This is a genomic window from Micromonospora sp. DT62 (genome assembly GCF_049847285.1).
In the GTDB taxonomy this organism is placed as follows: domain Bacteria; phylum Actinomycetota; class Actinomycetes; order Mycobacteriales; family Micromonosporaceae; genus Micromonospora; species Micromonospora reichwaldensis.
The window spans coordinates 1-56,273 of record NZ_JBNCOB010000008.1 but is presented as its reverse complement, the minus strand read 5'-3'; the positions used below and the strand labels follow the sequence as shown (position 1 = coordinate 56,273).

Below are 56,273 nucleotides of genomic sequence, written 5' to 3'. Positions count from 1 at the left end.
GGCGCTCGGGCTGCGGCCCTCGGCACACCCGGCGGGGGTCGGCGAGCACGTCCCCTCCGACGCGACGGGCCGCACCGACGTGCCCGGGGTGTGGGTCGCCGGCAACGTCACCGATCCGGCGGCCCAGGTCGGTGCCGCCGCGGCAGCCGGCGTGGTCGTCGCGGCCCAGATCAACGCCGATCTCGTCGCCGAGGAGACCCGACGGGCCGTCGCCGTCCGCCGCGCCCCGTTCTCCGCGCGCTCGGAGGCGGCACTCTGCGAGCAGGTGGTGGGCGACCGTCGCCACGGCCTGTGACGTCCCGACAGGCACCGGTGGGCCGTCCCGCCGGGAGCGCGGAGACTCTGGCGGTGCACGGCGACCCAGCCGAAAGGCGGCCCGACGCGGGCGCGGCGGCTCAGGTGGGCGGCGGGCCGACGCGGGCGCGGGCCTTCCTGGCGCACGCGTCGAGCACGAGACGGGAGTCCAGCCCGAGGCTCTCGATGGCGACCAGCGCGGTGAACGCCGCGTCCGCCAGTTCCGCCGCCACGTCCTCGCGGCTGTGCGTGACACCCTTGCGCGGGTTCTGGCCGAGCAGACCGATCCAGGCGCTCGCCGCCTCCCCCGCCTCCTCGGTCAGCTTGAGGATCCGGCAGGTCATTTCGGTCTGTCCGGTGCCGTTGGCGGCGTCCAACCAGCCGCGCGAGGCCCGGACCGCGTCCCAGATCGACTCGTCCACGCGACCAGTGAACCGGACGGAGGTCACGGTCCGTATCGCGGGACGGTTGGCGGGTAACCGGGTCCGGGTGATAGCAACAGGGACTAGCAGCAGCAAGCGAAGGGACGTGTCGTATGCCGGAGACCGTGGAGACGGTGTTCACCAGCGTGGTCGCCCGCAATCCGGGCGAGCCGGAATTCCACCAAGCGGTACGCGAGGTGCTGGAGAGCATCGGCCCGGCACTGGCCAGACACCCCGAGTACGCCGAGGCGCGGATCATCGAGCGGATCTGCGAGCCGGAGCGGCAGGTCATCTTCCGGGTGCCGTGGGAGGACGACCGCGGTCGGATCCAGGTCAACCGGGGCTTCCGGGTGGAGTTCAACAGCGCGCTCGGCCCGTACAAGGGCGGGCTGCGCTTCCACCCGTCGGTCTACCTGGGGATCGTGAAGTTCCTGGGCTTCGAGCAGATCTTCAAGAACGCGTTGACCGGGCTGTCGATCGGTGGCGGCAAGGGCGGCGCGGACTTCGACCCGAAGGGTCGCTCGGACCGGGAGGTGATGCGGTTCTGCCAGAGCTTCATGACCGAGCTGTACCGGCACATCGGCGCGGATACCGACGTGCCGGCCGGGGACATCGGCGTGGGCGGCCGGGAGATCGGTTACCTGTTCGGCCAGTACAAGCGGATCACCAACCGGTACGAGTCGGGGGTGCTCACCGGCAAGGGCCTGGCGTACGGGGGCGCGCAGGTGCGCCGGGAGGCGACCGGCTACGGGGCGGTCTTCTTCACCGACGAGATGCTCCGGCAGACCGGGGACAGCCTGGAGGGCAAGCGGGTCGTGGTCTCCGGCTCCGGCAACGTGGCGATCTACGCGATCGAGAAGGTGCACCAGCTCGGCGGGCGGGTGGTCGCCTGCTCCGACTCGTCCGGCTACGTCCTCGACGACAAGGGCATCGACCTGGAGCTGCTGCGGGAGCTGAAGGAGCAGCGCCGGGCCCGGCTCGACGACTACGCCCGGCACGTGCCGCACGCGGTGGCGGTCTCCGGCCGTACCGTCTGGGAGGTGCCCTGCGAGCTGGCGCTGCCGTGCGCGACGCAGAACGAGATCGGCGGCGCGGAGGCCGCGGCGCTCGTGGCCGGCGGCTGCGTCGCGGTGGTGGAGGGCGCGAACATGCCCACCACGCCGGAGGCGGTACGCATCCTCGGCCGGGCCGGGGTGCGCTTCGCGCCGGGCAAGGCGGCCAACGCCGGCGGGGTGGCGGTCAGCGCGCTGGAGATGCAGCAGAACGCCAGCCGGGACTCGTGGACGTTCGCCGAGTCGGAGCAGCGGCTGCGCGACATCATGCGGAACATCCACGACCGCTGCTGGAGCACGGCCGAGGAGTACGGGCTGCCCGGCGACTACGTGGCCGGGGCCAACATCGACGGGTTCCGCCGGGTGGCGGAGGCGATGCTGGCCCACGGCCTGATCTGACGGGGCGACCGGTCAGTCTCGGCAGCGCCGGCGCTGCCCACCCGGGGACGACGCGCGTCGTCCCCGCCCCGGCAGCGCCGGCGGCTCAGAAGCTGCTGACCAGCTTCACGAACGCCTCGTTGATCATGGCGGGGTCGGTGGCGTCGAACGCCTTGCCCGACGACGCCTTGGCGATCCGGTCCAGCGTGGCGAAGTCCGAATCCCCGTCGAAGGCGATGCAGAAGACCTTCACCGGGCGCCGCGGGTCCAGGGCGACGTCGGCGAGCAGCCGGGCCAGGTCGTTGTCCCGGGCGTACTCGTTCTTGCCGTCGGTCAGCACCACGACGGCGTTGATCCGGTCCGGGTCGTACCGGTCGAGCAGCTGCCGGTGGGCGGCCCGGACCGTCGCGTAGAGCGCGGTGTCGCCCGCGACGTGCAGGCCGGCGATCCGGCTGTTGATCCGCTTCTGGTCGAAGTCGCCGAGCCGGACCTCCTCCCGGTACGGGCCGTCGGGCCGCTTCGAGGTCTCCGAGGAGAACGACCAGAGCCCGACCCGGTCCTCGGAGTTGAGCAGCGCGAGCCCCTTGACCGCCGCCGCCGACGCGACCTGGAAGCGGGTGCTGTCGCCGACCCGTTCCTGCATCGACCCGGAGGTGTCCAGGGCGATCAGGATGTTGGCCTTCTTGCGCAGCGTGCTCCAGTCGTCCAGCATCGCCTCGACCACTCCCGGGTTCGGCGGCGCGAAGTAGGTCAGCCCGCCCGTGGGCTCGGCGCCGACGCTGGCGAGCAGCTCCGCCGAGGCCCGCCGCTCGTGGTCGCGGAAGCCGAGGCGGTCGAAGCTCGCCTGCTGGTCGTCCGCGGTCAGGAACTTCAGGAAGTCGGCCGCCGCCACGCGCTGCCGTTCGTCGGCGGAGGGGAGCACCACGAACGGGTGGTCCAGGTTGAAGGTGCCCTCCTTCGGGTGGACGGCGACCAGCGGCACCTTCGGCCGCGGGCCCCGCTCCTGGCCCTCCTGCCTCGGGCTCAGCCCGCCCTCGTTGTAGAGGTGGACCAGTTCCTCCTGCATGACGATGGCGCTCATGTCGCCGGCGCCGGCGCCCGTGCCGGCCAGGTCGGCCTCGGCGAGGTCGCGCAGCAGTTCCACCGAGTCGTCGCTGTAGTGCGACACGTTGGCCTCGATCTGCCGGACGAACCGGGTCACCTTCGGATCCGCCAGGTCCGACGTGGTGAGGTCGCTGGAGCGCTGCGCGGCGGCGTAGTAGGTGGCGATGGTCGCCGCCAGCCCCGAGGTCGAGAGGTTCGGGTTGTCCTTGCCGAAGGTGAACCGGCCCCACTCCGGTTTGCCGAAGCCCGCCCAGCCCTGCCGCCCGGAGAGGCCGAGGATCTCCCCCCAGCCCAACGGCCCGCGCTGGCGTACCAGCTCGCCCTTGGGCTGCGGCATCGCGATAACAAGCGGGCTGTTGGCGATCGACGGGTAGCGGCCCGGGGTCTGCGGTGCCCGCCCGGCGGCCTCGTCGAGCAGCCGCAGCTGGCCCGTCCACAGGCTCGACGTCGGCAACCAGACCTGCGGCTGCGGCAGGCCGGTGCCGCTCCACCCGGCGGCCAGCACCTCGGTGGCCTTGCCCGAGTTCAGGGCGCTGACGTGCACCTGGGCGCAGCCGCCGCCGTCGAGCGACCGGTCGCTGTCGTTGTACCGCTTCGCCAACTCGACCAGCAGCGCCGCCTTCTCGGTCGAGGAGTTCACGTCCAGGCGGACGGCACAGTCGGCCCGGGGCCGGTCGGTGCCCGCGTCCCGCTGCCGGACGAGCACGAACGCCCCGACGATGACCAGCAGCCCGGCGGTGACGGCCGCGGTGTACGGCAACCACTGTCGTGCGCGCAGCGGGGCTGGGGCCATGGCGACGTCCTCCTCGGCGGTCAACTGGTGGCAGTCAACCTATCGGTGCGGTGCCACCGGCAACGCCCGACCCGGCGTCCGGGACGAACCGCCCCCGCCCATCCGCGCCCCCGCGGGTCAGGGGCGGCCGGAGCGGCCGCCGAGCGCCGTCGCGACCAGCAGCCGAACCGCGTAGACCACGACGAAGGTGGCCGCCCCGGTCGCCGCGGCCGCCTCCACCGCGCTCGACGCGACGTAGCCGGCCGCGGCGCCCACCGAGCCGAGGAAGATCGCGGTCGAGATGCCCCAGGCGTCGGTCGACTCACGACGGAGCCGCCGCCCCCAACCGCCGCCCGCCTGGCCGGCGGGCGCGGAAGCCGTGGACGGGCGCTGCGACGTCTGTTCAAGGCGCGTCGGCGCCGTCGGTTCCGGCCGGTCCGGCGGCGGATCCGACGCGGTACGGGGCAACGGCAGCGGCTGGCCCGGCGTCGGCGCGCCGGCGGTCTCGTTGCCGAGTTGGAGCACGGTCTCCCGGCGCAGCGGGCCCGCGTCCCGGACGTCCTGCCCGAGCAGCCGCATCAGCACCTCTTCGGCCTCCGGCCGCTCCGCCGGATCCTTGGCCAGGCACTGCCGGATCAGCTCGTCGAGGCCCGGTGGCAGCGCAGGCAGGTCGGGCGGCTCGTTGAGCACCCGGTGCATCACCGCGAAGAGCGAGTCGGTGCCGAACGGCGGCCGGCCCCCGGCGGCGAAGGCGATGGTGGCGGCCCAGGCGAAGACGTCGCAGGGTGGCCCGATCGAGTCGTTGCGGAACCGCTCCGGGGCCATGTACGCGGTGGTCCCCAGCACCCGGCTGGTGACCGTCTCGGTGACGCCCAGGGCGCGGGCGATGCCGAAGTCGATCACGCGGGGGCCGTCACGGCCGAGCACCACGTTGTCGGGCTTCAGGTCGCAGTGCACGACGTCGCAGCGGTGGATCGCGGCGAGCGCGGTGGCCGTACCGACGGCGAGGCGGTGCAGCGCGTTGCCGGCGACCGGGCCCTGCTCGCGGACGTGCCGGTAGAGGGTCGGGCCCTCGATGAACTCGCTGACCACGTAGGGGCGTTCGCCGTCAACCTCGGCGAAGAGCACCTGCGCGGTGCAGAACGGCACGACGCGGCGCGCCGCGGCGATCTCCTTCATGAACTGCGACCGCGCCCGCAGGTCGCTGAGGTCGATGTTGATCATCTTGACGGCCACCTGGTGGCCCTGGTCGTCCTCGCCGAGGTAGACCACGCCCTGGCCGCCCGCGCCCAGCCGACCGAGCAGCCGGTAGGGGCCGGCGGTCACCGGGTCGTGCGTCCACAGTGGCGCCAACCCCGGCACCGGCGAGCCGGCCAGTCCTGTCATCCCGACTCCATCGCTGTCGTGTCCCCGGCCACCCGGCAGCGGAGGACACGGTCATGGTGCCATGCCGCCGCCTGCTGGCCGAGGGGTGCCCGGACGGACGGACGGCCGGCCTCCCCCCGGGCGGGCCGCGGCGGATCGGGTGGGCCTCGGCGGATCGGGTGGGCCGACGCGGCGGGACGACCGAGGCGGTACGGGACGAGCTGGCGCCCGTCGGAGGATCTCCGACGGGCGCCAGCCGTTCCGCGGTGTCCGGGCACTGCCCGAAGGGGAGCTTCACCGTCAGCGCGCGGCTCCCATGCCGAAGCGGTGGCGCTTGCGCCAGACCAGCGACAGCAGCAGGAGCACCGCGCCGGCGCCGACGAGGCCGCCGCCGAACTTCATCGGGGTGCTCAGGCTGTCGCCCGTGACGGGCAGCGGCGGCGTGTGCTTCTTGAGCACGGTCAGCGTCGCGGTCGCCACCCGGTGGTACGTCTGGCCTTCGGCCCGGAAGGTGTACGTGCCGTGGTGACGCGGCGTGTAGGTGGTGCGGAAGTAGCCGTCGTCGTCAGCCGTGACCTCCAGGGTCCTGGGGTTCGGCTGCGGTGCCTGCTGGAACGAGACCGGCGCCATGGCGACGATCTCGCCGTCGCTGCGGCGGGCCTGGTCGGCGCCCGGCACGGCGGCGGCGAGCGGCGACGTGCTGACGGTGATGATCACCGTCTCGCCCGGCCCCCAGCCCTTGCCGATCAGGGTGGCGGTCTGGCCGACCACGACGGTCGGCGGCTTCACGGTGAGCGTCGGGGTGCCGCCCGGCGGGTAGACCGGTGGTTGTGGCTTTCCGGTGCCCGGCGTCGGCTGCGGCTGCGCCGCCCCCGCTGCGGTCGGCACGGCCAGCACGGCCAGACCGACCGTGAGCGCCATGATGATGCGGGATAGCCGCATGATTGGTTCCCTCCTACTGATCACAGCTTGGTGCGGAAACAACTTGGGTGGTCCATGGAGTGGCGGTGGGGGTCAGCCACAGCTCGGCGGTACCGACGCCGGTGGTCGCCGTCAGGACGGTGACCTCCAACGTGCGGGAGCCCCCCGGGCCGACCTCGACGTTGGCCGTGCTCACCTGGCGGCGCCGTTCGGTGCCGCTGCCCACCGCCGTCTCGACGCCGTCCAGACGGGCGGCGAGCACCGCCCCGCCGGCGGGGCTGTGCACCGACACCAACGTGCGGACGGTGTACGGGTCACCGGCCAGACCGAGGCCGAGGACCGACTCGCTGAGGCCCGACTTCGGCGCCGACGAGTGCAGGGTGACCCGGAGTCGGAGCTCCCGGCGGCCGTCGGGCCGGCAGTCGCCGACCGCCAGGGTCGCCGACGGCCGGAGGTAGTAGCCGAGCTTCGCGCCGCTGCCGTCGTTGAGGAACACGCCGACCGTGGGCACGGTGTCCTTCTCCGGAAGCGCCCCGGCCAACCGGCTGTCGCCGATCTTCCGTTGCTCTTCGTGTCGGGCACTCCAGAACAATATCCGGCGTTCAGTGACAGCACGGTCAAATGAGGACAATAACGCCTTCGGGTCCACATTCTTCGTGACCAGCGCGTCGAACACGGCGGCGGCGGAGGCGGCGAAGAAGGCGTCCTGTTCCTCGTTGTCCATCCGCTGGTAGCTGTCGCTGAGCACCGTCTGCACGACCTTCTCGGCGGCCAGCGGGACACCCCCCGGCACCATCACCGGCCCGGTGGCCTTGAGCAGGTACGACAGCACCACCGGGTCGACGGCGAGCACCCCGTCCACGGTGGTGCCCGTACGCTGGCGGAACATCTCCCGGTAGAGGGCGGCGGCGGTCGGGAAGTGCGGGGTGAGGTTGACGTCGGCCGGATAGATCCCGGGCAGGTCGGCCCAGAGGCTGCGCACCTCGGCGGGCACCTTCAACGGCGGCTGGAACCGGCCCAGCGTGCTGCTGGTGCCCTGCCGCCCCATCCGGACCCGACCGTCGGCCGCGTGGATGACCGCGTACGCGCCGATCATCCCGCCGGTGGCGCGCAGCTCGGCGGGGTTCTGGGAGACCACCAGGTAGGTGCGGGGGCCGTCGGCGCCCAGCAGCGCCGGCAGCAGCCGGCTGGCCTCGTCCGCGGCGGCGGTCAGGCCGGCCAGCCGGTCGATCTCGCCCCGCAGGTCGCCGAGCGCCTGTCGGACCTGACCGACCAGGCCCTCGGTGGGCACCGTCGCGAGGCTGTCCCGGGCACCCTGCACCGTGGCGTTGACCCTGGCCAGCTCGGCCGACAGGGCCCGCAGCCGACCCACGTCCAGCCGCCCGCCCGCCGGCACCAGGCTGGTCAGGTCGGCGCGCAGCAACGGCGGGAACGCCTGCCGGGCCAGGTCGTCGATGGCCACCGAGATCTGCCGGACGGCCGCCAGGTTGTCCCCCGCGTACGGGGCGTGCCGACCGACCCACCAGCCGGGGTCGCCGGTCGCCGCCCGGGCGCTGCCGGACTGCGCCTGGAGCGCCGCGAGGGTGCGCTGCGCCCGGGCGGTGTCACCGCCGACCACCTGGGCGCTGAGCTCCCGGGCCAGGCCGGCGGCGTTGAGCAGGTGGGCGCGGGCCTGCCAGCCCCGGAAGCCCACCCAGCCACCGGTCAGCAGCAGCAGCGAACCCACCACGAGGGCGGCGAGCAGGGCCCGGCGCAGCTGCCGCCGCCGGCGGGAACGACCACGCCGTCGACGCGGTCTCGCGCTCTCCGTCACACCACACGTCCTTCCTGGGGAACGGCGGGCGGACCCCGTTCCGCTGCCGCTCCACACTGCTAACGATCGTTTTCGCCCGAAGATGACGCGGTTGACCGGTATGCGAGCCCCGCTCGCCGTTCACCGGGCGCCGGGGCGCTCGGCGGCCGCCTCGTACAGCAGCCGTTCGATCCGGTCCACACCCGCCGACATCGACATCTCCCGCAGGTACGCCTCCCGGCCGCGCCGGCCCATGTCCGCCCGGGCGGGCGGCGGGATGGTGGCGGCCAGCCAGAACCGGTCGGCCAGGCTCGCCCAGTCCCCCGGCGGGCAGGAGAGCCCCGCCCGGGCCCGTTCCACCAGGTCCGCGGTGTCACCGCCGGCGGAGGCCACCACGGGCACGGCGCAGGAGAACGCCGCCTGGAGCTTCGCCGGCAGGGTGCTGCGCAGCTCGGGCAGGTCCCGCAGCATGACGAGCTGGTAGTCGGCGGCGGCGTACAGGTCCGGCATGTCCCGCGGGGACCGCCGCTCGACGAAGCGCACGTTCTCGGCCCGCAGGTCGGCGGCGAGCCCCCGCACCCGCCGCTCGTCCGCGCCCGAGCCCACCAGGACGAGGTCCACGGTGTGGTCCAGCGCCGCCGCCGCCCGTACCGCGGTCTCCAGGCCCTGCCGGGCGCCGATGGTGCCGGCGTGCATCACCACGCACCGCTCGTCGCGCCGGACCAGCCGGTGGGCCGCGCGGCTGGGCCGGGCGGGGTGGAAGATCCGCTCGTCGGTCCAGTTGAGCACCACCCGCACCCGGGCCGGGTCCACGCCCGCCGTCACGACCCGCTCGCGCAGCGACGGCGCGGCGACCGCGATCCCGTCCGCGGCCCGGTAGACCCGCGCCATCGCGGCGGCGATCCGCCCGGCCCACCGCCCGTTCTCGGCCCCGACCGGATCGTCCTCCGCCCAGACGTCCTGCACGTGCACGACGGTCGGCACCCGGCCCAGCAGGCGGAGCAGGCCCGCCGCGGCGAAGGCGTTCGCCGGCGGCAGGTGGACGTAGAGGGCGTCGACGTCGGCCAGGAACCACCGCCCGGTCACCGTCGCGCTGCCGGCGAACGACAGGTGGCCGGCCATCCGGCCGCGGAGCGACCCGTCCCCGGCGGAGTAGCGCGGGACCCGCCGGACCGTCAGCCGCTCGCTGTGGGTCTCGTACCGCCAGCGCTGCCGCCAGCCCGGGTAGACGTGGCCGCCGGGATAGTCGGGGAAGCCGGTCAGCACCTTCACCTCGTGCCCCCGCACGGCGAGTTCCTCGGCGAGACTGCCCGGGATGAACGCCGGCTCGGGCGGGAAGTGGTAGGACAGGATCCCGATCCTCACCGACCCACCTCCGTCCGGCCTGGACTCCTCGGCGCGGCACCGTGCCGTGGAGTCGTCCGGCCCGCGTACGATGCCGACATCCCCTCCACGTCCGGCCGGCTCCGACGGCCGGCGGCCGACGCGGCGCCACCGTCCGCGACGGCACCGACGAGAGGGGTCCGCATGGTCGACCGGATGTTGTTCGTCTGCCACGCCAACCTGTGCCGGTCACCGATGGCCGAGTACATCGCCCGTCGCCTGCTGGCCGGGCGCGCAGTGACGGTCGCCAGCGCCGGCACGGACGCCGTCGACGACCTGCCGATGCACCCGCACGCGGCGGGCCTGGCGGCCGAGACCGGCGGGGATCCCACCGACTTCCGCAGCCGGCGGCTGCGTCCGGAGCACCTGGCCGGGGCGACACTGGTGCTCACGGCCACGCGCCGCCAGCGCTCGGTCTGCACCGCCCTCGCGCCGGCCGCGCTGCACCGGACGTTCACCCTCCGCCAGTTCGGCCGGCTGGCCTCGGCCGCCGACCCCACGACGGATCCGGCCGACGGTCCCCTGCGGGCGGCGGTCGAGGCGGCCGCCCGCGCCCGGGGGCGGCTGCAACCCGCCACCGGGGACGCGGACGACCTGCGGGACCCGATCGGTGGCACCGTCGCCGACTTCCGACGCTGCGCGGAGGAGATCGAACGGTCGATGCGACCCCTCGCGGCGCTCATCGCGACAGCCGGGTGAGTTCCTGCGTACGGTCGCTGACGACGCCGTCGACCCGCTCCGCGTGCCGGGCGGACGGGGTCGCGTCGGCCGGCACCTCCGGAGTCGCGGCGGCGGCGACCACCCGGTAGGCCTCGTACTGGTACGCCTCCGCCTTGGCCACCTTCGCCATGTTCAGCACGCAGCCGAGCAGCCGGACGGAGACCGAGTTCAGGGCCCGGGCGGCCTGCGCCACCTGGCTGCGGGAGGTGCGGCCCTGCTGGGAGACCAGGAGCGCGCCGTCGGCCTGCACGGCCACCACCACGCCGTCGGTCACGGCCAGCAGCGGGGCGGTGTCGATGATGACGATGTCGGCGGACTCCCGCAGGGCGAGCAGCAGGTCGGCCATCGCCTTCGACCCGAGCAGCTCGCTGGGGTTGGGCGGCGCCGAGCCGCTCGGGAGCACCAGCAGGGACTTGTCGCCCCAGCGCTGCACCACGTCACCGACCTGGACGTCGCCGACCAGCACGTCGGTGAGTCCGATGCCCGCGTCGAGCCCCAGGTAGTCGGCGACCTTCGGGCGGCGCAGGTCGGCGTCGACCAGCAGCACCCGCCAGCCAGCCTCGGCCAGGGCGATCGCCAGGTTGCAGGAGAGCGTGGTCTTGCCCTCGCCCTGCAGGGCACTGGTGACCGCGATGACGCGGGCAGGCTCGTGCACGTCGACGAAGCGCAGGTTGGTGCGCAGCTTGCGCACCGCCTCGGCCCGGGCGGAGTTGGCCGCCTCGCCGACGATCAACGGCTCCGACTTCGCGCTGCTCTCGAAGGGGATCTCGCCGAGCAGTGGGCTGCCGGTGGTGCGCCGGAGGCCGGCGGCGTCGCGCAGGCGGACGTCGGCGACGCCCCGCAGGATCGCCAGGCCCACGCCGGCGATCAGGCCGAGCAGCGTACCGACGGCGAAGTTGCGGACCGGCTGCGGCGAGACGGGCGTCGGGGTGACCCGGGGCCCGCTGACGACCTCGATCCTGATCGGGCCGGCCTTGCCGTCCTGGGTCGTCTCCACCTTCTGCACCAGCTGGACGAACTGGGCGGAGAGCACCTCGGTGACCTTCAGGGCCCGGCTCTGGTCCGTGTCGGTCACCGACGCGCGCAGCAGCACGGTGCCGGTCTCGGTGGAGGTGCTGACCCGGCGCTGGACCTGCTCGGCGGTGAGCCCGACCGGAGCCTCGGCGACCACGCTCTGCGCGAGGCGGTCGCTGGTCAGCAGTTCCGCGTAGGACTTGACCCGCTGCTGGAGGAAGAGGCCGCCCTGGTAGGCGTCGGTGACGCCCTGGGTGGGCGTGGTGACGAAGAAGGTCACCGAAGCGACGTAGCGGGGCTGCGCCCGGACGGTGACGAGGGCGGTGACGCCGAGCGCGACCATGACGGTGAGGAGCACGATCCACCAGTGCCGGCGCACGAGGCGGAGTTGGCGGTACAGGTCCATCAGGCGCGCCTCCGTACCAGGCCGGTAACGCCAAAGAACTTCACGAAAACCCCCAAGGTCGACTTAATCTCGTGAAACCATTAAAGCGACTCATACGCCTTATGTCCCGAGTTACGTATTTTCACCCCTTGACATATGCGCCCAACCCACCACCGGACAAACGGGCGGACGGCGTCCCGGGTGGCGGGGAGAAGGCGACCGGACGTGACGACGCCGGCAATCGCCCCTCCCGGCTCGCCGGTCGCGGCGGCGCTGGATAGGGTCGACAACGGTGTGCCGGGAAGCCTGGTCGGCGTCGACCCCCTGCTGCCCGAGACAAGGTGACTCCCGCGCATGACCGACCGCGCCCCGCACGCCGACCGCCCCCGCCCGCCCCGCCGCTTCTTCTCGCGTACGTCCTGGCCGGAGGCCCGGTTCCTGGCCGACGTGCTGCGGACCGAGACCGTCGGCGGCGGCCTCCTGCTGCTCGGCGCGGTGGTCGCGCTGGTCTGGGCCAACTCGCCCTGGGGCCCCTCCTACGCCGCCCTCGGCGCGTGGGTGCCCTGGCCGGGCGGGGCGGCCCTGCACCTGGACCTGGACCTGGCCGGCTGGGCGGCCGACGGCCTCCTGGCGATCTTCTTCTTCGTCGTCGGGCTGGAACTCAAGCGGGAGTTCGTCGCGGGCGGACTGCGCGACCCGCGCCGGGCGGCACTGCCCGTGGTCGCGGCGGTCGGCGGCATGGCCGCGCCCGCCCTGATCTACCTCGGGATCAACCTCGCCGCCGGCGGGGACGGGCTGCGGGGGTGGGCCATCCCCACCGCGACGGACATCGCCTTCGCCCTCGCCGTGCTGGCGGTCATCGGCTCGCACCTGCCGCAGGGCCTGCGTGCCTTCCTGCTCACTCTCGCGGTGGTCGACGACCTGCTCGCCATCACCATCATCGCGATGTTCTACACCGCCGACTTCAGCCCGCTGCCGCTGCTCGCCTCGCTGGCCCCGATCGCCGTCTTCGGCCTGCTCGTGCAGCGGCGCAGGACGTGGTGGTGGGCGCTGATCCCGCTCGCCGTCACGGCCTGGGCCCTCATGCACGCCTCCGGGGTGCACGCCACCGTGGCGGGCGTCCTGCTGGGCTTCACCGTGCCCGTCCTGCGGGGCAGGGCCGGCGACCCGCAGGGGCTCGCCGCGCACCTGGAGCACCGCTGGCGCCCCATCTCCGCCGGGCTCGCCGTGCCCGTCTTCGCGTTCTTCGCCGCCGGGGTCTCGCTGCGGGGCGCCGACCTGGGCGCGGTCGTCACCGACCCGATCGTGATCGGCGTCGTCGCCGGCCTCGTGCTCGGCAAGGCCCTCGGGATCTTCGGCTCGACGTTCCTGCTCGCCCGGTTCACCCGCGCCCAGCTCGACGAGGACATCACCTGGACGGACCTGCTCGGCGTGGCGCTGCTCGCCGGGATCGGGTTCACCGTCTCCCTGCTGATCGGCGAACTCGCGTTCGGCCCCGGCAGCGCCGCCGCCGACAACGTCAAGGCGGCCGTGCTGAGCGGCTCGGTGATCTCCGCGTTGCTCGCCACGGCCGTGCTGGTGCGACGCAACGCCGCCTACCGGCGGATCGCGGCGGCGGAGCGGGTGGACGCCGACCGCGACGGCGTGCCGGACGTCTACCAGCGCGGGCAGGGCTGAGCCGGCCGCCGTGCCGGGCCGGTCGCCGGCCTGCCGTTACTGCTGGCGGTGCCGGCCCGGCGTTGTTCAGCCGGCCCCGTCCGGCGCCGGCGTCGTTCAGCCGGCCGCGTCCGGCGCCGGCGCGGGCGGATGTCGGAGCCGCCCCGGCGGTCCGGCCGGCCCGCTGGCGGTGAGCGCGGCCCAGAGCAGCCGGCGCAGCAGGACGATCGCCGCCGCGGCGGCCAGGGCCGTCCAGCCCTGGCCGCCGGCCAGCCGCAGCAGCCCGGCGGCGGTCAGCAGGTCCAGCAGCACCCGCATGGCGCACCGCCAGGAGCCCGTGCCGAGCAGCACCGCCAGCCCGGCCAGGGCGGCGAGTGCGGTGGTGGCGGTGACCAGGGCACGGATCACCGGGCACGCTCCGACTCCCGGACCTGCTGCTGCTCCTGGCGGATCTCCCGGCCCAGGAAGTAGTTCAGCGCGGTCCGGATCGCGGCGATGGCCGCCAGCTGGCCGATCTGGGTGAAGGTCGGCGAGACCGCCGTACGCAGGATGTCCGCCGCGAGTTGGAACTCCAGCCCGAGCGTGAGGAACCGCCCCAGGGAGAGCCGGATCGGGGTGAACACGGCGGCGCTGCGGTGCCGCAGTCCCTCGACCACGAACCGCAGCGCCGCCCACGCCGCCCCGACGAAGATGACCACCGCCCCGGCGACCTCCACCGCCGTGACCAGGCCCTGGTAGCCGTGGCGCAGGATCTCCTCGACGCCCATCGGCTGGCGTTACCCGGCCAGCACGGCGGTAGTCGGCGTCAGGTGAGTTGCGTGACGGCCTCCAGGATCAGCCAGAGCCCGCAGATCGCGAAGAGCACCGCGGCGCCGTACTTGATGGTCTTCTCGGGCAGCCGCTTGCCGAGCATCCGCCCGACGAGGATGGCGAGCGCGTCCGCCGCCACCATGCCGATCGTCGAGCCGAGCCAGGTGCCGAACCAGCCGTACTGGGTGGCGAGGGTGATGGTGGCGAGCATGGTCTTGTCGCCCAGCTCGGCCAGGAAGAACGCGACCGACACCGCGACGATGGCGGACTTGCCGCTCTTCTCGGCCTTGCGCTTCTCCTCCTCAGTGAGCGAGTCACCGCGCAGGGTCCACGCGCCGAAACCGAGGAACGCCACGCCCGCGACGAGCGAGATCCACTCCGTCGGCAGCGCGGCGCCGAGCCCGTAGCCGATCGCCACCGAGGCCAGGTGCACCACGGCGGTGGCGACGGTGATCCCGATCAGGACCGGCACGGTCTTGAAGCGGGTGGCGAAGGTCAGGGCCATCAGCTGGGACTTGTCCCCCAGCTCGGCGACGAAGATGACGCCGAAGCTGACGACCAGCGCGACGAGGAAACCTTCCATGACATCCTTCCGGATCATGCCGGGAGGAGGTACGGGGGCGCCCTCGACCCGGCTGCAACAGCCTGAGTCGAAGGTCTCGCCCGCCTCGGATGACGAGGCCGCGTGGCCGGATGCGGAACGCACCAGTGTGTCGACCACGACATTGGGGGCTACTCCCCTTCGCGTCGCCCAGCCTAGCCGATCACCGATCGGGCCGGCTCCGGCGGGTGAAGATGCTCACCCGCCGGCGACCCCGCCGGTCACCTGGCGCGGCCCCACCGGTCACTCGGCGCGAGCCAGGGTCACGCCGAAGAGGCCGGCCGGATCGGTCCAGAAGTCGTGGGCGGCGAAGCGGGCCGAGCCCAGCTCGGCGGCGATCCCCTCGGGCCGGAACTTCGCCGACACCTCCGTGCGCAGCTCCTCGCCCTCGGCGAAGGTGACCGTCAGGTCCAGCACCCGTACGCGCATCGGCCGCCGCGCCCGCAGCCGCATCTCGATCCACTCCCGCTCGGCGTCCCAGAGCGCGACGTGGGCGAACCCCGCCGGATCGAAGTCGGCGCCCAGCTCCCGGTTGACCACCCGCAGCACGTTGCGGTTGAACTCGGCGGTGACCCCGGCCGCGTCGTCGTACGCCGGCACCACCACCGCCGGGTCCTTGACCAGGTCGGTGCCGATCAGCAGCCAGTCCCCCGGCTCCAGCGCGGCCCGCATCGCGGCGAGGAAGCTCGCCCGCTCGACCGGCAGGAGGTTGCCGATCGTGCCGCCCAGGAAGAGCACCAGCCGGCGCCCACCGGTCGGCAGGCGGTCCAGGTGGCGGGTGAAGTCCCCCACGATGCCGCGCACCCGCAGCCCGGGGTAGTCGGCGGCGATCTCGGCGGTGGACTGCCGCAGCGCGCTGACCGACACGTCCAGCGGCACGAACGTGCCGAGCCCGCCCCGGCGGGTGAACGCGTCCAGCAGCAGCCGGGTCTTCTCCGACGAACCCGAACCGAGCTCGATCAGCGTCTTCGCCCCGGTCAGCTCGGCGATCGTGGCCGCCCGTTCGGCCAGCACCGCGCGCTCGGCCCGGGTCGGGTAGTACTCCGGCAGACGGGTGATCTCCTCGAACAGCTCGCTGCCGCGGGCGTCGTAGAACCACTTGGGGGGCAGCCACTTCTCCTCGGCCGTCAGGCCGGTGCGGACGTCCTCCCGCAGGCTGCGGCCCAGGTCCTGCTCCTCCAGGTGGATCTCCAGCGGCTCCGCGCTCATGTCATCCCCTTCGTCGTCGGGTGGAACGTCCCTGTCGGCCGGCGGTCAGACCTCGGCGAGGGCGCGGACGCGTACCCCCGTCGCGGTGGCCTCCACCAGTTTCCCCTCCGGCACCGCCTGCCAGCCGGGGTCGTCGTCGTGCGGCTCGGACGCCAGCAGCACCGAGGCCGGCGTCGCGCGGATCGACAGCGCGTGCCCGGCCACGCTGGCCACCACGGTGCGCCCGTCGGTGAGCAGCAGGTTGAGCCGGGACCCGGGCGCGGCCCCGGCCACCGCCGTCACGGTCTCGGCGATCGCGCGCGCCGGCTTCACCCCGGCCCGCAGCCGGTGCCGCACCAGCGCCCACACCAGCGCCGAGTCGGTGGCCGCGTCGAGGGTGAGCAGGTCGCGTACGGGCAGGGTGGCGGCGAGCGGGACCATCGAGTCGGGCCAGCCCCGCACCACCCCGTTGTGGCTGAACAGCCACCGCCCCTCGGCGAACGGTGCGGCGGCCCCGTCGAGGACCGCCATGCCCACCGTGGCGGAGCGGACGGCGGCCAGCACCGCGCCGGCCGAGGTGACCTGCGCGAGCTGGGCGATGGTCGGGTCGCTCCAGATCGGCTGCGACCGCCGGTAGCGCACCGGCTCACCGTCGCCCGGGTACCAGCCGACGCCGAAGCCGTCGGCGTTGATCGTCCCGCCGCCGCGCATGTCGCGGGGCGCCCAGGACTGCCGCACGAGCGAGTACGGCGGGTCGAACAGCAGTTCCCGCAGGGTGACCGGCGGCCCCAGGTAGGCCAGGTGACGGCACATCAGGCGGCACCGCCCGGCCCGGCGGGACGACGCGGGCGTCGGCCGCCGATGTCGCCTGGCCCCAAACCCAAACCCAAACTCCGGCCCAAGCTCCGGCCCCGGCCCCGGCCCCGGCCCCGGCCCCGGAGCAGGGTGCCCGGTCGGCGCGCGGCCCGGCCGTCCGGCGGCCCCGTCCTCACGGCTGCGACTCCTCCGGCCGGGCGTCCCGCGCGCAGCGGAACCCGCTGAAGATCTGCCGCCGGATCGGGAAGTCCCAGTTGCGGAAGGTGCCCCGGCAGGCGGCCCGGTCGGTGCCGAACGACCCGCCGCGCAGCACCCGGTGGTCGTCGCCGAAGAAGACCTCCGAGTATTCGCGGTAGGGGAACGCGGTGAAGCCGGGGTGCCCCCGGAACGGCGTGGAGGTCCACTCCCACACGTCGCCGATGAGCTGGTGCACGCCCAGCGGCGAGGCGCCGGCCGGGTAGGCGCCCACCGGGGCGGGCCACAGGTGCCGCTGGCCCAGGTTGGCGTGCTCGGCCGTGGGGTCGTCGTCGCCCCAGGGGTAGCGGCGGGAGCGGCCGGAGGCCGGGTCCCAGCGGGCCGCTTTCTCCCACTCCGCCTCGGTCGGCAGCCGCCTGCCGGCCCAGGCCGCGTACGCCCGCGCCTCGTGGTAGCAGACGTGCACCACGGGCTCGTCGTCGCGGACCGGCGCCCACCGCCCGAACCGCCGGTGGGCCCAGCCGTCACCGTCGCGTCGCCAGTGCATCGGCGCGACCAGCTCCGCCTCCCGGCGGTGCCGCCAGCCGGCCGGGCTCCACCAGCGCGGGTCGTCGTAGCCGCCGTCGGCGATGAACTCGCGGTAGCGCCCGTTGGTCACCGGCGCGGCGTCGATGGCGTACGCCGGCAGGTGGACCCGGTGGGCGGGTCGCTCGTTGTCCAGCGCCCACGGGTCGGTGTCGGTGCCCATGGTGAACTCGCCGGCCGGCACCAGCACCTCGGCGTCGACCCTGACCGTCGGTTCCGGCGGCGGCGGGGCGTGCAGCACCGCCGGGCCGGCGCGCAGCTGGTGGGTGGCGAGCATCGTCTCGTCGTGCTGCTGCTCGTGCTGCACGATCATGCCGAAGGCGAAGCCGTCGGCGACCAGCGGCCGCTCGGTGAACGCGACCCAGTCCAGCAGGTCGAGCACCTTGTCCCGGACGGTGAGCAGGTAGGCGCGGGCCTCCTGCGGGGGCAGCAGCGGCAGCGTCGGGCGGTCCCGGCGGGGCTGCTTGAACGCGTCGTACAGGTCGTCGATGTCCCGCCGGACGGGTTCGCGCCCGCCCACGTCCCGGACCAGCCAGAGTTCCTCCTGGTTGCCCACGTGGGCGAGGTCCCAGACCAGCGGGGACATCAGCGGCGAGTGCTGCCGCGTCAGGTCGGCCTCGTCGACCGCCTCGGTCAGCAGGGCGGTGCGGGCGCGGGTGCGTTCGAGTTCCGCCGCGATCCGGCTGCGCAACTGCTCCGGGCCCGCCGGGCGCGTGGTCGTTCCGGTCACCGGTGACTCCTCCCCGCGGCGTCCCGTCGCCGCCGTACGCCTCGGTCGATGTCGTCGTGCAGGGCCGCCGGCAGGTCGAGCCGGGGCAGGGCCGCGAGGGCCAGGTCGAACAGGTCCGCCGCCGCGGCGGCCAGCGCCGAATCGCGCAGGCCGTGGCGGGCGGCGGCGTGCCACCGGTGCGCCACCGGCCCGGCGACGGCGCGGGTCGCGCGGACCGTGCCCGGGTCGGCGAGCAGGACGGCCAGCACCGCGAGCGGGAGCACCCAACCCCGGCCGGGCTGCGTGTCGAGGTAGCGCAGCTCCAGGTAGCCCCGGGGCCGCACCGGCGGGAAGAGGGTGCTCACGTGGTAGTCGAGGTCGTCGGTGGTGGGCGGTCGGGGCAGCGCCCCGTCGACCCAGTCGGCGAACGTGACCCCCGGCGGCGGCGTCCAGTCCGGGCCGTCGCCGCGTACGCAGAGCAGTGGCGCGGCGAGGACGTACCTGGTCCAGGCCGTGACCGGGTCGGCGTCGGTCTCCGGCGTCCACACCGGACGGGTGCGGGCCGGGTCGATGCCGTACCAGGCGGCCATCCGGGCGGACGCCCAGCCGGTGCTGCGCCCGGCGTGCCGGTCGGCCGTGGCGAACGCGGCCAGCAGGGGCGGCCCGAGCGCGTGCACCGCCGCCCAGCGCTCCGGCAGGTGTTCCGGCTCCCCGGCGTCCAGGCAGACCTGGAGACCGGCGGTGCTGTACATCATCGTCCGGCCGGCCGGGCCGCGCCGGTCGAAGACGTGGCGCATGGCGCGGTAGCGGGGGCCCTCGACCACCGGGCGGGGCGGCCGGTGCGGGTCTATGCCGCTGCGCCCGAGGACCAGCCCGGCGGCGTCGAGCAGGCCGTTCAGCACGGCGATGTCGCCGTCGGTGGCGTGGATGAGGGTGGCGAGCGAGGAGCGTGGCGCGGTGGAGATCTCCAACTGCCCACCGGGCTCCACGGTCACGGTGCCACCGTGCGGGAGCGGCTCGGCGGGGCTCGCGCGGTCTAGGGTGCGGGGGCTGTGTCGCCCCAGGGCCGCCCGGAGCCGCTCGCCGTCGACCGGGCGGGCGGGGTCGGCGGCGTCGTGCACGGTCCATTCGAGTTCGACGCCGGTGCGGGTCGGTGGGCCGGTCTTGAAGCAGATGCGCGCGAGGTGGCCCTCGGCGGCGGCGGACTCCCGCAGGACGGTGGTCCGGTCGAGCTCCGGCGATGTCACCACGGCATGGCCCCCTTCCCGGCCGACTTCCGTTCGGTGTCACCGTAACGCCACCCACCGTCATCGGCGCGGGCGTCGGTGGTCCCACCCACTCCTGTCTAGCAGACGAATTGCGTGCGGCCGGCCGGAACATGCAGCGGAAACGGGCGGTCCCCGCCCGTCGCGAGGGACCGGGAGAATCAGCGGCCGGGATCGACCGCGAGGGGCGTCAGTCGGCCGGAGTAGGAGACGGGGTCGGGCTCGGCCCCTTCTTCGGGGGCTTGTCCGACGACTCCTCCGCCGCCACGTCGGGCAGCAGTTCCCCGCAGAAGCCTTCGACCTGCTCCCGGCCGCCCGCCGCGGTCACCAGGCGCGCGAACGAGGGGGTGTCCAGGGCCTTCTCCCGCTGCGCCGGCTTCTTGGCCAGGTACGCCCGGCAGAGCCCGCGCAGTTGTTCGGCGCGCTGCGGGGGCGATCCCGGCGCGTCGCCGGCGGTGCTGCCGGGAGCGGGTGCGCCCGAGGTCGGGGCGGCGGAGGGGCGGGGCGGGGTCCCGGTGGGGCGGCCACCGGTGTCTCCGGTCGAACCGTCCCGATGCGGGCCCGTGGTGGCCGGCGCCGGGGTGGTGGGACGGGGCGGCGGGGCCGGGTCGTCGGCCCGGTCCAGCGTGACGGCGGCGAAGGCGGCGCCCGCGGTCGCGGTGACCGCGATCCCCGCGCCCCAGGCCATGGCGCCGGCGGTGAACCGGCGCCGGCGTGGCGACGGGGCGGCTCCGGCGGCGGGGCCGGCCGCACGGGCCGCCCGGAAGGCCGCCAGGGCGTCCTCCTCCCCGGCCAACTCGCCGGGGCGGGCGGGGGCGGCGGCGGCGGAGAGCAGCCGGGCGAGCGGCTCGGCGTCCGGCGCACGGGAGGCATCCGCGCGGGCGGCGTCGAGGAGCCGGTCGGACGCGCCGGGGTCGGCGGGCCGCTCGGTCCGGCGAGAGAACATCCTGGATCCCCTCACGTCAACCGTCCGCCGGTTCGGCGTGCGACGCCTGCCGCCGGCCGGTGCGCGGTCGGGGCGCCGCGGCGGCCTCGGGGGCGGCCGGCGACCGGCTCGGGTCGTAGCGTTCCATCAGGACGGCGAGCCGGCGCAGCCCCCGGTGGGCGGCGGTGCGCACGGCACCGGCCCGGCGGCCGAGTACCCGCCCGGCGGTCTCGGCGTCCAGCCCGACGACCGCGCGGAGCAGGACGGCCTCGGCCTCGCGGGGCGGCAGGGTGGCGATCAGCGCGAGCGCCGCCTCGGTGCCGATCGTCTCGCCGACCCGTTCGGCCGTGTCGGCGTCGCCGGCCAGCTCGGCGAGCGCCTGCACCGGCACGGGCAGCGAGGGACGACGGCGCTGCCGGCGCAGGTGGTCCATGGCCCGGTTGCGGGCGATGGTGACGGTCCAGGCCCGGAACTCGCCACCGGTGAAGCTGGGCAGGTCGCGGGAGACCTGCAGCCAGGTCTCCGAGGCGACGTCCTCGGCGTCCGCGCCGACCAGGGCGGTCAGGTATCGGAGCAGGCCGGGCTGGAGGCTGCGGTAGAGGAAGCGGAAGGCGTCCTCGTCGCCGGCCTGCGCCGCCACGACGGCCTCGTTCAGCTCACCGGCCATCTGGTCGCCGCTTCCGTCCCGTGGACACGCGCGGGCGGCACACCCCCACGTGGGCGTGTGCGAGGCAAACACGGTCCGGCAAACGGACCTGATCCCGCACCCTCAGCCCCCCGCTGACCTGATCACGCCCGGGACCGCGTCGCCCGGATGGTTACGTCTGGACTCCTGCCGTGGCGGCACGGCCGGTGGCGCAGGTGCCGCGGCGACGCCATGGGGCGGGCCCGAGTCGGGCTAACGCTAGGAGCGCCGGGTCGATCGGGCAAGCCCGCCCCGGTGGGCAGAAGAGTGAGAATTATCTAGCCGTTCGGCCGGCCCGTCGCCGTAACGGCGCGGCGGCCCGGGACGCTGCACGCCGTCGCCGGGCTCGGGCGGCCGCGCATTCGACCAGCCCACGACGGACATAGGGGGAATGTCGTCACACACGGTCCACGGGCGCTCACAGCCCATCCGAGGCGGGTCCGGTCCCGCCGCCCCTGCCGCGCCGGGCGGCGCGGGTCGGCCCGGCGGCACGCGGCGCGCCGATCCCCGCCGGCCTGGGTACGGTAATGCTGTGTTGTCATCGGAGGTCGTACTCAGCGGTCGCTACCGCCTGGACGAGCGTGTCGCCACGGGCGGCATGGGCGACGTCTGGCAGGGCAAGGACCTCGTCCTCGGCCGACAGGTCGCGGTCAAGGTCCTGCTGCCGGCGCTGGTCTCCGACCCCGACTTCATCGCCCGCTTCCGTGCCGAGGCCCGGATCATGGCCGCCCTGCGCCACCCGGGCATCGTCCAGGTCTTCGACAGCGGCGAGGACGACCTGCCCGACGGCGGGCGGGCCGACTACCTGGTCATGGAGTTCGTGACCGGTCAGCCACTGTCCAAGCGCATCGAGGCCGTCGGGCGTCTCGACGTGGCCGAGACGATGGCGATCGTCGCGCAGGTCGGGCAGGCGCTGCACGCCGCGCACCTCGGCGGGATCGTGCACCGCGACGTCAAGCCGAGCAACCTGCTGGTGCAGGAGGACGGCAGTGTCGTGCTGGTCGACTTCGGCGTCGCCCGGTCGACCAACATCACCAGCATCACCAGCACGAACGCCGTGCCGGGCACCGCGCTCTACATGGCGCCGGAGCAGGCCGCCGGCCGGCCGGTGTCCGGCGCGACCGACATCTACGCCCTCGGTGCCGTGACCTACTGCTGCCTGAGCGGCAGCCCGCCGTTCACCGGCGACAACCCGCTGCAGGTCGCCGTGCGCCACCTCGACGACGAGCCGCCGGAGTTGCCGCACGACGTTCCGGAGGCGGTCCGCGCGCTGGTCTCCCGCGCCCTGGCCAAGGATCCGGCCGACCGGTTCAGCAGCGCGGCGGCGATGGCCGAGGCCGCCCGCGCCGCCGTGTCCGACCCCTCCGCGCCGACCGCCATGGTGCCCGCCGCCGCGGCGGCGGGCGGCGTCGACCCGGGCACCCGCACCGACGTGCCGGTCGCCGCGACCGCCGCCCGCCGGAGGCGACGCGGCACCCTGGTCGGCGCGGCCACGGCGGTGCTGGTGGCGCTGGCCGGCCTCGGCGCGGCGCTCGGCGCGTCGCACGAGGCCGACGCGCCGGCGGTCAAGGTCCCGCAGGCGACCACCCCGGCCGCGGAGCCGAGCGGCGGCGCCGAGGCGCCGGTGAAGCAGGAGGACGCCCCCGTCGACCCCGGCCGGCCGTTCCGGCCCACCGGCTCCACCGCCAGTCCCTCGCCGTCGGCCACCGCGCCACCGGTCTCGCCCCAGCCGAGCGGGTCGGCGGCTCCGGAGTCGCCGGATCCCACCAAGACCGACAATCCGCCGGCGACGCCCAGCACCAGCACCGCCCCGACGCAGACCACGCCGCCGACGGAGCCGACCCCGACCCAGACCACCCCGGTCGAGCCGGCCAATCCGCCGGCGGTCTGAGCGCCGCCCTTCCGCCACGCCCGTCCCACCGGCACCGATAACCCCCAAACCGGACGTACGGGCACAGAAATCCCTCTAGGCTCCCCAGCAGCACTTTCCGCCCTCTGCCTCAGGAGCCCGGGTGAGCGTTGAGAAGTTGGTCGTCATCGGTCAGGGGTACGTCGGCCTGCCGCTGGCCATGCGAGCCGTCGAGGCCGGCCTGGACGTGGTCGGCCTGGACGTCGACTCCGACCGGGTCAAGCGGCTCGCGTCGGGCGAGTCGTTCGTCGAGGACATCCCCGCCGACCGGCTGGGCCGCGCGCTGGGCAGCGGCCGGTACCGGCCGAGCACGGCGTACACCGACGCGGAGGGCTTCGACATCTGCGTGATCACGGTGCCCACGCCGCTGCGCGACGGCACGCCCGACCTCAGCTTCGTGGAGCAGGCCGGCATCGGCATCGGCCCGTACGTGCGGCCGGGCTGCACGGTGATCCTGGAGTCCACCACCTATCCCGGCACCACGGAGGAGCTGCTGCGCCCGCTGCTGGAGGCGGCCAGCGGGCTGCTCAGCCCGGGCGACTTCCACCTGGGCTACAGCCCCGAGCGGATCGACCCGGGCAACCCGACGTGGCGCCTGGAGAACACCCCGAAGGTGGTCTCCGGGATGGACGCGGTCGCCCTCGCCCGGGTGGACGGGTTCTACCGCCGGCTCGTGGAACGGACCGTGCCGGTGGACTCCACCCGGGTGGCGGAGCTGACCAAGCTGATCGAGAACACGTTCCGCCAGGTGAACATCGCCCTGATCAACGAGCTGACGATGCTCTCCCACCACCTCGACATCGACGTCTGGCAAGCGATCGAGGCGGCGGAGAGCAAGCCGTTCGGCTTCATGCCGTTCCGGCCCGGCCCGGGGGTCGGCGGGCACTGCCTGCCGATCGACCCGTGCTACCTGTCCTGGCAGGTCAAGCGGCGCCTCGGGCGGCAGTTCCGGTTCATCGAGCTGGCCAACGACGTCAACCACGAGATGCCCGAGCACGTGGCACGACGGGTCATGAACGGGCTGAACCGGGCCGGTCGCGCCGTCAGCGGGGCCCGGCTGCTGCTGCTCGGGCTGGCGTACAAGAAGAACACCGGTGACATGCGGGACTCTCCCGCCGTCGACGTCGCCCGGCGCCTGCAGGCCCTCGGCGCGGACGTCCGGGCGGTGGAGCCGTACGCGGAGTTGCACCAGATCCCGGGCGGCGTGCTCGTGGTGGAGCTGACCGAGCGCGAGATTCGCGCGGCGGATGCGGTGGTGGTGGTCACCGACCACGACGACTTCGACTACGACCTGGTGACCCGGCACGCCCGGTACGTCTTCGACACCCGCAACCGGTGTGCCGGCCCGGTGGTGGAACGCCTGTAGACCCGGCACCGCTGGCCGGTCCCGGCACCCGGACGGGCGACGGGACCGGCCGGCGGCTGTCACTGGTCGCCGAGCGCCTCGACCACCGGCCGGGACAGCGCCCGGCGCGCCGGCAGCACCGAGGCGACCAGAGCGGCCACGACCGCGACCCCGATGATCAGACCCAGCTGCCCCACCGGCAGCACCACCGTGAAGTCGCCGCTGATCCGGGCCAGCAGGGCCATCGCGGCGGCGCTGACGCCGGTGCCCAGGCCGACCCCGAGCAGCGCGCCGACCAGCGCCATCAGCACCGCCTCGACGGCCAGCATGGCGCGCATCCGCCCCCGGGTCAGGCCGACCGCCCGCAGCACGGCGTTCTCCCGGGTCCGTTCCACCACCGACAGGCTCAGCGTGTTGGCTACCCCCACCAGCGCGATCACCACGGCCAGGCCCAGCAGCGCGGTGACGAGGGCGAGCAGCATGTCGACCGTGGCGGTGAGCATCTTCTTGTACGCGCCCTGGTCCATCAGGTTGGCCGTCGGATACCGGGCGACCACCGCCTCGACGGCGGCCCGGGCCCGATCGGCGGAGACCCCGTCGGCGGGATCGATCTCGGCCAGGTAGCCCCGCTCGTCGGGGAAGAGGGCGGCGAAGTCGGCGTCCACCACGTCGATCACGTGGCCGTCGGGGACGGGGCTGCCGGCGAGTGCCGGTCCGTCGGCGGTGACGATCGCGGCCACCCGCAACGACCGGCCGCGCACGGTGACGGTGGAGCCGGTCGTCCAGCCCCGGGCCTCGGCCAGCTCCCGGTGCACCAGCACCCACCCGGGGCCCAGCCGGTCGACGTCCCCCGCCACGACGCCCGTCAGCGTCCGGGCCACCAGGGCGGGGTGCGCGGCCTGGATCTGCACGCCGGCGGCGACGGCGCCGCGCCGCTCGTGCACCACCGCCAGTTCAGGCCGGGCGCGCAGCTCGGCCACGAGCGGCGCCGGCAGGTCCCCGCCGATCCCGGTGACCAGCCAGTCGACCCCGATCTCGGCGTCCACGCTGCGCTCGATGCCGTCCTTGGTGCTGCGGGCGCCGACCACGAAGGCCGACACCAGACCGATCCCGATCACCAGGGCCGTGGCGGTCGCGGCGATCCGGCGCGGATTGCGTACGGCGTTCGCCACGGCCAGGCCGGCGGTGGCGCCGAACAGCCGGCGGGCCGGCCACCCCAGCACCCGGACCAGCGCCGGCACGAGCACCGGGCCGAAGAGCACGATGCCGAAGAAGGTGAGCACGCCACCGGCGGCCACGAGCACCACCTGGACGGCGTACGCGGCGCCGACCAGCGCGGCGATCCCGGCGGCGAAGACCAGCGCCCCGGCGGTCAGCCGGAGCCGGCCGGCACCCCGGGCGGGTTGGACCGCCGCGTCGGTGAGCGCGGCGACCGGGGCGATCCGGGTGCCCCGCCACGCGGGCAGCAGGGCGGCGCCCATCGTGATCGCCGTGCCGAGGAGCAGACTGACCAGCACGGTCGATCCGGTGACGGTGAGCCCGCCGGGCGTCGGCGCGTCGAGCCGCGCCATCACCTGGTTCATGCCGCCGGCCAGGGCCACGCCGATCAGCACGCCGATCGCGGAGGCGACCAGCCCGACCAGCGCGGCCTCCAGCAGCGCGGCGCGGAACAGCTGGCCCCGGGTCGCGCCGACCAGCCGCAGCAGCGCGGTCCGTCGGGTCCGCTGCGCCAGCACGATCGCGAAGGTGTTGGCGATGACGAAGCCGGCGACCACGACGGCGACCCCGGCGAAGGTCAGCAGCGCCATGTTGAACTGTTGGAGGTCGCGGACCGCATCGGTCACGGCGTCGTCGAGGATCCGCTGCCGGGTCTTGACGGTCGCGCCGGCGCCGACGGCCTCGGCGGTCCGCTCGACGAGCACCCCGTCGGCCGTGCCCGGCCGGGCGGCCACCATGATCCGGTCGTAGCCGCGTTGGCCGGTCACCGCGAGGGCGTCCGCGCCGACCAGGCCGATGAACGGACCGCCGACGTCGCGGGCGGTGCCGGCCACGTCGACCGTGCCGACCAGCGTGTACCCGCGGGCCGCTCCCCCGCCGCCGCCGACGCGTACGGGCGCGCCCAGGGTGAAGCCCTCCTCCGCTGCGGTGGGCGCGTCCAGCACCACCTCGCCGGGGCGGTCGGGCAGCCGGCCGGCCACCACGTCGTACGAGCGCAGCGCCTCGTCGACGGGGATGGCGGCGAGGACGGCGTAGCCGAGCACGGGGCGGCCGTCGGCGCCGACGATGCCGCCGGAGCCGAGCAGTTCCCCCTCGGCGGCGGCGACCCCGTCGACCGAGCGCACCTTCTCGACCAGCGTGGCGGGCAACGGGTCGCCGGTGGTGGAGTGGACGGCGAGGTCGGTGTGCCGGTCGAACGCCCCGGCCCGCTCGTACGCGCCGGTGCGCATCCCGTCGACGAAGATCAGTGTGCCGGCGATGAACGCGACGCCGAGCACGATGGCCAGCGAGGAGAGCATCAGGCGCAGTGCCTCGGCGCGGAGCTGGCGCAGGGTCGTCCTGATCACCGGGTCACCGCCTCGCGGCCGGCGGCCGGTACGCGCGCCGCGTCGAGGCCGGCGAGCGCGTCGAGCACGCGCTCGGCGGTCGGCGCGGTGAAGTCGCGTACCGGCCGGCCGTCGGCGAGGAAGACCACCCGGTCGGCGTGCCCGGCGGCCGACGGGTCGTGGGTCACCATGATCACCGTCTGGCCGAGGGTGTCGACGGCCTCGCGGAGCAGGCGCAGCACCTCGGCGCCGGAGCGGGAGTCCAGGTTGCCGGTCGGCTCGTCGGCGAAGATCACCCACGGCTTGGTGATCAGGGCGCGGGCGACCGCCACCCGCTGCTGCTGGCCGCCGGAGAGCTCGGCGGGACGGTGGCACAGCCGGTCGGCGAGCCCCACCGCGGCGACGACCTGGCGCAGCCAGGCCCGCTCCGGCCGCCGGCCGGCGATCGCCAGGGGCAGCACGATGTTCTCCTCGGCGGTCAGCGCCGACAGCAGGTTGAACTTCTGGAACACGAAGCCGACCCGGTCGCGGCGCAGCAGGGTGAGCCGCTTGTCGTCGAGGCCGGCGAGGTCGGCGTCGCCGATGCGCACGCTGCCGGAGGTGGGCCGGTCCAGGCCAGCGAGGCAGTGCATGAGGGTGGACTTGCCGGAGCCGGAGGGGCCCATGATGGCGGTGAACCGGCCGGCGGCGAAGTCGACGTCGACCCCGTCGAGGGCGACGACGGCGGCCTGGCCGGCGCCGTACCGCTTGGACAGGCCGCGGGCGATGACCGCCACGCCGGCGGTGGCGTGCGCGGGAGGTGCGACGGACACGTGGAGCTCCCCGTGGAGATCGTGGCTGGGACGTCTCCGACGCTATGGGCGCCGCCGGTCCGGCCGCGTCCACCCGCGCGTGGTGATCCCGCTGCGACCTCGGGAGCCCCTGACGGGGTGGGCCCGTACGACCTGGGTCGTAGACCGGCTCAGCCGCCGGGGGTGACCAGCCCCGTCTCGTACGCCAGCACCACGGCCTGCACCCGGTCGCGGAGCTGGAGCTTGGCGAGGATCCGCCCGACGTGCGTCTTCACGGTGGCCTCCGCGACGTGCACCCGGGCGGCGATCTCCGCGTTGGAGAGCCCCTGCGCCACCAGCAGGAGGACCTCCCGCTCGCGTTCGGTGAGCTGGCCGATCCGGGGATCCTCGGCGGGCCCGGGGCCGAGCCGGCCGGCGAACCGGTCGAGCAGCCGCCGGGTGATGGGTGGGGCGACCACCGAGTCGCCCAGGGCGACCACCCGGATGGCGGCCAGCAGCTCCTCGGGCGGGACGTTCTTGAGCAGAAAGCCGCTGGCGCCCGCCTGGAGCGCGGCGAAGGCGTCGGCCTCGGTGTCGAAGGTGGTGAGCACCAGCACCCGGGGCGGGCCGGCGGGGCGGTCCCGGCAGATCCGGCGGGTCGCCTCCACCCCGTCCATGGTCGGCATCCGGACGTCCATCACCACGACGTCGGCCTCGACGCGGGCCAGCAGCCGCAGGGCGTCGGCCCCGTCGATCGCCTCGCCGACGACCTCCAGGTCCGACTGGGAGCCCAGCACCATCCGGAAGCCGGCGCGGACCAGCGCCTGGTCGTCCACGATCACCACGCGGACCGTCATGCCGCCGTCACCTCCGTCGTCGGGGACGTCGACGGTAGCGGCAGCCGCGCCTCGACCTGCCAGCCCCCGGCGAGTCGCGGGCCCGCGGTGAGGCTGCCGTCGTACACGCCGACCCGCTCACGCATGCCCACCAGGCCGTGCCCGCCGGACGGCGCGGGACTGACCGGCGGCCGGCCGCGCCCGTCGTCGACCACCCGGACCACCACGGCGTCGCCGGCGTGCGCCACGGTGACCTCGACGTCGGCGCCGACCCCGGCGTGCTTCAGGGCATTGGTCAGCCCCTCCTGCACCACCCGGTAGACGGTCAGTTCCAGCCCGGACGGCATCGGCGCCGGCTCCCCGGTGACCGCGTGCCGGGCCCGGAGGCCGGCGGCGCGGAACCGGTCGAGCAGGGCGGGCAGCTCCGCCAGCGCCAACCGGCGGTGCGCCGGGTCGGCGGTCGCCCCGGCGTCGCCGGGCGCACCCGCCGCGCCGGGCCCGGCCTGCGCGTCCGGCGCGTCGGGCTCCCGCAGTACGCCGACCAGCCGGCGCATCTCCTCCAGCGCCTGCCGGCCGGTGTCGGCGACCACCTTCACCGCCTGGCGGGCGGTCTCCGGGTCCCGGTCGAGCATGAACCGCGCCCCGTCGGCCTGCACGATCATCACCGCCATGCTGTGCGCCACCACGTCGTGCAGTTCCCGGGCGATGCGGGTGCGTTCCTCCGCGACCGCGGCGCGCGCCTCCGCCTCGCGTTCCCGCTCCAGGGTGGCGGCCCGCTCCTCCAGGCTGAACACGTAGAGCCGGCGGGTGCGCACGTTCAGCCCGACCAGCCAGACCGCCCCGGTGACCAGCCCGTAGTAGATCGCCGCCGCCCACCAGGCGATGGCTCCCGAGGTCTGGAGGCCGGCGAGCACCACCCCGACGGCGGCGCCGATCCCGGCGAGGACCCCGTCGCGGAGCCGGTCGGCGTACTTGATGACGCTGTAGAGGGCGATCAGCACCGCGACGTCGAAGGGCAGCGGCCCCCAGCCGGCGACGACCTGCACCATCGCGAGCGCGGCCACCACGGCGGCGACCGCCGACGGGTGGGCCCGGCGGAACAGCAGCGCCACCGCCATCGCGGTCCCGACCAGGGTGGCCCTGCCACCGCCGGGCTGGTTCGCCATGCCGGCGAGGCCGAGGAGCGCCACCGTGGCGGAGACGAAGGCGTCGAAGGCGACGCCGCGCAGGGGGCGGCCGAGGATCGCGCGGTTCACGGTCACCCAGCGTACGTGCCGCAGGTCAGGGGGTCGCTCCGCCCCGAGCCCGGGTCGGGCCGCCCGACCGGGTCAGGTCAGCAGCTCGCGCATCCGGTCGATCTCGACGGTCTGCTCGGTGGCGACGGAGTTGGCGAACTCCGACAGGGTGAGGTCGGCGCCGACCTTGAGCAGGTCCGTGGCCATCCGGACCGCGCCCTGGTGGTGCTCCGTCATCATCCGCACGAAGAGCCGGTCGAACTCGGCGCCCCGCGCCGCCGCGAGCTGCCTGATGGCCTCGGGCGTCTGCATGCCCCGCATGCCGTCGTGGTCGTGCGCGGCCACCTCGGTGGAGAGCCCGCGCGCCTGCAACCAGCCCCGCATCAGGCCGATCTCGGGGCCCTGGCTGGCCCGGATCCGCTCGGCGAGGGCACGCAGGGCCGGGTCGCCGGCGCGGTCACCGGCCAACTCCGCCATCTCCAGCGCCTGGGCGTGGTGCGGGATCATCATCCGGACGAACCAGACGTCCATCGAGTTGTGCCGGGCCGTGGCGGCGTCGCCCAGCTCCTCGGCGGGCCGGACCGCGGCGGTCTCGCCGGGCCGACCGGGAACGATCACCGCGGGTCGGCTCGGACCGGCCGGGGCGGACGTCGGGGCGGCGGCCTGTCCCGCCGGCACGGCGGTCGGGCCGCTGGCGGAACGGGACAGGAGAACGACCGCCACCGTCAGCAGACACGCGGCGGTGACGACGGCGAGGGTCCGCGCGCGGCGGTTGGTCATGGGCCACTCCCCCGGTAGAGGTCATGGCGATGCTATCCATCGACGAACGTGCTTCGATGTGATTCACGTCACATCGATGGAACTCACTGGACTGTAAGGTGTCCACCATCGTCATCCCCTTGCGAAGGACGTCGCCGATGACCAGTTTCCGCACCTTGCGGGCCAGGCGGCTCACCACCGTGAGCCTGGCCGCGGCCGGTCTACTCCTCGCCAACGTCGCCACCGCCACGCCGGGAAGTGCCGGTGTGACGGCGCAGTCCGCCCCCTCGGGCACGGCGGACACCACCAACACCATCCCGGGCGTCGACGAGATCGTCAGCAGCCCCAACCTCCGGCAGGTCGCCAACCTGCCGAAGCAGGCTCCGCTGGACGCCACCAACAGCGACCTCGCCTTCCAGGGTCGCTACGCCTTCGCCGGCAACTACAACGGCTTCGTCGTCTACGACATCTCGCGGCCGACCGCGCCGACGGTGGTGTCGCAGGTGTACTGCCCCGGATCGCAGAACGACATCTCCGTCCACGGTGACCTGCTGTTCCTCTCCACCGACTCCTCGCGTAGCGACGACTCCTGCAACAGCACCAGCGCGCCGGCGACGGAGAAGGCGTCCTGGGAGGGCATCAAGGTCTTCGACATCAGCGACAAGGCCAACCCCCGCTACGTCAAGGCGGTGGAGACGGCCTGCGGGTCGCACACCCACACCCTCGTGCCGGGCAAGGACCGCAAGGCCGTCTACCTGTACGTCTCCTCGTACAGCCCGCGGGCGGAGTTCCCCGACTGCCAGCCCCCGCACGACTCCGTCTCCATCGTGAAGGTGCCGGTGAAGTCGCCCACGGACGCGGCGGTGGTGGCCGCCCCGAACCTCTTCCCGGACGGCGGCTACGAGGGGCGGCCCGGCGGTTCGGCGACCACCGGCTGTCACGACATCACCGTCTACCCGGAGAAGGACCTCGCCGCGGGCGCGTGCATGGGTGACGGCATCCTGATGGACATCTCGAACCGGGAGGCCCCCCGGCTGATCAACCGGGTCCGGGACACCGTCAACTTCGCGTTCTGGCACTCGGCCACGTTCAACAACGCCGGCACGAAGGTGGTCTTCACCGACGAGCTGGGCGGCGGCGGCGCGGCCACCTGCAACGAGGTCATCGGACCGGAGCGGGGCGCCGACGCCATCTACGACATCACCGGTCGCGGCGATGCCCGGACGATGGTCTTCCGCAGCTACTACAAGATCCCCCGGATGAACGCCGACACCGAGAACTGCGTGGCGCACAACGGCTCGCTGATCCCGGTGCTCGGGCGCGACATCATGGTCCAGTCGTGGTACCAGGGCGGCATCTCCGTCTGGGACTTCACCGACTCGGCCAACCCGCAGGAGATCGCGTTCTGGGAGCGGGGTCCGATCTCGGTCGATCGGCTCGTCGGCGGTGGCACCTGGTCCGCGTACTACTACAACGGCTACATCTACTCCAACGACATGGCCAAGGGCTTCGACGTCCTCAAGCTGACCGACTGGCGGACCTGGACGGCGAACCTCGTCCGCTACCGCGAGCTGAACGTGCAGACCCAGCCGAGCTACCTGAGCTGGTAGTCGTAACGCGCCGACGGGCCCGACCCCCACGGGGATCGGGCCCGTTCGTGTCCAGCGTGGACGCCGGTCAGCCGGCCGGCGGGTACGGGTCGTCCTGGTAGGTGTACTCCGTCTCGATCTTGCCGTCGGACGTGTGCACGACGAGCTGGCTCGGCTCGTTGCCGTGCGCCGCCCGGCGCCCCGCCTCGACGGCGAGCTGCTTGGTGTCGAACGTGCCGACGACCTGGTTGCCCTGCTCGACCTTCCAGCCGCCATCGTTCGGTACGACGTGGTACTGGTTGCGCTTCATGTCAGTCACCCGCCTCTCGGTCAGGCCTCCGGGATACCCGGGCCCCGAGGGCGGAAAACCCTCCTGGGTGGACACGCCGTCCGCCACCACCCGGAGGGAGGTGGCCACCCGTCACGTGGCCGGGATCCGGTCGAGCTGCGCGCGGATCGCCTCCGGCGTCAGCGCGGGCCGGCCGCCCGGATGGCCGACGGTCGCACCGGCCGCCGCGACCGCGTGCCGGGCGGCCCGCTCCCGGGGCTCGCCGCGCAGCACACCGAGGGTCAGCGCGGCGACGAACGCGTCCCCGGCGCCGGTGTCGTCCACGGTGGGCGTCCCGCTCAACGGCAGGAACAGCTCGCCGTCCGGCCAGACGAACGCGTTGCCCTTCCCGGCCACCTCGACGGCCAGCAGCGACGGGCCGCGGCGCAGCAGCCCACGCCCGGCGGCGAGCCCCGCCTCGGCGTCCCGCGGCGCGTGGCCGGTGATCAGCTCCACCTCCTGCGCGTCGGCCCGCAGCACGTCGGCGAGGGCGAGCAGCGCGTCGGCGTCGGCCGCGTCGGTCGGTGCGCCGTCGAGCACGACCAGCCGGCCGGCCTCCCGGGCGATCCGGGCCGCCCGCGCCGGCTGCTGGAGCTGCACCAGTACGGCCCGCGCGGCCCGCAGCGCGGATGCCGCCCCGGCGACGTCGTCGGGGGTGAGCAGGGTGGCCTCGGCAACGTCCTCCAGGTAGCGCCAGTCGGCCTCGGCGTCCACCACGTCGACGATGAGCGCGGTCGGGGTGCCGGGCCGGCGCCGTACCCACTGGACGTCGATGCCGTCGGCCCGCGCCAGCGCCAGCAGCCGCTCCCCCACCTCGTCGTCGCCGACCACCCCGAGCAGACCGACGGCGGCGCCGAGCTGCGCCAGCCCGACGGCCTGGTTGGCCCCCTTGCCGCCGAGCAGCTCGCGCCGCCGCCGTACCGGGGCGGTCCCGCCGGCCTCCGGCACCTCGTCCACCCGCAGTACGAGGTCCCGCGCCACCTGCCCGACCACCATCACGTCCAGTCCCGCCATGCCCGGACCACTACCCGCGGGCGCCCTGGTTGATCCGCGCCGAGCGGGAGGCGTCGCCGGTCGCGTGGCACGCCCCGGCCGACCACGCGAGGGGGGCGTGGCGTACCCCGGCCGACGACGCGAGGGGTGCGTGGCGCGCGGTCAACCGGGCAGCGGGGCCTCGTCGCCACGCGTGCGGCGCGGCCCGACCAGCCGGCGCACCATCGGGGCGGCGTTCCACTTCGCCGCGCCCACCAGGTCGCGGGCGTGCTCCAGGACGGTGTAGTCGGGCCGGGCCCGGCCGTCGGCGATGGCCCGGTCCAGGTCGTTGCCGCACCGGGTCAGCACGGTGTCGAAGTCGCGGCGCACCGGTTCGAGCAGGTGGTAGCCGAACGAGCGGTGCAGCCGGGCGAAGAGCGGCTTGTAGAGCCGGGCCCGCTCGTGCAGTCCCGAGGAGTACGACATCGGGTTCTTCGGCCGGCGCCGGACGTAGTCGGGCAGCAGGTCGGCGAAGGCCCGCCGGACGATCCACTTCTCCTGTCCGTCGCGCATCTTCAGCCCGATCGGCAGCCGCATCGCCAGCTCGACCAGGCTCAGGTCGAGAAACGGCACGCGGGCCTCCACCCCGTGCCCCATGCTGGCCCGGTCGACGCGCTGCAACTCCGTACGGCAGAGGTTGCGGATCTTGTGCAGGAAGAGCCGGCGGGACGCCTCGGGGCCGACCTCGTGGTACATCGGGTAGCCGCCGAACAGCTCGTCGGAGCCGTCGCCGGTGAGCACCACCTTCACGCCCAGCTCCCGCAGCCGGCGGAACAGCGGCACGGTGACCACCGCGTTGATGATGTCGCCGTACTCGGTCAGCTCGGACATCCGGATCGCCTCCCGGATGTCGGCCAGCCGGATGTCGCGCGGGCGCAGCTCGACCACCTCGTGCGGCACCTCCAGGTCCTTCGCGAGCCGCCGCGCGTACGCGACGTCGGGGCTGTCGGGCACGCCGACCGTGACCGCGACGCAGTCGGGGTGCATCTCGCGCACGTGCAGCAGGGCCAGCGAGCTGTCGAGCCCGCCGGAGAGCACCACCCCGACGGTGAGGTCGGTGTCCACCCGCATCCGGATGCTGTCGGTGAGGGCGGCACGGACGAGCAGGGCGGCCTCGTCCGGGTCGTCCACCACCGGCAGCCCGTCGCCGAGGGTGAGCAGGTCGACGTACGCGCGCAGCCGGACCGGCCCGTCGGGCTCGACCCAGCCGTGGTGCCCGGGCGGCACCTCGACGATCGGCACGCGGTGCCCGACCAGCGCCTTGACCTCGCTGGCGACGTGCAGGCAGCCGGGCGTCCGGGCCCAGTACAACGGCTTGACGCCGAGCGGGTCCCGGACCAGGTAGGCCCGGCCGGTGGCCCGTTCCACGACGGCGAAGGCGTACTCGCCGCGCAGCCGGGTCACCATGCCCTCGCCCCACTGCAGGAAGGCGGCGAGCACCACCTCGGTGTCGCCGGTGCCGCCGAAGCGGTGTCCCAGCCGGACCAGTTCCGCGCGCAACTCGGGGTGGTTGAAGACCTCGCCGTTGTAGCAGAGCAGCCACCGCTCGTCGGCGGAGGCCCACGGCTGCACGGCGCGTTCGCGGTCCACGATCGGCAGCCGACGGGTGCCGGTGAGCAGGCCGTTCTCGTAACGGGTCTCGGTGACCTCGCCGCGTGGGGCGAGGGTGGCGAGCATCCGCCGGAAGATCGTCGGATCGGCCTCGGGGCCGAGGCTCAACGCGATGCCGCACATCGACTCAGACCCCCATCTCGGCTTCGTACGCCCGGCGCAGCCGCCGCCGCGCCGCCGGCGCGAGGCACACGTGCCAGGCCTGGCCCTCGTCGACCACGTTGACCTCGCCGGCCCGCTGCCGGGCCAGCAGCAGCTCGGCCAGGGTGTCCCGCGCGCCGAAGCGGCCGAACCACTCCATCTCGACGTCGACCGCCCAGCCGAGGCAGTGCCCGCTGGGCATCATGGCGGCGTACCCGAGTCGGCGCAGCCGGTGCTGGTGCTCGGCGCTGCGGACCAGGCTGGTCACCCACAGCGGCGGCGTGGCGGGCGGGGTGCTGGCGGCGAACTCCCGGGCGACGTCGTTGAGCAGCGCCACCACCTCGCGGCGGGCCCGCCGGAACCGCAACCCGGCCGTACGCGGCGTCGCGTCGGGCCACAACCGGCGCCGCGCCGCCCGCAGCCCGCGGTGGAGCAGCGTCCGCGGCTGCTCGGTGTAGCGGAAGCGCAGCAGGTTCCGCCGACGCAGCCACTCCAGGTCGACCAGCTCGGGGCAGGCGTCCACCTGGGCGTCGGTGAGGTAGGTCGAGGCGTCGCGCCACCACATCACGTCGACGCGGGAGAGCAGGTAGATCCGGACCAGCGCGGTGAGGTCGGCGGCCGAGCTGCGCGCGTTGGGCTGGTAGCGGGCCATCTCCAGCAGCAGCGTCTCGCGGGCGCCGATCAGCCCCTGCGGGGTGGCGTCCAGCACGGCGGCGATCGCGGGCTCCCGCAGCCGCTCGTCGATCAGCACCTGCCGGGCGGCGGTGCAGGACGCGCCGGCCAGGGCGCCGACCTCGACCAGCAGCTCGGCCACGGCGACCCGGTAGGCGTCGAGGTCGGGCGCGGCGGCGGTGTCGGGCGGTATGCCGGGCACGCGTCGGCGCGTCCGGACGGCAGGTGTGACGAAGGAGCCGGGCCGCTGGCCCGGGCTTCGGCTGGGCACTCGCATGGTCGGGTCCCCTCTCCCGTCACGACGTCACGGTACGCATCGCCCTGTACGCACCGTAATCACACTGGACGGGATGAGTCCGAACAATCCTCCTATCTACCCTCCTTCGAGACAGGCCGACGGCCGTCCGACACGTGCCCTTGACGGCAGCCACCTCGAAGGCCATCAAGGCCACCTGGCGTGGAGCACGCCGGATGGCGTCACTGTCTGGACGCGTCGCTCAACCGCTGCACCTCGTCGTACGAGGGCGATCGTGTGGGCGGTGTGGTGCCGGAGCGGATGGCGTCCAGGGTGTCCACAGCCGCGCCGAGCGCCGCCCGGAACAGCAGCGAACCCGTACTGACCCGGGCCACACCGAGCGCGTGAAGGTCGTCGAGGCTGGGGCCACCCGGCCGATGCAGCACGTTGAGCGGCGCGTCGATCCCCGCGACCAGAGCCGCGACCGTGTCGGCGTCCGGGGTTCCCGGTACGAAGATCCCGTCGGCCCCGGCTGCCTCGTAGGCGCGGGCTCGGCGCAGGGTCTCCGGCAGCGGATCGGGCAGGCCGAGCCACCATGTGTCGGTGCGGGCGTTGACGAACACTCCCGGCGCGGCGGCCTTGACGGCGGCCACCTTCGCCGCGGTCAGCTCGGCCGGATCGAGGGTGCCGTCGGCGCGGCCGTCCTCGAGGTTGATGCCGACCACCCCGTGCGCGGCCAACTCGACCGCCAGCTCGGCGACGGCCGCCGGGTCGTCGGCACACCCCGCCTCCACGTCGACGGTCACCAGTAGCGGCAGCCGACGCAGCACCCGGGCCAGGCGCAATGTCTCCGCCCGGGTCGCGGCCGCCCCGTCCGGCAGGCCGACGGACGCGGCGACGCCCAGGCTGGTGGTGCCGACCGCCGGGTAGCCGCGTGCGGCGAACGCGGCCGCGCCGGCATGGTCCCAGACGTTGGGCAGCAGCAGCGGCCGGTCGGCATGGTGCAGTGCGCGGAAGGCGGCGCAGCGCTCGTTCATCGGGATACCACCTCGACAGTCGTCGGGACGCGCAGCAGCGCGTGCGGTTCGTGGGTCGCGGGTGCGTGGACGAGGCGACAACGGCGGCGCAGCACGTCCACGACCCCGGCCGCCAGGGCGAGGGCCTGCCACTGCCCGGGGCAGCCACGCGGGCCCGCGCCGAAGGTGAGCGACGGGCCGGGGCGGCCGGGCACGAAACAGCCCGGGTCGCCGTGTGCCGCCGGGTCACGGTTGGCGGCGTCGAACCGCAGCAGGACCTCGCTGCCCGGCGGGAGGTCGCCGCCGGGAAGCCGGACCGGCGCGACCGTGACCCGCCGGGTGCCGCGCACTGGCGGGTCGAGCCGGAGCACCTCGGCGAGCAGCTCGGTGGTCGGCACGGTCGGCGGCAACGCCAGCCCGTGCCGGGCTGCGGCGCCGATCAGTCCGGCCGTGGCGTCGCACGCCTGGACCAGCAGGCCGATCCGGTTCGCCGCCGCCTCGGGCGGGCCCGGCAGCCCCATTGCCAGCAGCGTCGCCACCGCGGCGTCGGCGGCGGCGACGCGCACGGCGTCCGCGCCGGGATGGTAGGCGGCGGCGACCGCGGTCACCACCGGCTCGACCGCGTCCGGATCGGCGAACCCCAGGCGGGCCGCCAGCACCCGCAGCGGTACCCGCCGCGCGAGCACGGCCATCACGTCCAGGCGGTCACCGGCGCGGTCGAGCGTGTCCCCGGTCAGCCGGGCGGCATCGGCGTACAGCTCGTCGGGGTCCACAGCGGCCAGGGCGGCCAGGCCGACCGCCCGGCGCGCGGGGTGCCGCTCCGGCGCGCTGAACCGGCTGACGGCACCGCGCAGCCAGGCCAGGGTGCCCGGTGGCCCGCCCCCGGCGACGGGAACCTGGCAGGCCGGATCGGTGAGCACGGCCCGCACGTCGGCGTGCCGGGTCACCGTCCAGCCGGTGCCAAGGTCGAGGACGGGCGGGCCGCAGGGCGGTGTGCCGGGTACGGATGGGATGACGAGCTGGTCGACGATCACGCCGCGACCGTACGGCCGGATCGGTTCGGTGCCGGCCGAACCGTCGATCGCGCCGGGCCTGGGGTCCGGCACGGCCATCCCCGGTGTCGCGGGGTCGGTCTTCGATCGGACGTGGCAGCCCCGGCCTCGCGGGATCGATCTCCGATCGGGCGTGGCCGTTCCCGGTGTCGTGGGGTCTCCGCTCAGGCGCGGCCGCCGCCGCTGTCGGGGGCCGCCTCCGGCGCGAGGTCCGCCGGGGCGAGGCCGAGGGCGGCGGCCAGCGCGGGGCTGCCGGCCGGGGTCAACCGGACCGCCCGGCCGACACCCCTGGTGAGCCAGCCCGCCGCGAAGAAGCGTTCGCACAGTGCCGCGCCCAGCGCCCCGGCCAGGTGCGGGCGGCGCTCGGTCCAGTCCAGGCAGTCGCGGACCAGGGGACGGCGGGCGCCCCGCAGCGGTGCGACCGGAATTCCGAGCCCGACCAGCCAGTCCAGCCCGTCCGGGGTCAGCGCCAGCCCACCGGCGTCGTCGAGCAGCCGGCGGGCGAGCAGCGCGTCGCGCAGCAGCACGCCGAGGCGGCCGGCCAGGTGGTCGTAACAGGTGCGGGCGTACGCCAGGGCGACACCGGCCCGGACGGCGCGCAACGAGCCGGCGGACGGGGGTGGAGCCGGGGCGTGGCCGGCCAGGTCCTCGATCAACTGGGCCACCGAAGGGCCGGCGAGCCGGACGTACCGGTGCCGCCCCTGGCGCTGCTCGACCAGCAGCCCTCCCCGCACCAGCCGGGTGAGGTGGTCGCTGGCGGTGGACGGCGCCACCCCGGCGAGCCGGGCCAACTCACCGGCCGTCCACGCCCGGCCGTCCAGCAGGGCCAGGCAGAAGCGGGCCCGGGTGTCGTCGGCGAGCAGGGCGGCGAGCCGGGCCAGCGCCGGGCCGGACGCGGCGGTGGTGGTCACCGGCCCATGCTGACACGGCCACGTTGCGGTCCCCACCGACACGTCATCCCGGCGCAGCCGGTCCCCCTCACTGCGGGTGCCTGCGGCGGCCGAGCCGGTCAGCGCCCGGCGCCGCCGAGCGGGCTGACCGTCCGGCTCTGTCCGTCGTAGCTGCGCCCCGCGACGAAGGCCCCGTCGGGGCGGTCGACGCCCGCCACCGCGCGGGCCAGCCGGCGATCGGCGTCGCGGAAGCGCAGCGCCAGGCTCAGGTGCGGGCGCCAGTGCCCCGGCGCGTGCCAGGGACGCTGTCCCGGGGCCCCGGCGAGGACGTCCCAGACCGACGCGTGCAGGGCGGTCAGCTCCGGCGACGGGTGCACCAGCCACACCAGCGGGGCGCTGCCGTCGAGCACCGCGATCCGGTCCAGCCGCACGGGCAGCGGCAACCCCGCGTCGAACAGGTCGGCCAGCCGCCGCTGCGCGCCGGGCGGGAACTCGTCGACCGCGGCGAGGGTCAGGTGCGGCCGGTTCGTCGGGTGGGCGTTGCGGGCCAGGCTGGGCAGCCCCACCGCGGCCAGCCGCTCCCAGGCGCCGCGCACGGCGGCCTCCAGGTCGGGCGAGCAGACCAGTTCGACCGTACGCACGCCGCCAGGCTAGCCCGCCGGAGCACGGCGATGGCCGCCCGCCGGACCCGCGCGGATGCTCGTTGTGCCGGTCGGCGAAACGGCGTCGCGGCGGTGATGAAAAGCTTGACGGCATGAGTTCCGCACCCGTACGGCACGACCCGCCCACCGAGCCCGGCCCCGACGCCCTCGACGACACGAGCCCCTTCGCGGACCTCGGACTACGCGCCGAGCTGCTGGGCGCGCTGAACGCCCTGGGCTACGAGGAGCCCACTCCGATCCAGCGGGAGGCCATCCCACCCCTGCTGGCCGGTCGGGACCTGCTGGGCCAGGCCGCGACGGGTACGGGCAAGACGGCCGCCTTCGCGCTGCCGCTGTTGCAGCGGATGCCCGACGACCGGCCCGGCGGCGCCCCGGTGGCGCTCGTGCTGGTGCCCACCCGCGAGCTCGCGGTGCAGGTCTCCGAGGCGTTCCACCGCTACGGCAAGGACCTGGGCGCGCGCGTGCTGCCGATCTACGGCGGGCAGCCGATCGGCCGGCAGCTGCGCGCCCTGGACCTCGGGGTCGACGTCGTGGTCGCCACCCCGGGCCGCGCGCTGGACCACATCGCCCGGGGCACGCTCGACCTGGGCTCGCTGGCCACGGTGGTGCTCGACGAGGCCGACGAGATGCTCGACATGGGCTTCGCCGAGGACATCGAGGCGATCCTGGAGCACGCGCCGGAGCAGCGCCAGACGGTGCTCTTCTCGGCGACGATGCCGGCGCGCATCGACGGGCTGGCCCGCAAGCACCTGACCGACCCGGTACGCATCCTCATCGCCCGCGAGCAGACGGTGGCCGGCGAGGCGCCCCGGGTGCGGCAGAGCGCGTACATCGTCGCCCGGGCGCACAAGCCGGCGGCGCTGGGCCGGGTGCTGGACGTCGAGTCCCCCACGGCGGCGATCGTCTTCTGCCGCAGCCGCGAGGAGGTCGACCGGCTCACCGAGACCATGAACGGCCGGGGCTACCGGGCCGAGGCGCTGCACGGCGGGATGAGCCAGGAGCAGCGCGACCGGGTGATGGGCCGGCTGCGTACGGGCACCGCGGACCTGCTGGTGGCCACCGACGTGGCCGCCCGCGGCCTGGACGTCGAGCAGCTCACCCACGTGGTCAACTACGACGTCCCGTCGGCCCCCGAGTCGTACGTGCACCGCATCGGCCGGGTCGGCCGGGCCGGGCGGGAGGGCGTGGCGATCACCCTCGCCGAGCCGCGCGAGCACCGGATGCTCAAGACCATCGAGCGGGTCACCGGCCAGCGCATCGCCATCGACAAGATCCCGACGGTGGCGGACATGCGCACCCGGCGGTTGGAGCTGACCCAGGGCGCCCTGCGGGAGAGCCTGCTGGAGGACGACCTCGACCCGTACCGGGCGATCGTCGAGTCGTTGACCGACGAGTTCGACCTGGTGGAGGTGGCCCTCGCGGCGGTGAAGCTGGCGCACGAGGCGACCTCGCCGGGCTCGGACGACGAGGAGGAGATCCCCCAGGTTCCCGTCCGGGGCCCGCGTGAGGGGCGGCCGGAGGCCGGCGGCCGGGGCGAGCGCCGGGGCGGCGCCCGGCCCCGCACCGGCGGCACCACCCAGGTCTTCATCGGGCTGGGCCGGCGCGCCGGGGTCCGCCCGCAGGACCTGGTGGGCGCGATCACCGGCGAGACCGGGGTCAGCGGCCGGGACATCGGCTCGATCGAGATCGCCGACCGGTTCTCGCTGGTGGAGGTGCCCCAGAGCATCGCCGACGAGGTCATCGCCGGGCTGCGTGGCAGCACGATCAAGGGCCGCAAGGCGACCGTACGCCGGGACCGTGACGGCGACGGCGGCGGCGAGCGCCACTTCGACGGGGCCGACCGGCGCGAGCGCCGCGACCGGGACTTCGACCGGCGCGACCGTCGCTGACCCCGCACGTCAGGAAGGGCCTCCTGCCATGCACCAGGCGTTGGCAGGGGGCCCTTCCTGACACCTCAGGCGGCGGCGAGCGCCGGATCGGGGCGGGTGTCGGCGTCGGCCGGGCGCAGCGCCAGGGCGAGCACGTCGGCGACGTCGGCCAGGGTGTGCACGGTCAGCGCCTCCCGGACCTCGGCGGGCAGGTCGTCGAGGTCCGGCTCGTTGCGGGCCGGGATGATCACCTCGGTCAGGCCGGCCCGGTGGGCGGCGAGCAGCTTCTGCTTCACCCCGCCGATGGGCAGCACCCGGCCGGAGAGAGTCACCTCGCCGGTCATCCCGAACTCGGGCCGCACCGGCCGGCCGCTGGCCAGCGACGCGAGGGCGGTCACCATGGTGATGCCGGCGCTCGGACCGTCCTTCGGCACCGCGCCCGCCGGCACGTGCAGGTGGATCCGCCGTCCGGCGAGGGCGTTCGGGTCGAGTCCGAGCCGGCGCCCGTTGGAGCGCAGGTACGACAGCGCGATGTGCGCCGACTCCTTCATCACGTCGCCGAGCTGGCCGGTCAGGGTCAGCCCCGGCTCGCCCTCCATGCTGGTGGCCTCGATGAAGAGCACGTCGCCGCCGGCTCCGGTGACGGCCAGGCCGGTGGCCACGCCGGGCACCGCCGTCCGCTCCGCCGATTCCGGGGTGAACTTCGGCCGCCCGAGGTAGGTGGCGAGGTTGCCGGTGTCGACGCGGACCGGCGCCGGGTCGGTCGCGAGGGTCACCGCGACCTTGCGGAGGATCTTCGCCAGCGCCCGTTCGAGCTGCCGCACGCCGGCCTCGCGGGTGTACTCGCCCGCGATCCGGGCGAGGGCGTCGTCGGCGACGCCGACCTCCTCGGCGGTGAGCCCGGCCCGTTCCCGCTGCCGGGGCAGCAGGTGATCGCGGGCGATGGCGACCTTCTCCTCCTCCGTGTAGCCGTCGAGGGTGACCAGCTCCATCCGGTCCAGCAGCGGGCCGGGGATGGCCTCCACCACGTTGGCGGTGGCCAGGAAGAGCACGTCGGACAGGTCGAGGTCGACCTCGAGGTAGTGGTCGCGGAAGGTGTGGTTCTGCGCCGGGTCGAGCACCTCGAGCAGGGCGGCGGCCGGGTCGCCGGAGTAACCGGCGGCGAGCTTGTCGACCTCGTCGAGGAGCACGACCGGGTTCATCGAGCCGGCCTCGCGCAGGGCGCGCACGATCCGGCCGGGCAGCGCGCCGACGTAGGTGCGCCGGTGGCCACGGATCTCGGCCTCGTCGCGGACACCGCCGAGGGACACCCGGACGAAGTTGCGGCCGAGCGCGCGGGCAATCGACTCGCCGAGGCTGGTCTTGCCGACGCCGGGCGGGCCGGCGAGGGCGAGCACCGCGCCGGAGCCCCGGCCGCCGACGACGCCGAGGTTGCGCTCGGCCCGCCGGTTGCGCACGGCGAGGTACTCCAGGACGCGGTCCTTGACGTCGGCCAGGCCGGCGTGGTCGGCGTCGAGCACGGCGCGGGCCGCGGCCAGGTCGGTGTCGTCCTCGGTACGGGTGCCCCACGGCATCTCCAGCACCGTGTCGAGCCAGGTCCGGATCCAGCCCGCCTCCGGGGAGGCGTCGCTGGCGCGTTCCAGCTTGCCGACCTCGCGCAGCGCCGCCTCGCGGACCTTGTCGGGCAGTTCGGCGGTCTCCACGCGGGCCCGGTAGTCGGCGGAGCCGTCCGGCTCGTCCTCGCCGAGTTCCTTGCGGATGGCGGAGAGCTGCTGGCGCAGCAGGAACTCCCGCTGGGACTTCTCCAGCCCCTCGCGGACGTCGGTGCTGATCTGCTCGGCGATCTCCTGCTCGGCCAGGTGGTCCTTCACCCAGCCGACGAGCAGTTCCAGCCGGGCGGTGACGTCCGGCGCGGCGAGCAGCTCGGTCTTCTGGGCGAGGCTGAGCCAGGACACGTAGCCGGCCGAGTCGGCCAGTTCGGAGAGGTCGGTCATCCGCTCGATGGCGTCGATGACCTGCCAGGCGCCGCGCTGCTGGAGCACGGACGTCATGAGGGCGCGGTACTCGCGGGCGAGTTCGCGGGCGCGGCCGGCGGGGGCGGGTTCGTCGAGTTCGGTCGCCTCGACCCAGAGGGCGGCGCCGGGCCCGGGTACGCCGGAGCCGATCCGGGCGCGGGACAGGCCGCGGATGACGGCGGCCGGTTCGCCGCTGGGCAGCCGGCCGACCTTCTCGATGGTGGCGACCGCGCCGACGGGGCCGTACTCGCCGTCGAGGCGGGGCACGGCGAGCAGCTTGTGGTCACCGGTGGCGCGGGCCGCGTCGACGGCGGCCTGGGTGGTCGGGTCGAGGGTCACCGGGATGACCATGCCGGGCAGGAGCACGGCGTCGGTCAGGGGAAGTACCGGGAGAGTTGCCATCGAACACCTGCTATCGCGTTGAGTTGAGCGTGTCCAACTCAAGTAACAAATCGTTCCCCTTGTTCCGGGCTGTGACCCAGGCCACCTTCGCCCGCGGGACGGCGCTGCGGGCGCAGCAGCTCGCGCGCCAGGCCGGCGCCCCCGGCGGCCGCCACGGCGAGCGGGATCGCCAGACAGGTCAGCGCCAGTGCGGCGACGGTCCAGCCCGGCAGGCCGGCCACGGCGGCGACGCCCGTCAGCACGGCGAAGACGAGGAGCTTGCGACGGGTGCGGGCGATCGGGATCGCGACGGACATCGGGATCTCCCCTCCGTACGGGATCAGAGCAGGACGAGCAGGGCGGCGCCGACGGCTGCCGCCGGCACGGTGGTGACGACGGTGGCGAGCGCCGCCGAGTGCCGGCGCAGCGCGGCGAGCGGGATCAGCGCGTCGCCGTCCTGGCTGATCGCGTTGGCGACCAGGGTGGGCAGCGGCAGGCCGCCGCTGACGTACAGGCCGGTGAAGACGATCTGCACCGCGCACCCGGGGATGAGGCCGATGCCGGCGCCGACCAGCACGCCGACGAGCCCGGTGAGGGCAAGCTGGGAGCCGTCGAAGCCCGTCGTGGTGGTCACCACCTGCCAGCCCAGATACGCCACGGCCACCCAGACGGTGACGAAGGACGCCTCGTGCGCGCTGTGCCGCAACGTCTCCCGCAAGGAGCGGGGCTGCGCGGTCTCCAGGCTGTCGTCGGCCAGCTTTCCCCGCCCTCCGGCGAAGATCAGCGCCGCGGTGAGCGTGCCGAGCACCCCCAGCGCCAGGTACGGGTCGACGCCCCCGAAGGATCGGGTCAGCGCGCCCGGGTCGACCAGTTGGAATACCACCGGCACCGACACCGCGAACGCCGGCGTGGTCAGCCCCCAGAACGCCGTGGACGCCGGCACGCGGGGCAGCAGCCCGCCGAGCACCCACCGCGCGCCGGCGAGGTCCGGCCCGCCCACGGCGGCCAGGCCGAGCGGCGCGGGCGCGGCGGCGACCCGGTGGTTGACCGCGCGGGCCGGGTCGATGCCGAGCGCGTCGACGACGTACCCGGTCACCAGGCCGACCGCGAAGAGCAGCGCGTGGATCTTGAGAGCGAACAGGGGGTTCCAGGCGAGCACCACCCACGACGGAGTCCCCCATGGTGGCCGCCAGGGCGGCGACCACGGTGCCGAAGGAGACCTTCCCCCGGGCGTACAGCGGCATCAGGATGATCGCCCCGCCGCAGCCGGGGCTGACGCCCAGCAGGGCGCCGACCAGCGGACCGAGCCGGGGCCGGCTGGTGAGCCCGTCGGTGACCCGGTCGCCGTATCGCCAGCGCAGCCAGCCGAAGAGCGCCACCATGACGGCGACGTAGCCACCCACCTGCATGAACGCGTCCGCGAGCGGGCGGAGCACGAGTTCGGTCACGGCACACCTCCTCCGGTACGGCGCCGCCGGGCCGTCCGCCGCGCGCGGACGGCCCGGCGCGACGGCGTCAGGTGAGCTTGCTCTTGACCTTGTTGGCGGCGCCCTTGGCTAGGCCCGGGTTCGTGCCGTAGAGCCGCGGGTCGCCGGGCGGCAGGACCGGCTCGGGCGCGTGCGCGCGCGGGCTGTGGTCGTAGCGGAACTCGCCCTTGCCGTCGGGCGCCGGCCCGGACGCCCAGCGACCCTCCGACGCGTCGGTGCCCGGCGAGAAGTCCAGGTACGTGTAGCTGAACTGCTCGGTGAACTCCTTGGAGTCCGGGAACGCGTCGGGCACCGGCATCTCCTCCAGGCCGTCCTCCTTGAGCTGCTCGATGGCCGCCATCCACATGTTCTGGTGCATGGTGTCGCGGGCCAGCAGGAAACGGAGCATGTTCTTGACCCCGGGGTCGTCGGTCATGTTGAACAGCCGGGCCACCTGGAGCCGGCCCTGTGCCTCGGCGGTGACGTTGAGCTGGAAGTCCGCCATCAGGTTGCCGCTGGCGGTGATGAAGTTGCCGTTCCAGGGCACGCCGGCGCTGTCCACCGGCAGCGCTCCGCCGCCGCCGTGGATGAAGTGCGCCGGGTTCGACCCGCCGTAGATCGCGCCCACCATCGGGTTGTCGGCGGCGGCCTCCTGCAACGACAGCGGCGCGTTCTCCAGCAGCCGGGTGATCATCGTGGCGATCATCTCGACGTGGCCCATCTCCTCGGTGCCGACGTCGAGGAAGAGGTCCTTGTACTTGCCGGGCAGGCGGCAGTTCCAGCCCTGGTAGAGGTACTGGTTGGCGACGGTCATCTCGCCCCACTTGCCGCCCAGGACCTCCTGGAGCCGGCGGGCGAACGCGGCATGGATGCCGACGCGGCCCTCGGCCGGACGGTGCCGCAGCGCGTTCTCCACCAGGTTGGTCACCACCTGCCGGGTCCGGCGCCGCGGCACCGGGCAGCCCCCGGCCCGCCGCGTCACCCCGGTCAGCCGCCGGTGCGGGGGCACGAGGGCCGCCGCACCGCGCAGGACCTGCGCCAACGGCGCCGCCGGGTCCGCCGCCGGCGCGAGCGCCCCGGTGCCGGCGGCGGCGTCCCGCAGCAGACCCTGCAGGTGTACGGCCTGCTCGTGGGCCAGGCCCGTGATGGCGCGCCGGTCGTCGCCGGTGAGCGGGAGCCTCTCGTCGGCGAGCGCCCGGGTGAGCGAGGTGAGGGCGCTGACCGGGGTGCGGAACTCGTGGCAGAGCACGCGCAGCAGCAGTTCCGGGTCGGTGTCCAGGGCCGCCGGGTCGGCCGGACCGGGTTCGGCCCCGCCCACCGGAGCAGTCGCAACGGTCCCCGCCCCCCGTGCCGTTCGCGCATCCGCCCGACCTCCCTCGTTCGGCCGCATGATCGGTACCCGCTCGGGAACGGACCAGGCATGCCCGCTCCCCCCGTCGTCCGGTTGGCCGTCGTGGACGACCACCCGCTGTTCGTCCGCGGGCTGGAACTGCTGCTGCCGGCCACGACCGACGGGCGGGCGGAGGTGGTGGGCTCCACCGGCGACGCGTCGGCCGCCGCCTCGCTGGTCGGCCGCTGCCTACCCGACCTGGCGCTGGTCGACCTGCACATGCCGCCCCCGGGCGGGATCCGGGCCGTGGCGGCGATCCGGCGCACCACGCCCCGGGTGCGGGTGGTGGCCATGTCGGGCGCGGAGGACCCGGCTCCCGCCCTGGAGGCGCTGCGCGCCGGCGCCGAGGCCTTCCTGCCCAAGACCGCCGAGCCGGAGGAACTGCTGCCCCCGCTGCTGGCCGTCCTCGACGGCTGGGCGGTGCTGCCGGGGCACCTGCTCCGTGCGTTGCTGCGGCCCGGCCGGGCGGCCCCGGTCGATCTCGACGACGAGGAACGGGCGATGCTCCAGGCCATCGCGGCGGGCCGCAGCACCGTCGAGATCGCCGAACGGATGCACGTCTCGGAACGCACCATAAAGCGGATGACGGCCGCGCTGCTGCGAAAGTTGCGGGTCTCCACCCGCGCCGAGGCGGCGGCGCTCGCCGGTCACGCCGGTCTGCTCGGCGACTGACCCCGGGCTTTGCGCCGAGCCGTTTTCCCGCGATAACGCGACGCGCCGAAATGAGGACGACGCGCATTGTTGCGGATTAGCCCCGGGATACGTCAAACTTTGACCACACCCCGCCCCACACAGGGAGTAATTGACGATGGCGAGAAAAGTAATCACGGTCCTGACCGACGACCTCGACGGTGGAAAGGCCGACCGGACCGTCGAGTTCAGTCTGGACGGCGTGGCATACACCATCGACGTCTCCGACGAGAACGCGGGCGTGCTGCGCAAGGCCCTCGACCCGTACATCAACGCTGGCCGGCGGATCGGTCGCGGAACCGCCGACACCGGGCGGGCACCTCGGCGGGCAGGCACGCCGGGCGGCTCGGGAATGGACCGCGAGCAGAACCGGGCCATCCGGGAATGGGCCACCAAGAACGGCTACAAGATTTCCGAGCGCGGCCGCATCCCGGTCGAGGTCGTGGAGGCGTACAAGAACCGCTGACCGGCGCCGGGCTCACGCTCGGGCTGGTGCGGGGTCACGCTGAGGAATCAGCGCGGCCCCGCCGGTCTTTTCCCACGGCGATCCATTCGCACGACCCGCGCCCGCCGGCGGGCCCATTCCCGGCCCGCCACGATTGCGCTTCGACCATCGGCGGGTCGCCGGGTCGCTTCGGATCGGCCGACAACGGCCCGTTCACCGGCCCGGCGAGCGTGATCATCGCCACGATCACCCCGGCGCGCAGCCGGGCCGCCGCACTTCCCGAGTGTAATGAGCGACAGCTTTGTCGAGCATTACCGGTGCGGATCTCGGGGGTGGCGGATGACGCGATGGTGGGGCCAGACGGCCGGGGGGTTGCCCCGCGTCTTCTGGTACCTCTGGTCGGCCACGCTGATCAACCGGCTGGGCAGCTTCGTCGCCATCTACCTCGGCGTCTACCTGGTGTCGGTACGCGGCCTCAGTCCCGCGTACGCCGGGATCGTGATCGGGTTGCACGGAGCCGGCAGCGCGGCCGGTGGCGTGCTCGGCGGGATCGTCGCGGACCGGTGGGGGCGGCGGCCGGCCATGCTGACCGGAAACGTGGCCGCCGCGGCGGCGGCGCTGGCGCTGGGCCTGAGCGGGCACCCCGTGGCGATCGCGGCCCTCACCCTGCTGCTCGGGCTCTGCCTGGGCGTCGCCCGGCCGGCCTTCACGGCGACCGTCATCGACGTGGTGGGCGAACGGGACCGCCTGCGCGCGCTGACGCTGAACTACTGGGCGATCAACATCGGGTTCGCCGTCGCCGCGACCGTGGCCGGCCTGCTGGTCCGGGTCGAGCCGCTGCTGCTGTTCGCGATCAACGCGGCGGTGCTGCTCGGCACCGCCGCGCTGATCGGCCTGACCGTGCCCGAGTCGCGCCCCGCCCCGGTGACCGTCGCGCAGGTCGCCCGCGTCGACTCCGGCGGGCTCGGCACCGTGCTGCGGGACCGGGTCTTCCTGACCTTCACGGCCCTCACCGGGTTGGCCTGGCTCTGCATCGAGAGCAGCGCGATGCTGCCGGTGGCGTTGCAGGCCGACGGGCTGCCGGCGTCGGCCTTCGGGCCGGTCATCGCGGTCAACGGCCTGATGATCGTGCTGGGGCAGCTCTTCGTGCCCCGCCTGATCGGCCGCTTCGACCGGTCCCGCACCGTCGCCGTGGCCGTCGTGGTGATCGGCGCCGGCTTCGCCCTGACCGCGCTGGCCGACGCCGTCTGGTTCTACGCGCTCACGGTGGCCGTCTGGACGCTCGGCGAGATGCTGATGACCCCGTCGAACTCGGCGCTGACCGCCGACCTTGCGCCGGCCGCCCAGCGCGGCCGCTACCAGGGCGTCTACTCGCTCGGTCACGCCTTCGCCAGCTTCGCCGGGCCGACGCTGGGCGGCCTGGTCGCTGCCCGGTTCTCCACCGACGTCCTCTGGCTGGGGCTGTTCGGGCTGGCCCTGCTGGTGGCCGCCGGCAACCTCCTGGCGGTGCGGCCCCGGGCCCGGCGGATCACCGCCCTGCGGGCCGCCGCGGCGCCCGCCGCTCCGCGCGAGGCCGCGGCGCTGGCGTGAACGCGCCGCCGCGGGGCCGCCGGGGTGCGCCCGGACGGCCCCGCGGTGGTCGTCAGCCGACCTGGATGCGCACCACGTCGAAGGCCGGTGTCTGGTTGGCCCGCTCCATCATCGGCACCCGGTGCGAGCCGTCGCCGGCCCAGACCGCGCACTGGGCGGTGCCGGATCCGGGCAGCCCGGGGATCTGGATGGTCACGTCGTCGGGCTCGGCGCCACCACGGCTGTCCTCGGTGGCGACGAAGAACGCCGGCACCTCCTGCGGCTGCGGCGGCTGCCGGAGGCTGCCCAGCATCCGGCAGGCGGTGTGGAAGTGGCCCCGCACCAGCCCCTGCTCGTTGAGCAGCGAGCTCTCCACGTAGTACCCGCCCTGCCCGGCGGCCAGGAAGCGGTCCCGTACGAGGTTGCGGGTGGAGACCCGGAGGGTGAACGGCTGGTTCGACCCGACCCGGTCGGGGAACTCGGTGATCAACAGCGATGGATTGTCGGCCGCGGCGCCCACCTCGCCGAACGCGGTGCTGACGCAGCGGTTGCCGTTCTGGAAACCGTCGTGCGGCTGCAACCGGCTGTCCTCGCAGTCGTTCGCGATCACTCCCAGCCCGGCACCGGGCCCACCATTGCCGCCACCGTTGTTACCGCCGCCGTTGTTACCGCCACCGTTGTTGCCGCCACCGTTGTTACCGCCGGTCGGCGCCACCTGGCACTCGGCGAGCCGGGCCAGGCCCTGCGGCCGGGGGCCCACCCGGTCGATCGCGATGGTGATCCGCTCCAGCGTCGCCCGGCGCTTGCCGGCCAGCGGCTCGAGGATCGAGGTGCGGACGAACTCCTCGCCCCGCCGGCCCTCGGCGGCCAGCCGCCGGTCCGCCTCGGCGATCTGGGTCTGCAGCAGGTTCAGGTTCCGGTCGACCTCGGCGCGGGCGCGGTCGGGCACCCGCGGCAGCCGGCTGGCCACGTCCGGGCAGGCCACGGCCGAGCCGCCGTTGTCGGCGCCGCCGCCCCGCGTCTGCTCGCACTCGGCGACCGACTGCTGCCCGTCCCCCCAGTGGTTGCGCACCCAGCGGCCGTCCTGCCAGGTCCGGCTGGTGCCCCGCCCGCTCGGCGCGGTCGCGCCCGGGCTCGGCTCCACGCAGGCGGCGGAGGCCGGTCGGGTGCTGGTCGGCCGCCGGTCCTCGGCCGACGAGATCTGGGTCACGGCGACGATCCCGCCGAAGACCGCGAGCGTGCCGACGACGGCCAGCAGTCGCTTGCTCCGCGCGCCACCGGATGACCGGCGCGCCCGTGTGGACCTGCGCATCGAATTGCTCTCCTTCGCGATCCGGTAGTTGATTCGAGACCTCGGCGGACCGACGGAATTGAGGGGCGCACCCGACGGGGACCGTCGCGGCGAGCCGGTGGCACGTCGATGACCGACGATGCCCTTTCCGCACCGTCTTCCGCGCCGCGCGGCGCGGTCGGGGAGATCCTGTCCATTCCCGCAGGAGTACGGGACGGCCGGCGCGAAGGTTCAACGCGAATCCGGGAATCCGGGCGGGCCCGGGCGTCGACCGGTGACGTGCGCCGGGCCGGCGGCCGGTGGCGCCACCGGAGCAGGGCGGGTCAGTCCGCGCAGAGGTGGGCGAACGCGAAGCCGCCCGTCATCTCGTCGTGCCGGGACTCCAGCCCCCGGATCTCGGCGAGCAACTCGTCCCAGGGCGTCAGGGCCGCCTCGGCGGCGTCCAGCGCGCGCATCCGCTCCCCGACGGCCACCGCCGCCAGGTCCTCGGCCAGCCGCCCCGGATCCACCCCGACGGAGACGTGCTGCGGGTGCACCGTCACCCGCTCCACCAGGCAGGCACCGGGGTGCACCCGTACCCAGCTCCATCCCTCGGCGGGCCCGCCCGTCCAGCGCACGTGCAGCCCCCGCACGATCGGGTCGACCAGCCGCCGCGACACGTACGCCTCGACGGCGGCGGCCCGGGCCAGGGCACCGAGGTCGTTGACGTGCCCGGTCCGCCCGTCGGGCAGCCGACCGAGGATGTCGCGGAAGCCGACCGGGGGCACCCCCGTGTCGTCGGGCTCCCCCGCGCCGAGGGCCGCGTACGCGCACGCGTCGATCACGTACGCCACGATCCGGCGCCCGTGCTCCTCGGCCCGCAGCGTCGGCGACCCGATCCGCAGCACCGCCAGGCCGACCGCCTCGGCGACCGCGTTCTTCAGCCGCTCGACCCGCTGCGCGGCGGAGCCGGGGGCCGCGACGGGGCCGACCTCGACGGCGAAGACCGGCCGGGCCGTGTCGGCGGCGCAGACGACGAGGTCGTAGCCCTCCCGGCTGGCCGTGTTCCACTGGTTGCCGGTGACGCCCGGCGGACGCCCCTGCACCAGTTCGCCGAGCCGGCGGGGGCCGTGCACGAGCTGGCCGCCCCGGGCGAGCAGCGGGCCGCGCCCACCGTCCCCGGCGACCGCACGCAGCCAGGAGCCGCCCCCACCACCGGTGCTCGTCATCCGCCTGATCCGTCCGTCCCGCCGCCGATCGGGGCCGACGCGTCGGCCGGGGGCGAGTCTAGGCCGTCGATCATGGCCGGCGTGCCGGTGGTGCCCCTCGGGCCGTCGGCCCGCAATTCGCTTGAGGTCACCCGCCCGCGCCGGTGGGATGGGCGGGTGAGCGTCTTCCTGGACACAAAGCGGCTGGTGCTGCGCGAGTTCACCGCCGACGACGCCGACCTGCTCGTGGAGCTGGACGGCGACCCCGAGGTGATGCGGTACCTCACCGGCGGGCGCCCCACCCCGCCGGAGGCGGTCCGGGAGCGCGTCCTGCCCCGGATCCTCGCCCACTACCGGCGACCGCCGGGACTCGGGTGGTGGGCGGCGCTGAGCCGGGGCTCGGGCGACTTCCTGGGCTGGTTCGAGTTCCGCCCGACCCGCGACGGCGACGTCCGCGAGGTGGAGCTGGGCTACCGGCTGCGCCGGTCCGCCTGGGGCGTCGGCCTCGCCACCGAGGGCTGCCGGGCGCTGATCGAGCAGGGCTTCACCGCGCTCGGCGTGCAGCGGGTCACCGCGAACACGATGTCCGTCAACGCCGCGTCGCGTCGGGTGATGGAGAAGTGCGGGCTACGGCTCGTGCGGACGTACGTCGGGGACTGGCCGGAGCTGATCGACGGCGCGGAGCACGGCGAGGTGGAGTACGCGCTGACCCGGCAGCGGTGGCTGCGCCGCGACGCCGGCTAGGCCCGGCGCGAGCCGACTGTCACTCCGCGCCCATCACCAGGCCCTCGATGGTGTGTTTCTGCCGGATCGGCGTCAGGGCGTCGACCACCGGGCAGGGCAGGTGGGCGCGCACCTGCTCGGGCAGGCCCGCCCAGTACCCCCGGGTGACCGCCATGTCGTGGTGCGCGGCGTTGCCCGCTCCCGGCGCGTCGACGCCGAGCACCAGCACCGGGCGGGACAGGGTGGAGACGTTCGGCGTGCCGCGGTGGATGGTCAGCGCGGACCGGGCGGAGATGTCGCCGCGCCGCGGATACTTGCGGACGGCCCGTTGCGCGTAGCGGGGGTGGCGCTCCCTGGGCGGGAACATCTGGTGGTCGAAGTCGCGTCCGTCGTCCCACTGGGTGCCCGGGGCGATCTCGAACGGCCCCATCTCCTCCACGGTGTCCACCGTGGTCAGGTTGAAGGCCAGCGAGGTCAGCCGCCGCTGCCGGCGGGTGTCCTCCGGCATCGGGAAGTCCCGGTGCCACGGCTGCATGGCCGCGCCGGGAAACGGGATGTCGAAGCCGAGCTCGACGATCTGGTAGTCGGGCCCGAGCACGGCCCGGCACACCGAGACCACCCACGGGTGGGTCACCAGGTCGACGAAGCCGCGCAGCTGCTCGGGGTGGATCTCCACGTACCACCGCTGCGGGCCGCGGCCGACCGCGCCGTCGGGGCGGGAGCGGGCCTCCCGGAAGGCGGCCTCGACGTCCTCGCCGACGCGGTCCACCCAGTCCACGGCGAAGGCGCCCCGGCATGCGGTGATGCCGTCCCGGTAGAGGTCGCCGAGCGCCTCCAGGGGAACCTCCTCGTCCTCGACGGGGGCGCCGGGCTGGTCGGTGCGCGGCGCGGGCGCGCTGGAGTGGGACCTCATCGAACCTCCTGACGGGGACCAGGCGAGTATTACAACGTTGTAGAGGCGCCGCAAGGGACGCCCGGGCCGCCACCCCCGCCACGGGTCGGGGCATGATCGACCGGTACGCCGGTGGTCGGCGCACGGGACCGGGGAGGTACGCGGGGGTGCGGGTCGTTTCGCTGGTGCCGTCGCTGACCGAGGCCGTCGCCCTGACCCTGCCGGGTCTGCTGGTCGGCGCCACCGACTGGTGCACCCACCCGGCCGGGCTGGACGTGGCGCGGGTCGGCGGGAGCAAGTACCCGGACCTGGACCGGGTACGCGCGCTGCGCCCCGACCTGGTCCTGCTCAACGTCGAGGAGAACCGCCGGGAGGACGCCGACGCGCTGACCGCCGCCGGCGTGCCGGTACGGGTGACCTACCCGCGTACCGTCGACGAGGCGCTGACCGAGCTGGCGGACCTGCTCCGCGACCTGGGCGCCCCGGCCGAACCGGAGTGGCTCGCCGAGGCCCGCAGGGCGTGGGCCGGGCTGCCCACCGCCCGACCGTCCCGCCGGGCGGTGGTGCCGGTCTGGCGGCGACCGTGGGTGGTGCTGGGCGCCGACACCTTCGCCGGTGACGTGCTGCGCCGGCTCGGCGTCACCAACGCGTACGCCGACGACGACGAGCGCTATCCCCGGCCGAGTCTCGACGCGCTGCGCGCCCGCGCACCGGAGCTGGTGGTGCTGCCCGACGAGCCGTACCGCTTCACCGCTGAGGACGGGCCGGAGGCGTTCCCCGGCACCCCCTGCGCCCTGCTCTCCGGCAGGCACCTGACCTGGTACGGCCCGTCGCTCGCCGAAGCGCCCGCCGTGCTCTCCGCCCAGCTCGCCGACCCGGTCGTGCACCCGGTCTGACCGCCGCGGCCCCAGCGTGACCGGTCACCCGCTCGCGCGCCGGCGCCGTTCCCGACGGGCGTCGACCATGCTCCACCCGATCGCGACCGTCAGCGTCAGCACCACCACCGCGAGGGTCGACCAGACCGGCAGCTTCCCGACCGGCGTCCCGGCCAGGATCAGCTTCGCCCCGGCGAAGGCCAGCAGGAAGGCCAGCCCGTACCGCAGGTAGCCGAAGTGCCGCAGCAGCCCCGCCACGTCAGGCCACCGGGGTGATCCGGGCCGGGTCCAGATCGGCGAGGGTGGTGTCGTCGACGTCGTAGGCGAGGGTGCTGGTCACCTGGACCACGCCGCTGACCTGCCCCGCGAGCCGGCCCGCCAGCTCGACGGCGCTGCGCCGGTCCAACCGGCCGTCGAGCGTCACCTCGCCCCCGCGCACCCGGACGGTGACCAGCCCGTCCCGCACCGCGAGCACCCGGCGCAGCACCTCCTGCACCACGTCCTCGCGGATCTCCGCGTCGGTGCGCAGGTGCACCCGCAGCAGGTCACCGCGCGTGACGATGCCGACGAGCCGGCCCAGGTCGTCGAGCACCGGCAGCCGTTTGACCGACTCCCGGTCCATCTGCCGGGCGGCGGCGGAGATCGTCGCCTCCGGCCAGGTCGCCACGGCCGGGGCGGTCATCAGGTCGCGCGCCAGCAGCGCCTCGGCCTTCTCCCGGGCGGTGCGGCGTCGTCGCCCCTCGAAGACCCGCCGCTCGTCCGGGTGGCCGGCCCGCTCGACCTTGTGCAGCAGGTCCGACTCGGAGACCACGCCGAGGACCCGACGGGAGCCGTCCACCACGGGCACCCCGCTGATGCCCCGCCGGACCAACGCGTCGACGATCTCCCGGTAGGGGGTCTCCTCCCCCACCGTCGTGACCTCCCGGGTCATCACGTCGTCCACCTGCCACGTCCTCATCGCGACCTCCCTGTCGTTCCCACCGCGACGCTACGGCCGCGGCGGGCCGCCGGGCAGGGCCGCCGGACCGGACCGGACCGGCCGTACGGACCGGTGCGGGAGGGGTCCAAGGTCCCGGTCCGGTGGGGCCCGATCGGCCCTGCCCGCCCGGCGCCGACGGGCGTCCAATGGAGATGCCACCGGAAAGCGCGGTGCCAGGCACACGAAGGGACGTGGAGACAATGGCCGCGACGATCGAGCGCACCACCGTCGGGACCGACGCTGCGGTGGCGGAGACCCGGCACGTCGGCGAGACCCCCAGGGAACGGGCCGCCCGGTACGTCTTCGCCGGCATCCGGATCGCCCTCGGGTGGACCTTCCTCTGGGCGTTCCTGGACAAGGTCTTCGGTCTGGGGTTCGCCACCGAGGCGAAGAACGCCTGGATCAACGGCGGCAGCCCCACCAAGGGCTTCCTGACCTTCGGCGCGGCCGGCCCGTTCGCGGACTTCTACCAGGGCATCGCCGGGGCCGCCTGGGCCGACGTGCTCTTCATGGCCGGCCTGGCCGCGATCGGCGTCGCGCTGCTGCTCGGCATCGGGATGCGGATCGCCGCCGTCGCGGGAGCGGTGCTCTACGTGATGATGTGGACGGTCGTCCTGCCTCCCGAGAACAACCCCTTCATGGACGAGCACCTGATCAACGCGGCGCTGCTGGTCGGTCTCGCACTGGTCAACGCCGGCGCGACCCTCGGCCTGGGCGCGACGTGGGCGAAGCTCCCGATCGTGCGGCGGTTCCCCTGGCTGCGCTGACTGTGAGGCTGGCCGGGTCGGTCCGTACGTGATGGGCTGATGGCTGGCGGCAGTGGATGTGACCCTTGCTCTG

51 protein-coding genes and 2 pseudogenes (1 of these 53 running past the window's edge) are annotated in these 56,273 nt (G+C 74.6%); 14 read left to right on the top strand and 39 right to left on the bottom strand.

Going from position 1 to position 56,273, the window contains the following annotated elements:
* Nucleotides 1-295 carry the end of an NAD(P)/FAD-dependent oxidoreductase gene (locus tag ACPXCB_RS14320; RefSeq protein ID WP_425875588.1) on the top strand. Its footprint begins 722 nt before the window's first position, so 295 of the gene's 1,017 nt are visible here — the last part of the coding sequence; its start codon lies off the left edge, out of view; it ends in the stop codon at nt 293-295.
* A 100-nt stretch (nt 296-395) separates the two neighbouring features.
* Here ACPXCB_RS14320 and ACPXCB_RS14315 read toward each other — a convergent pair whose 3' ends face one another.
* Nucleotides 396-716, bottom strand: a complete 321-nt coding sequence (locus ACPXCB_RS14315) for a MazG-like family protein (RefSeq protein ID WP_151455153.1) — start codon at nt 714-716, stop codon at nt 396-398.
* A 113-nt stretch (nt 717-829) separates the two neighbouring features.
* Here ACPXCB_RS14315 and gdhA point away from each other — a divergent pair, with 113 nt between their 5' ends.
* The gene (gene gdhA, locus ACPXCB_RS14310) at nt 830-2,167 is read left to right on the top strand and encodes an NADP-specific glutamate dehydrogenase (RefSeq protein ID WP_425875586.1); all 1,338 of its coding nucleotides are present in this window, start codon (nt 830-832) and stop codon (nt 2,165-2,167) included.
* 85 nt (nt 2,168-2,252) lie between these two features.
* On the opposite strand, the gene ACPXCB_RS14305 is transcribed toward gdhA, so the two are convergent.
* The 5 genes from ACPXCB_RS14305 to ACPXCB_RS14285 all read right to left on the bottom strand — a co-directional run bounded on the left by ACPXCB_RS14305 (nt 2,253) and on the right by ACPXCB_RS14285 (nt 9,465).
* On the bottom strand, nt 2,253-4,067 hold the full coding sequence (locus ACPXCB_RS14305) for an extracellular solute-binding protein (protein WP_425875584.1): 1,815 nt from the start codon (nt 4,065-4,067) through the stop codon (nt 2,253-2,255).
* Nucleotides 4,068-4,160: 93 nt separating this feature from the next.
* A complete protein-coding gene (locus ACPXCB_RS14300) occupies nt 4,161-5,408 on the bottom strand; it encodes a serine/threonine-protein kinase (protein ID WP_425875583.1) in 1,248 nt (415 codons plus the stop codon).
* Nucleotides 5,409-5,687: 279 nt separating this feature from the next.
* Nucleotides 5,688-6,329, bottom strand: coding sequence for a hypothetical protein (locus ACPXCB_RS14295; RefSeq protein ID WP_425875581.1), 642 nt, complete (start codon nt 6,327-6,329; stop codon nt 5,688-5,690).
* A gap of 13 nt (nt 6,330-6,342) precedes the next feature.
* Nucleotides 6,343-8,121, bottom strand: coding sequence for a DUF4012 domain-containing protein (locus ACPXCB_RS14290; protein WP_425875579.1), 1,779 nt, complete (start codon nt 8,119-8,121; stop codon nt 6,343-6,345).
* Nucleotides 8,122-8,241: 120 nt separating this feature from the next.
* On the bottom strand, nt 8,242-9,465 hold the full coding sequence (locus ACPXCB_RS14285) for a glycosyltransferase family 4 protein (protein ID WP_425875577.1): 1,224 nt from the start codon (nt 9,463-9,465) through the stop codon (nt 8,242-8,244).
* Nucleotides 9,466-9,627: 162 nt separating this feature from the next.
* Between ACPXCB_RS14285 and ACPXCB_RS14280 the strand changes: the two genes are divergently transcribed.
* Nucleotides 9,628-10,182: a low molecular weight phosphatase family protein gene (locus tag ACPXCB_RS14280; protein ID WP_425875575.1), complete on the top strand. Its 555-nt coding sequence runs from the start codon at nt 9,628-9,630 to the stop codon at nt 10,180-10,182.
* Here the strand turns inward: ACPXCB_RS14280 and ACPXCB_RS14275 are convergent.
* Nucleotides 10,163-11,623 (bottom strand): polysaccharide biosynthesis tyrosine autokinase, encoded by a 1,461-nt coding sequence (locus ACPXCB_RS14275; RefSeq protein WP_425875573.1) that lies wholly within the window; start codon nt 11,621-11,623, stop codon nt 10,163-10,165. The two genes, ACPXCB_RS14280 and ACPXCB_RS14275, sit on opposite strands and share 20 nt — an antisense overlap.
* Nucleotides 11,624-11,956: 333 nt before the next feature.
* Here ACPXCB_RS14275 and nhaA point away from each other — a divergent pair, with 333 nt between their 5' ends.
* Entirely contained in the window at nt 11,957-13,279 is a 1,323-nt protein-coding gene (gene nhaA / locus ACPXCB_RS14270; RefSeq protein ID WP_425875571.1) for a Na+/H+ antiporter NhaA, read from the top strand.
* A gap of 96 nt (nt 13,280-13,375) precedes the next feature.
* Here the strand turns inward: nhaA and ACPXCB_RS14265 are convergent, their stop codons facing one another.
* The 9 genes from ACPXCB_RS14265 to ACPXCB_RS14225 all read right to left on the bottom strand — a co-directional run bounded on the left by ACPXCB_RS14265 (nt 13,376) and on the right by ACPXCB_RS14225 (nt 21,019).
* Entirely contained in the window at nt 13,376-13,666 is a 291-nt protein-coding gene (locus ACPXCB_RS14265; RefSeq protein WP_425875569.1) for a hypothetical protein, read from the bottom strand.
* Nucleotides 13,663-14,025, bottom strand: a complete 363-nt coding sequence (locus ACPXCB_RS14260) for a DUF1622 domain-containing protein (protein ID WP_151455143.1) — start codon at nt 14,023-14,025, stop codon at nt 13,663-13,665. Before ACPXCB_RS14260 ends, ACPXCB_RS14265 begins: the two co-directional genes overlap by 4 nt.
* A gap of 38 nt (nt 14,026-14,063) precedes the next feature.
* Nucleotides 14,064-14,651 carry a TMEM165/GDT1 family protein gene (locus ACPXCB_RS14255; RefSeq protein WP_425875848.1) on the bottom strand — a complete coding sequence of 196 codons (588 nt, stop codon included), beginning with the start codon at nt 14,649-14,651 and terminating at the stop codon, nt 14,064-14,066.
* Nucleotides 14,652-14,912: 261 nt separating this feature from the next.
* A complete protein-coding gene (gene egtD, locus ACPXCB_RS14250) occupies nt 14,913-15,878 on the bottom strand; it encodes an L-histidine N(alpha)-methyltransferase (protein WP_425875567.1) in 966 nt (321 codons plus the stop codon).
* A gap of 45 nt (nt 15,879-15,923) precedes the next feature.
* The gene (gene egtC / locus ACPXCB_RS14245) at nt 15,924-16,670 is read right to left on the bottom strand and encodes an ergothioneine biosynthesis protein EgtC (RefSeq protein WP_425875565.1); all 747 of its coding nucleotides are present in this window, start codon (nt 16,668-16,670) and stop codon (nt 15,924-15,926) included.
* A gap of 175 nt (nt 16,671-16,845) precedes the next feature.
* Nucleotides 16,846-18,183 carry an ergothioneine biosynthesis protein EgtB gene (egtB, locus tag ACPXCB_RS14240; RefSeq protein ID WP_425875563.1) on the bottom strand — a complete coding sequence of 446 codons (1,338 nt, stop codon included), beginning with the start codon at nt 18,181-18,183 and terminating at the stop codon, nt 16,846-16,848.
* On the bottom strand, nt 18,180-19,412 hold the full coding sequence (egtA, locus tag ACPXCB_RS14235) for an ergothioneine biosynthesis glutamate--cysteine ligase EgtA (RefSeq protein ID WP_425875561.1): 1,233 nt from the start codon (nt 19,410-19,412) through the stop codon (nt 18,180-18,182). The genes egtB and egtA overlap by 4 nt, the downstream gene beginning before the upstream one ends.
* Nucleotides 19,413-19,617: 205 nt before the next feature.
* Nucleotides 19,618-20,373, bottom strand: coding sequence for a hypothetical protein (locus ACPXCB_RS14230; protein WP_425875559.1), 756 nt, complete (start codon nt 20,371-20,373; stop codon nt 19,618-19,620).
* A gap of 16 nt (nt 20,374-20,389) precedes the next feature.
* Nucleotides 20,390-21,019 carry an RNA polymerase sigma factor gene (locus ACPXCB_RS14225; protein ID WP_425875557.1) on the bottom strand — a complete coding sequence of 210 codons (630 nt, stop codon included), beginning with the start codon at nt 21,017-21,019 and terminating at the stop codon, nt 20,390-20,392.
* A 550-nt stretch (nt 21,020-21,569) separates the two neighbouring features.
* Between ACPXCB_RS14225 and ACPXCB_RS14220 the strand changes: the two genes are divergently transcribed.
* Entirely contained in the window at nt 21,570-22,928 is a 1,359-nt protein-coding gene (locus ACPXCB_RS14220; protein WP_425875555.1) for a protein kinase domain-containing protein, read from the top strand.
* 121 nt (nt 22,929-23,049) lie between these two features.
* A complete protein-coding gene (locus ACPXCB_RS14215) occupies nt 23,050-24,312 on the top strand; it encodes a nucleotide sugar dehydrogenase (protein WP_425875553.1) in 1,263 nt (420 codons plus the stop codon).
* A gap of 59 nt (nt 24,313-24,371) precedes the next feature.
* Here ACPXCB_RS14215 and ACPXCB_RS14210 read toward each other — a convergent pair whose 3' ends face one another.
* The 5 genes from ACPXCB_RS14210 to ACPXCB_RS14190 form a co-directional block, all read right to left on the bottom strand.
* The gene (locus ACPXCB_RS14210; protein WP_425875551.1) at nt 24,372-26,855 is read right to left on the bottom strand and encodes an ABC transporter permease; all 2,484 of its coding nucleotides are present in this window, start codon (nt 26,853-26,855) and stop codon (nt 24,372-24,374) included.
* The gene (locus ACPXCB_RS14205) at nt 26,852-27,646 is read right to left on the bottom strand and encodes an ABC transporter ATP-binding protein (protein WP_425875549.1); all 795 of its coding nucleotides are present in this window, start codon (nt 27,644-27,646) and stop codon (nt 26,852-26,854) included. Before ACPXCB_RS14205 ends, ACPXCB_RS14210 begins: the two co-directional genes overlap by 4 nt.
* A gap of 149 nt (nt 27,647-27,795) precedes the next feature.
* Complete coding sequence (locus tag ACPXCB_RS14200; RefSeq protein WP_425875547.1) at nt 27,796-28,461, bottom strand: response regulator; 666 nt, start codon at nt 28,459-28,461, stop codon at nt 27,796-27,798.
* Nucleotides 28,458-29,702: a sensor histidine kinase gene (locus tag ACPXCB_RS14195; protein WP_425875546.1), complete on the bottom strand. Its 1,245-nt coding sequence runs from the start codon at nt 29,700-29,702 to the stop codon at nt 28,458-28,460. The genes ACPXCB_RS14200 and ACPXCB_RS14195 overlap by 4 nt, the downstream gene beginning before the upstream one ends.
* Before the next feature lie 66 nt (nt 29,703-29,768).
* Nucleotides 29,769-30,455, bottom strand: a complete 687-nt coding sequence (locus tag ACPXCB_RS14190; protein WP_425875544.1) for a DUF305 domain-containing protein — start codon at nt 30,453-30,455, stop codon at nt 29,769-29,771.
* 137 nt (nt 30,456-30,592) lie between these two features.
* Between ACPXCB_RS14190 and ACPXCB_RS14185 the strand changes: the two genes are divergently transcribed.
* Nucleotides 30,593-32,044: an LVIVD repeat-containing protein gene (locus ACPXCB_RS14185; RefSeq protein WP_425875542.1), complete on the top strand. Its 1,452-nt coding sequence runs from the start codon at nt 30,593-30,595 to the stop codon at nt 32,042-32,044.
* Between the two features lie 67 nt (nt 32,045-32,111).
* Here the strand turns inward: ACPXCB_RS14185 and ACPXCB_RS14180 are convergent, their stop codons facing one another.
* From ACPXCB_RS14180 to ACPXCB_RS14145, 8 genes are all read right to left on the bottom strand, one after another.
* Nucleotides 32,112-32,333 carry a DUF2188 domain-containing protein gene (locus tag ACPXCB_RS14180; RefSeq protein ID WP_225852266.1) on the bottom strand — a complete coding sequence of 74 codons (222 nt, stop codon included), beginning with the start codon at nt 32,331-32,333 and terminating at the stop codon, nt 32,112-32,114.
* Between the two features lie 111 nt (nt 32,334-32,444).
* Nucleotides 32,445-33,365 (bottom strand): PfkB family carbohydrate kinase, encoded by a 921-nt coding sequence (locus ACPXCB_RS14175; protein WP_425875540.1) that lies wholly within the window; start codon nt 33,363-33,365, stop codon nt 32,445-32,447.
* A gap of 141 nt (nt 33,366-33,506) precedes the next feature.
* The gene (locus ACPXCB_RS14170) at nt 33,507-35,117 is read right to left on the bottom strand and encodes an asparagine synthetase B family protein (protein WP_425875538.1); all 1,611 of its coding nucleotides are present in this window, start codon (nt 35,115-35,117) and stop codon (nt 33,507-33,509) included.
* Between the two features lie 4 nt (nt 35,118-35,121).
* The gene (locus tag ACPXCB_RS14165; protein WP_425875536.1) at nt 35,122-36,084 is read right to left on the bottom strand and encodes a DUF5715 family protein; all 963 of its coding nucleotides are present in this window, start codon (nt 36,082-36,084) and stop codon (nt 35,122-35,124) included.
* A 200-nt stretch (nt 36,085-36,284) separates the two neighbouring features.
* Nucleotides 36,285-37,079 (bottom strand): isocitrate lyase/PEP mutase family protein, encoded by a 795-nt coding sequence (locus tag ACPXCB_RS14160; RefSeq protein WP_425875534.1) that lies wholly within the window; start codon nt 37,077-37,079, stop codon nt 36,285-36,287.
* Nucleotides 37,076-38,092, bottom strand: coding sequence for a cytochrome P450 (locus tag ACPXCB_RS14155; RefSeq protein ID WP_425875533.1), 1,017 nt, complete (start codon nt 38,090-38,092; stop codon nt 37,076-37,078). The genes ACPXCB_RS14160 and ACPXCB_RS14155 overlap by 4 nt, the downstream gene beginning before the upstream one ends.
* Nucleotides 38,093-38,274: 182 nt before the next feature.
* Nucleotides 38,275-39,021, bottom strand: coding sequence for an ArsR/SmtB family transcription factor (locus tag ACPXCB_RS14150; RefSeq protein WP_425875531.1), 747 nt, complete (start codon nt 39,019-39,021; stop codon nt 38,275-38,277).
* A gap of 98 nt (nt 39,022-39,119) precedes the next feature.
* Nucleotides 39,120-39,641, bottom strand: coding sequence for a 2'-5' RNA ligase family protein (locus tag ACPXCB_RS14145; protein WP_425875530.1), 522 nt, complete (start codon nt 39,639-39,641; stop codon nt 39,120-39,122).
* 113 nt (nt 39,642-39,754) lie between these two features.
* Between ACPXCB_RS14145 and ACPXCB_RS14140 the strand changes: the two genes are divergently transcribed.
* The gene (locus ACPXCB_RS14140; protein ID WP_425875528.1) at nt 39,755-41,551 is read left to right on the top strand and encodes a DEAD/DEAH box helicase; all 1,797 of its coding nucleotides are present in this window, start codon (nt 39,755-39,757) and stop codon (nt 41,549-41,551) included.
* A gap of 65 nt (nt 41,552-41,616) precedes the next feature.
* Here the strand turns inward: ACPXCB_RS14140 and lon are convergent, their stop codons facing one another.
* From lon to ACPXCB_RS14115, 5 genes and pseudogenes are all read right to left on the bottom strand, one after another.
* A complete protein-coding gene (lon, locus tag ACPXCB_RS14135; RefSeq protein WP_425875527.1) occupies nt 41,617-43,947 on the bottom strand; it encodes an endopeptidase La in 2,331 nt (776 codons plus the stop codon).
* Between the two features lie 38 nt (nt 43,948-43,985).
* Nucleotides 43,986-44,243, bottom strand: coding sequence for a hypothetical protein (locus ACPXCB_RS14130; protein WP_425875860.1), 258 nt, complete (start codon nt 44,241-44,243; stop codon nt 43,986-43,988).
* 23 nt (nt 44,244-44,266) lie between these two features.
* Nucleotides 44,267-45,088, bottom strand: coding sequence for a putative manganese transporter (locus ACPXCB_RS14125; protein WP_425875525.1), 822 nt, complete (start codon nt 45,086-45,088; stop codon nt 44,267-44,269).
* A 70-nt stretch (nt 45,089-45,158) separates the two neighbouring features.
* Nucleotides 45,159-45,335: pseudogene (locus tag ACPXCB_RS14120) on the bottom strand (putative manganese transporter); the annotation flags it as partial.
* A gap of 106 nt (nt 45,336-45,441) precedes the next feature.
* Nucleotides 45,442-46,710: a manganese catalase family protein gene (locus ACPXCB_RS14115; RefSeq protein WP_425875523.1), complete on the bottom strand. Its 1,269-nt coding sequence runs from the start codon at nt 46,708-46,710 to the stop codon at nt 45,442-45,444.
* Nucleotides 46,711-46,812: 102 nt separating this feature from the next.
* Here ACPXCB_RS14115 and ACPXCB_RS14110 point away from each other — a divergent pair, with 102 nt between their 5' ends.
* From ACPXCB_RS14110 to ACPXCB_RS14100, 3 genes are all read left to right on the top strand, one after another.
* Complete coding sequence (locus tag ACPXCB_RS14110) at nt 46,813-47,454, top strand: response regulator transcription factor (protein ID WP_425875521.1); 642 nt, start codon at nt 46,813-46,815, stop codon at nt 47,452-47,454.
* A gap of 136 nt (nt 47,455-47,590) precedes the next feature.
* Complete coding sequence (locus ACPXCB_RS14105; RefSeq protein WP_132234604.1) at nt 47,591-47,938, top strand: histone-like nucleoid-structuring protein Lsr2; 348 nt, start codon at nt 47,591-47,593, stop codon at nt 47,936-47,938.
* 318 nt (nt 47,939-48,256) lie between these two features.
* Nucleotides 48,257-49,507 carry an MFS transporter gene (locus ACPXCB_RS14100; protein ID WP_425875519.1) on the top strand — a complete coding sequence of 417 codons (1,251 nt, stop codon included), beginning with the start codon at nt 48,257-48,259 and terminating at the stop codon, nt 49,505-49,507.
* Between the two features lie 52 nt (nt 49,508-49,559).
* On the opposite strand, the gene ACPXCB_RS14095 is transcribed toward ACPXCB_RS14100, so the two are convergent.
* Together ACPXCB_RS14095 and ACPXCB_RS14090 are read right to left on the bottom strand one after the other, a co-directional pair.
* Nucleotides 49,560-50,798, bottom strand: coding sequence for a hypothetical protein (locus tag ACPXCB_RS14095; protein ID WP_425875517.1), 1,239 nt, complete (start codon nt 50,796-50,798; stop codon nt 49,560-49,562).
* 302 nt (nt 50,799-51,100) lie between these two features.
* Nucleotides 51,101-51,985, bottom strand: coding sequence for a hypothetical protein (locus ACPXCB_RS14090; RefSeq protein WP_425875515.1), 885 nt, complete (start codon nt 51,983-51,985; stop codon nt 51,101-51,103).
* Between the two features lie 156 nt (nt 51,986-52,141).
* On the opposite strand from ACPXCB_RS14090, the gene ACPXCB_RS14085 reads away from it, so the two are divergent.
* Complete coding sequence (locus ACPXCB_RS14085; RefSeq protein ID WP_425875513.1) at nt 52,142-52,708, top strand: GNAT family N-acetyltransferase; 567 nt, start codon at nt 52,142-52,144, stop codon at nt 52,706-52,708.
* A gap of 19 nt (nt 52,709-52,727) precedes the next feature.
* Here ACPXCB_RS14085 and ACPXCB_RS14080 read toward each other — a convergent pair whose 3' ends face one another.
* A complete protein-coding gene (locus tag ACPXCB_RS14080) occupies nt 52,728-53,600 on the bottom strand; it encodes a phytanoyl-CoA dioxygenase family protein (protein WP_425875511.1) in 873 nt (290 codons plus the stop codon).
* A 146-nt stretch (nt 53,601-53,746) separates the two neighbouring features.
* On the opposite strand from ACPXCB_RS14080, the gene ACPXCB_RS14075 reads away from it, so the two are divergent.
* Nucleotides 53,747-54,475 carry a helical backbone metal receptor gene (locus ACPXCB_RS14075; RefSeq protein WP_425875509.1) on the top strand — a complete coding sequence of 243 codons (729 nt, stop codon included), beginning with the start codon at nt 53,747-53,749 and terminating at the stop codon, nt 54,473-54,475.
* Nucleotides 54,476-54,499: 24 nt separating this feature from the next.
* Here the strand turns inward: ACPXCB_RS14075 and ACPXCB_RS14070 are convergent.
* Both ACPXCB_RS14070 and ACPXCB_RS14065 read right to left on the bottom strand, forming a co-directional pair.
* Nucleotides 54,500-54,712, bottom strand: a pseudogene (locus tag ACPXCB_RS14070) (hypothetical protein); the annotation flags it as partial.
* Between the two features lies 1 nt (nt 54,713).
* Nucleotides 54,714-55,412, bottom strand: coding sequence for a CBS domain-containing protein (locus ACPXCB_RS14065; RefSeq protein ID WP_425875507.1), 699 nt, complete (start codon nt 55,410-55,412; stop codon nt 54,714-54,716).
* 212 nt (nt 55,413-55,624) lie between these two features.
* On the opposite strand from ACPXCB_RS14065, the gene ACPXCB_RS14060 reads away from it, so the two are divergent.
* Nucleotides 55,625-56,200: a hypothetical protein gene (locus ACPXCB_RS14060; RefSeq protein WP_425875505.1), complete on the top strand. Its 576-nt coding sequence runs from the start codon at nt 55,625-55,627 to the stop codon at nt 56,198-56,200.
* The last annotated feature ends 73 nt before the right edge of the window (nt 56,201-56,273 follow it).

Excerpts from the sequence above, each read along its gene's own strand:
- gdhA (WP_425875586.1), top strand. The coding sequence starts at position 830 with ATGCCGGAGACCGTGGAGACGGTGTTCACCAGCGTGGTCGCCCGCAAT.
- ACPXCB_RS14300 (WP_425875583.1), bottom strand. The coding sequence starts at position 5,408 with ATGACAGGACTGGCCGGCTCGCCGGTGCCGGGGTTGGCGCCACTGTGG.
- ACPXCB_RS14295 (WP_425875581.1), bottom strand. The coding sequence starts at position 6,329 with ATGCGGCTATCCCGCATCATCATGGCGCTCACGGTCGGTCTGGCCGTG.
- ACPXCB_RS14280 (WP_425875575.1), top strand. The coding sequence starts at position 9,628 with ATGGTCGACCGGATGTTGTTCGTCTGCCACGCCAACCTGTGCCGGTCA.
- ACPXCB_RS14275 (WP_425875573.1), bottom strand. The coding sequence starts at position 11,623 with ATGGACCTGTACCGCCAACTCCGCCTCGTGCGCCGGCACTGGTGGATC.
- nhaA (WP_425875571.1), top strand. The coding sequence starts at position 11,957 with ATGACCGACCGCGCCCCGCACGCCGACCGCCCCCGCCCGCCCCGCCGC.
- ACPXCB_RS14260 (WP_151455143.1), bottom strand. The coding sequence starts at position 14,025 with ATGGGCGTCGAGGAGATCCTGCGCCACGGCTACCAGGGCCTGGTCACG.
- ACPXCB_RS14255 (WP_425875848.1), bottom strand. The coding sequence starts at position 14,651 with ATGGAAGGTTTCCTCGTCGCGCTGGTCGTCAGCTTCGGCGTCATCTTC.
- egtD (WP_425875567.1), bottom strand. The coding sequence starts at position 15,878 with ATGAGCGCGGAGCCGCTGGAGATCCACCTGGAGGAGCAGGACCTGGGC.
- egtC (WP_425875565.1), bottom strand. The coding sequence starts at position 16,670 with ATGTGCCGTCACCTGGCCTACCTGGGGCCGCCGGTCACCCTGCGGGAA.
- ACPXCB_RS14230 (WP_425875559.1), bottom strand. The coding sequence starts at position 20,373 with ATGTTCTCTCGCCGGACCGAGCGGCCCGCCGACCCCGGCGCGTCCGAC.
- ACPXCB_RS14225 (WP_425875557.1), bottom strand. The coding sequence starts at position 21,019 with ATGGCCGGTGAGCTGAACGAGGCCGTCGTGGCGGCGCAGGCCGGCGAC.
- ACPXCB_RS14200 (WP_425875547.1), bottom strand. The coding sequence starts at position 28,461 with ATGACGGTCCGCGTGGTGATCGTGGACGACCAGGCGCTGGTCCGCGCC.
- ACPXCB_RS14190 (WP_425875544.1), bottom strand. The coding sequence starts at position 30,455 with ATGACCAACCGCCGCGCGCGGACCCTCGCCGTCGTCACCGCCGCGTGT.
- ACPXCB_RS14185 (WP_425875542.1), top strand. The coding sequence starts at position 30,593 with ATGACCAGTTTCCGCACCTTGCGGGCCAGGCGGCTCACCACCGTGAGC.
- ACPXCB_RS14180 (WP_225852266.1), bottom strand. The coding sequence starts at position 32,333 with ATGAAGCGCAACCAGTACCACGTCGTACCGAACGATGGCGGCTGGAAG.
- ACPXCB_RS14175 (WP_425875540.1), bottom strand. The coding sequence starts at position 33,365 with ATGGCGGGACTGGACGTGATGGTGGTCGGGCAGGTGGCGCGGGACCTC.
- ACPXCB_RS14170 (WP_425875538.1), bottom strand. The coding sequence starts at position 35,117 with ATGTGCGGCATCGCGTTGAGCCTCGGCCCCGAGGCCGATCCGACGATC.
- ACPXCB_RS14165 (WP_425875536.1), bottom strand. The coding sequence starts at position 36,084 with ATGCGAGTGCCCAGCCGAAGCCCGGGCCAGCGGCCCGGCTCCTTCGTC.
- ACPXCB_RS14160 (WP_425875534.1), bottom strand. The coding sequence starts at position 37,079 with ATGAACGAGCGCTGCGCCGCCTTCCGCGCACTGCACCATGCCGACCGG.
- ACPXCB_RS14140 (WP_425875528.1), top strand. The coding sequence starts at position 39,755 with ATGAGTTCCGCACCCGTACGGCACGACCCGCCCACCGAGCCCGGCCCC.
- lon (WP_425875527.1), bottom strand. The coding sequence starts at position 43,947 with ATGGCAACTCTCCCGGTACTTCCCCTGACCGACGCCGTGCTCCTGCCC.
- ACPXCB_RS14130 (WP_425875860.1), bottom strand. The coding sequence starts at position 44,243 with ATGTCCGTCGCGATCCCGATCGCCCGCACCCGTCGCAAGCTCCTCGTC.
- ACPXCB_RS14110 (WP_425875521.1), top strand. The coding sequence starts at position 46,813 with ATGCCCGCTCCCCCCGTCGTCCGGTTGGCCGTCGTGGACGACCACCCG.
- ACPXCB_RS14105 (WP_132234604.1), top strand. The coding sequence starts at position 47,591 with ATGGCGAGAAAAGTAATCACGGTCCTGACCGACGACCTCGACGGTGGA.
- ACPXCB_RS14100 (WP_425875519.1), top strand. The coding sequence starts at position 48,257 with ATGACGCGATGGTGGGGCCAGACGGCCGGGGGGTTGCCCCGCGTCTTC.
- ACPXCB_RS14095 (WP_425875517.1), bottom strand. The coding sequence starts at position 50,798 with ATGCGCAGGTCCACACGGGCGCGCCGGTCATCCGGTGGCGCGCGGAGC.
- ACPXCB_RS14090 (WP_425875515.1), bottom strand. The coding sequence starts at position 51,985 with ATGACGAGCACCGGTGGTGGGGGCGGCTCCTGGCTGCGTGCGGTCGCC.
- ACPXCB_RS14080 (WP_425875511.1), bottom strand. The coding sequence starts at position 53,600 with ATGAGGTCCCACTCCAGCGCGCCCGCGCCGCGCACCGACCAGCCCGGC.
- ACPXCB_RS14065 (WP_425875507.1), bottom strand. The coding sequence starts at position 55,412 with ATGAGGACGTGGCAGGTGGACGACGTGATGACCCGGGAGGTCACGACG.